The organism is Hydrogenivirga caldilitoris, from assembly GCF_003664005.1.
GTDB classification, from domain to species: domain Bacteria; phylum Aquificota; class Aquificia; order Aquificales; family Aquificaceae; genus Hydrogenivirga; species Hydrogenivirga caldilitoris.
Genome location: NZ_RCCJ01000001.1, coordinates 1,544,012 through 1,598,604 on the forward strand (window position 1 = coordinate 1,544,012; position 54,593 = coordinate 1,598,604).

At 47.1% G+C, this 54,593-nt stretch carries 65 protein-coding genes and 1 pseudogene (2 of these 66 running past the window's edge); 45 read left to right on the top strand and 21 right to left on the bottom strand.

The features are described from left to right. The 10 genes from hemB to BCF55_RS08490 form a co-directional block, all read left to right on the top strand. Positions 1-760: the 3' portion of a porphobilinogen synthase gene (hemB, locus tag BCF55_RS08450; protein ID WP_121012765.1), read on the top strand. The gene continues 239 nt to the left of window position 1, outside the view; 760 of the gene's 999 nt are visible here — the last part of the coding sequence; the start codon falls outside the window, past its left edge; the stop codon is at positions 758-760. Positions 761-818: 58 nt separating this feature from the next. Further along, positions 819-1,175, top strand: a complete 357-nt coding sequence (locus BCF55_RS08455) for a DsrE family protein (RefSeq protein WP_121012767.1) — start codon at positions 819-821, stop codon at positions 1,173-1,175. Positions 1,176-1,186: 11 nt separating this feature from the next. Then, positions 1,187-1,630: a c-type cytochrome gene (locus BCF55_RS08460; protein ID WP_121012769.1), complete on the top strand. Its 444-nt coding sequence runs from the start codon at positions 1,187-1,189 to the stop codon at positions 1,628-1,630. Between the two features lie 24 nt (positions 1,631-1,654). Next, entirely contained in the window at positions 1,655-1,990 is a 336-nt protein-coding gene (locus BCF55_RS08465) for a hypothetical protein (RefSeq protein ID WP_121012771.1), read from the top strand. Next, a complete protein-coding gene (locus BCF55_RS09715; RefSeq protein WP_170144778.1) occupies positions 1,991-2,155 on the top strand; it encodes a hypothetical protein in 165 nt (54 codons plus the stop codon). It begins immediately after the preceding gene. Positions 2,156-2,278: 123 nt separating this feature from the next. Next, positions 2,279-3,328 carry a lipoate--protein ligase gene (locus tag BCF55_RS08470; protein WP_121012773.1) on the top strand — a complete coding sequence of 350 codons (1,050 nt, stop codon included), beginning with the start codon at positions 2,279-2,281 and terminating at the stop codon, positions 3,326-3,328. Positions 3,329-3,370: 42 nt separating this feature from the next. Continuing rightward, entirely contained in the window at positions 3,371-3,991 is a 621-nt protein-coding gene (locus tag BCF55_RS08475; RefSeq protein WP_121012775.1) for a DUF1122 family protein, read from the top strand. Beyond that, positions 3,970-4,944: a calcium/sodium antiporter gene (locus BCF55_RS08480; RefSeq protein ID WP_121012777.1), complete on the top strand. Its 975-nt coding sequence runs from the start codon at positions 3,970-3,972 to the stop codon at positions 4,942-4,944. Before BCF55_RS08475 ends, BCF55_RS08480 begins: the two co-directional genes overlap by 22 nt. Beyond that, positions 4,941-5,153 carry an AtpZ/AtpI family protein gene (locus BCF55_RS08485; RefSeq protein ID WP_121012779.1) on the top strand — a complete coding sequence of 71 codons (213 nt, stop codon included), beginning with the start codon at positions 4,941-4,943 and terminating at the stop codon, positions 5,151-5,153. Before BCF55_RS08480 ends, BCF55_RS08485 begins: the two co-directional genes overlap by 4 nt. Before the next feature lie 17 nt (positions 5,154-5,170). Beyond that, positions 5,171-5,890 carry a DUF481 domain-containing protein gene (locus tag BCF55_RS08490; protein ID WP_121012781.1) on the top strand — a complete coding sequence of 240 codons (720 nt, stop codon included), beginning with the start codon at positions 5,171-5,173 and terminating at the stop codon, positions 5,888-5,890. Here the strand turns inward: BCF55_RS08490 and BCF55_RS08495 are convergent. Next, positions 5,887-6,780: a bile acid:sodium symporter gene (locus BCF55_RS08495; RefSeq protein ID WP_121012783.1), complete on the bottom strand. Its 894-nt coding sequence runs from the start codon at positions 6,778-6,780 to the stop codon at positions 5,887-5,889. The genes BCF55_RS08490 and BCF55_RS08495 overlap by 4 nt on opposite strands. Positions 6,781-6,797: 17 nt before the next feature. On the opposite strand from BCF55_RS08495, the gene purC reads away from it, so the two are divergent. From purC to rpoD, 3 genes are read left to right on the top strand one after another with little or no spacing between them, the layout of a single operon-like run. Continuing rightward, complete coding sequence (gene purC, locus BCF55_RS08500; RefSeq protein WP_121012785.1) at positions 6,798-7,505, top strand: phosphoribosylaminoimidazolesuccinocarboxamide synthase; 708 nt, start codon at positions 6,798-6,800, stop codon at positions 7,503-7,505. A gap of 51 nt (positions 7,506-7,556) precedes the next feature. Then, positions 7,557-9,149, top strand: a complete 1,593-nt coding sequence (dnaG, locus tag BCF55_RS08505; protein WP_121012787.1) for a DNA primase — start codon at positions 7,557-7,559, stop codon at positions 9,147-9,149. 43 nt (positions 9,150-9,192) lie between these two features. Then, complete coding sequence (gene rpoD / locus BCF55_RS08510) at positions 9,193-10,908, top strand: RNA polymerase sigma factor RpoD (protein WP_121012789.1); 1,716 nt, start codon at positions 9,193-9,195, stop codon at positions 10,906-10,908. Here rpoD and BCF55_RS08515 read toward each other — a convergent pair. The 4 genes from BCF55_RS08515 to BCF55_RS08530 are packed head-to-tail and all read right to left on the bottom strand — an operon-like array spanning position 10,905 to position 14,581. Continuing rightward, complete coding sequence (locus tag BCF55_RS08515) at positions 10,905-11,789, bottom strand: NAD(P)-dependent oxidoreductase (protein ID WP_121012791.1); 885 nt, start codon at positions 11,787-11,789, stop codon at positions 10,905-10,907. The two genes, rpoD and BCF55_RS08515, sit on opposite strands and share 4 nt — an antisense overlap. Then, the gene (locus tag BCF55_RS08520) at positions 11,786-13,495 is read right to left on the bottom strand and encodes a proline--tRNA ligase (RefSeq protein WP_121012793.1); all 1,710 of its coding nucleotides are present in this window, start codon (positions 13,493-13,495) and stop codon (positions 11,786-11,788) included. The genes BCF55_RS08515 and BCF55_RS08520 overlap by 4 nt, the downstream gene beginning before the upstream one ends. Positions 13,496-13,514: 19 nt before the next feature. Beyond that, positions 13,515-13,838: a hypothetical protein gene (locus BCF55_RS08525; protein WP_121012795.1), complete on the bottom strand. Its 324-nt coding sequence runs from the start codon at positions 13,836-13,838 to the stop codon at positions 13,515-13,517. Further along, positions 13,826-14,581, bottom strand: coding sequence for an SAM hydrolase/SAM-dependent halogenase family protein (locus BCF55_RS08530; RefSeq protein WP_211322890.1), 756 nt, complete (start codon positions 14,579-14,581; stop codon positions 13,826-13,828). Before BCF55_RS08530 ends, BCF55_RS08525 begins: the two co-directional genes overlap by 13 nt. A gap of 59 nt (positions 14,582-14,640) precedes the next feature. On the opposite strand from BCF55_RS08530, the gene BCF55_RS08535 reads away from it, so the two are divergent. The 4 genes from BCF55_RS08535 to rpsU are packed head-to-tail and all read left to right on the top strand — an operon-like array spanning position 14,641 to position 17,596. After that, positions 14,641-16,092 carry an ATPase domain-containing protein gene (locus tag BCF55_RS08535; protein ID WP_121012799.1) on the top strand — a complete coding sequence of 484 codons (1,452 nt, stop codon included), beginning with the start codon at positions 14,641-14,643 and terminating at the stop codon, positions 16,090-16,092. Beyond that, positions 16,089-16,439, top strand: coding sequence for a response regulator (locus BCF55_RS08540; protein WP_121012801.1), 351 nt, complete (start codon positions 16,089-16,091; stop codon positions 16,437-16,439). The genes BCF55_RS08535 and BCF55_RS08540 overlap by 4 nt, the downstream gene beginning before the upstream one ends. Positions 16,440-16,447: 8 nt before the next feature. Beyond that, the gene (locus BCF55_RS08545; protein WP_170144779.1) at positions 16,448-17,335 is read left to right on the top strand and encodes a GGDEF domain-containing protein; all 888 of its coding nucleotides are present in this window, start codon (positions 16,448-16,450) and stop codon (positions 17,333-17,335) included. A gap of 57 nt (positions 17,336-17,392) precedes the next feature. After that, a complete protein-coding gene (gene rpsU, locus BCF55_RS08550) occupies positions 17,393-17,596 on the top strand; it encodes a 30S ribosomal protein S21 (protein WP_121012805.1) in 204 nt (67 codons plus the stop codon). Here the strand turns inward: rpsU and BCF55_RS08555 are convergent. Beyond that, positions 17,589-18,557: a gluconokinase gene (locus tag BCF55_RS08555; RefSeq protein ID WP_121012807.1), complete on the bottom strand. Its 969-nt coding sequence runs from the start codon at positions 18,555-18,557 to the stop codon at positions 17,589-17,591. The two genes, rpsU and BCF55_RS08555, sit on opposite strands and share 8 nt — an antisense overlap. A gap of 75 nt (positions 18,558-18,632) precedes the next feature. On the opposite strand from BCF55_RS08555, the gene infB reads away from it, so the two are divergent. From infB to BCF55_RS08575, 4 genes are all read left to right on the top strand, one after another. Further along, a complete protein-coding gene (gene infB, locus BCF55_RS08560) occupies positions 18,633-20,990 on the top strand; it encodes a translation initiation factor IF-2 (protein WP_121012809.1) in 2,358 nt (785 codons plus the stop codon). Further along, a complete protein-coding gene (locus tag BCF55_RS08565) occupies positions 20,954-21,610 on the top strand; it encodes a 7-carboxy-7-deazaguanine synthase QueE (RefSeq protein ID WP_121012811.1) in 657 nt (218 codons plus the stop codon). The genes infB and BCF55_RS08565 overlap by 37 nt, the downstream gene beginning before the upstream one ends. A 66-nt stretch (positions 21,611-21,676) precedes the next feature. Continuing rightward, entirely contained in the window at positions 21,677-22,591 is a 915-nt protein-coding gene (locus BCF55_RS08570) for a LysR family transcriptional regulator (RefSeq protein ID WP_121012813.1), read from the top strand. Positions 22,592-22,593: 2 nt separating this feature from the next. After that, a complete protein-coding gene (locus tag BCF55_RS08575; RefSeq protein ID WP_121012815.1) occupies positions 22,594-23,295 on the top strand; it encodes an HAD family hydrolase in 702 nt (233 codons plus the stop codon). Here BCF55_RS08575 and BCF55_RS08580 read toward each other — a convergent pair. Continuing rightward, the gene (locus BCF55_RS08580; RefSeq protein WP_121012817.1) at positions 23,231-23,410 is read right to left on the bottom strand and encodes a Trm112 family protein; all 180 of its coding nucleotides are present in this window, start codon (positions 23,408-23,410) and stop codon (positions 23,231-23,233) included. The genes BCF55_RS08575 and BCF55_RS08580 overlap by 65 nt on opposite strands. Beyond that, positions 23,410-23,823 (bottom strand): hypothetical protein, encoded by a 414-nt coding sequence (locus BCF55_RS08585; RefSeq protein WP_121012819.1) that lies wholly within the window; start codon positions 23,821-23,823, stop codon positions 23,410-23,412. The genes BCF55_RS08580 and BCF55_RS08585 overlap by 1 nt, the downstream gene beginning before the upstream one ends. A gap of 36 nt (positions 23,824-23,859) precedes the next feature. On the opposite strand from BCF55_RS08585, the gene BCF55_RS08590 reads away from it, so the two are divergent. The 14 genes from BCF55_RS08590 to BCF55_RS08655 all read left to right on the top strand — a co-directional run bounded on the left by BCF55_RS08590 (position 23,860) and on the right by BCF55_RS08655 (position 33,542). After that, positions 23,860-24,129 carry an acylphosphatase gene (locus BCF55_RS08590; protein WP_121012821.1) on the top strand — a complete coding sequence of 90 codons (270 nt, stop codon included), beginning with the start codon at positions 23,860-23,862 and terminating at the stop codon, positions 24,127-24,129. Further along, positions 24,095-25,081 carry a M23 family metallopeptidase gene (locus BCF55_RS08595; RefSeq protein ID WP_121012823.1) on the top strand — a complete coding sequence of 329 codons (987 nt, stop codon included), beginning with the start codon at positions 24,095-24,097 and terminating at the stop codon, positions 25,079-25,081. Before BCF55_RS08590 ends, BCF55_RS08595 begins: the two co-directional genes overlap by 35 nt. 31 nt (positions 25,082-25,112) lie before the next feature. After that, positions 25,113-25,547 carry a 50S ribosomal protein L13 gene (rplM, locus tag BCF55_RS08600; RefSeq protein ID WP_121012824.1) on the top strand — a complete coding sequence of 145 codons (435 nt, stop codon included), beginning with the start codon at positions 25,113-25,115 and terminating at the stop codon, positions 25,545-25,547. After that, positions 25,544-25,981 (top strand): 30S ribosomal protein S9, encoded by a 438-nt coding sequence (rpsI, locus tag BCF55_RS08605; RefSeq protein ID WP_121012826.1) that lies wholly within the window; start codon positions 25,544-25,546, stop codon positions 25,979-25,981. The genes rplM and rpsI overlap by 4 nt, the downstream gene beginning before the upstream one ends. Beyond that, positions 25,966-26,985, top strand: coding sequence for an N-acetyl-gamma-glutamyl-phosphate reductase (gene argC, locus BCF55_RS08610; RefSeq protein WP_121012828.1), 1,020 nt, complete (start codon positions 25,966-25,968; stop codon positions 26,983-26,985). The genes rpsI and argC overlap by 16 nt, the downstream gene beginning before the upstream one ends. 103 nt (positions 26,986-27,088) lie before the next feature. Next, the gene (locus BCF55_RS08615) at positions 27,089-27,505 is read left to right on the top strand and encodes a thioredoxin family protein (protein WP_121012830.1); all 417 of its coding nucleotides are present in this window, start codon (positions 27,089-27,091) and stop codon (positions 27,503-27,505) included. 2 nt (positions 27,506-27,507) lie between these two features. Further along, positions 27,508-27,963 (top strand): thiosulfate oxidation carrier protein SoxY, encoded by a 456-nt coding sequence (gene soxY, locus BCF55_RS08620; protein WP_121012832.1) that lies wholly within the window; start codon positions 27,508-27,510, stop codon positions 27,961-27,963. Between the two features lie 36 nt (positions 27,964-27,999). Then, positions 28,000-28,332, top strand: coding sequence for a thiosulfate oxidation carrier complex protein SoxZ (gene soxZ / locus BCF55_RS08625; protein ID WP_121012834.1), 333 nt, complete (start codon positions 28,000-28,002; stop codon positions 28,330-28,332). A 17-nt stretch (positions 28,333-28,349) separates the two neighbouring features. After that, entirely contained in the window at positions 28,350-29,171 is an 822-nt protein-coding gene (gene soxA, locus BCF55_RS08630; protein WP_121012836.1) for a sulfur oxidation c-type cytochrome SoxA, read from the top strand. A 13-nt stretch (positions 29,172-29,184) separates the two neighbouring features. Then, entirely contained in the window at positions 29,185-29,763 is a 579-nt protein-coding gene (gene soxX, locus BCF55_RS08635) for a sulfur oxidation c-type cytochrome SoxX (protein WP_121012838.1), read from the top strand. Positions 29,764-29,858: 95 nt separating this feature from the next. Further along, positions 29,859-31,613, top strand: a complete 1,755-nt coding sequence (gene soxB / locus BCF55_RS08640; protein ID WP_121012840.1) for a thiosulfohydrolase SoxB — start codon at positions 29,859-29,861, stop codon at positions 31,611-31,613. Further along, the gene (locus BCF55_RS08645; protein ID WP_121012842.1) at positions 31,610-32,113 is read left to right on the top strand and encodes a DUF302 domain-containing protein; all 504 of its coding nucleotides are present in this window, start codon (positions 31,610-31,612) and stop codon (positions 32,111-32,113) included. The genes soxB and BCF55_RS08645 overlap by 4 nt, the downstream gene beginning before the upstream one ends. Beyond that, positions 32,110-32,568: a DUF302 domain-containing protein gene (locus tag BCF55_RS08650; protein ID WP_121012844.1), complete on the top strand. Its 459-nt coding sequence runs from the start codon at positions 32,110-32,112 to the stop codon at positions 32,566-32,568. Before BCF55_RS08645 ends, BCF55_RS08650 begins: the two co-directional genes overlap by 4 nt. After that, entirely contained in the window at positions 32,565-33,542 is a 978-nt protein-coding gene (locus tag BCF55_RS08655) for an MBL fold metallo-hydrolase (protein WP_121012846.1), read from the top strand. The genes BCF55_RS08650 and BCF55_RS08655 overlap by 4 nt, the downstream gene beginning before the upstream one ends. Here the strand turns inward: BCF55_RS08655 and pgl are convergent. Genes pgl through gnd form a run of 3 tightly spaced genes read right to left on the bottom strand, consistent with a single transcriptional unit; the run spans position 33,484 to position 36,428 of the window. After that, complete coding sequence (pgl, locus tag BCF55_RS08660) at positions 33,484-34,170, bottom strand: 6-phosphogluconolactonase (protein ID WP_170144780.1); 687 nt, start codon at positions 34,168-34,170, stop codon at positions 33,484-33,486. The two genes, BCF55_RS08655 and pgl, sit on opposite strands and share 59 nt — an antisense overlap. After that, the gene (gene zwf / locus BCF55_RS08665; RefSeq protein ID WP_245960423.1) at positions 34,163-35,542 is read right to left on the bottom strand and encodes a glucose-6-phosphate dehydrogenase; all 1,380 of its coding nucleotides are present in this window, start codon (positions 35,540-35,542) and stop codon (positions 34,163-34,165) included. Before zwf ends, pgl begins: the two co-directional genes overlap by 8 nt. Next, positions 35,517-36,428 carry a phosphogluconate dehydrogenase (NAD(+)-dependent, decarboxylating) gene (gene gnd, locus BCF55_RS08670; protein ID WP_121012850.1) on the bottom strand — a complete coding sequence of 304 codons (912 nt, stop codon included), beginning with the start codon at positions 36,426-36,428 and terminating at the stop codon, positions 35,517-35,519. The genes zwf and gnd overlap by 26 nt, the downstream gene beginning before the upstream one ends. Positions 36,429-36,502: 74 nt before the next feature. Between gnd and alr the strand changes: the two genes are divergently transcribed. Then, complete coding sequence (gene alr, locus BCF55_RS08675; protein WP_245960424.1) at positions 36,503-37,507, top strand: alanine racemase; 1,005 nt, start codon at positions 36,503-36,505, stop codon at positions 37,505-37,507. On the opposite strand, the pseudogene BCF55_RS08680 reads toward alr, so the two are convergent. Together BCF55_RS08680 and alaS are read right to left on the bottom strand one after the other, a co-directional pair. Then, a pseudogene (locus tag BCF55_RS08680) lies at positions 37,500-37,733 on the bottom strand (c-type cytochrome); the annotation flags it as partial. The gene alr and the pseudogene BCF55_RS08680 sit on opposite strands and share 8 nt — an antisense overlap. A 172-nt stretch (positions 37,734-37,905) precedes the next feature. Beyond that, positions 37,906-40,524: an alanine--tRNA ligase gene (gene alaS / locus BCF55_RS08685; RefSeq protein WP_121012852.1), complete on the bottom strand. Its 2,619-nt coding sequence runs from the start codon at positions 40,522-40,524 to the stop codon at positions 37,906-37,908. 94 nt (positions 40,525-40,618) lie between these two features. On the opposite strand from alaS, the gene ffh reads away from it, so the two are divergent. Further along, a complete protein-coding gene (gene ffh, locus BCF55_RS08690) occupies positions 40,619-41,929 on the top strand; it encodes a signal recognition particle protein (protein WP_121012854.1) in 1,311 nt (436 codons plus the stop codon). Positions 41,930-41,935: 6 nt separating this feature from the next. Here ffh and BCF55_RS08695 read toward each other — a convergent pair whose 3' ends face one another. The 3 genes from BCF55_RS08695 to BCF55_RS08705 are packed head-to-tail and all read right to left on the bottom strand — an operon-like array spanning position 41,936 to position 44,153. Beyond that, on the bottom strand, positions 41,936-42,139 hold the full coding sequence (locus tag BCF55_RS08695; protein WP_121012856.1) for a hypothetical protein: 204 nt from the start codon (positions 42,137-42,139) through the stop codon (positions 41,936-41,938). Between the two features lie 48 nt (positions 42,140-42,187). After that, positions 42,188-43,489: a sensor histidine kinase gene (locus BCF55_RS08700; protein WP_121012858.1), complete on the bottom strand. Its 1,302-nt coding sequence runs from the start codon at positions 43,487-43,489 to the stop codon at positions 42,188-42,190. Beyond that, positions 43,473-44,153 (bottom strand): response regulator transcription factor, encoded by a 681-nt coding sequence (locus BCF55_RS08705; protein ID WP_121012860.1) that lies wholly within the window; start codon positions 44,151-44,153, stop codon positions 43,473-43,475. The genes BCF55_RS08700 and BCF55_RS08705 overlap by 17 nt, the downstream gene beginning before the upstream one ends. A gap of 85 nt (positions 44,154-44,238) precedes the next feature. On the opposite strand from BCF55_RS08705, the gene rpsP reads away from it, so the two are divergent. After that, complete coding sequence (gene rpsP, locus BCF55_RS08710; protein WP_121012862.1) at positions 44,239-44,565, top strand: 30S ribosomal protein S16; 327 nt, start codon at positions 44,239-44,241, stop codon at positions 44,563-44,565. Further along, positions 44,562-44,801 (top strand): KH domain-containing protein, encoded by a 240-nt coding sequence (locus tag BCF55_RS08715; RefSeq protein WP_121012864.1) that lies wholly within the window; start codon positions 44,562-44,564, stop codon positions 44,799-44,801. Before rpsP ends, BCF55_RS08715 begins: the two co-directional genes overlap by 4 nt. A 27-nt stretch (positions 44,802-44,828) precedes the next feature. Here BCF55_RS08715 and BCF55_RS08720 read toward each other — a convergent pair whose 3' ends face one another. From BCF55_RS08720 to BCF55_RS08730, 3 genes are read right to left on the bottom strand one after another with little or no spacing between them, the layout of a single operon-like run. After that, entirely contained in the window at positions 44,829-45,161 is a 333-nt protein-coding gene (locus tag BCF55_RS08720; RefSeq protein ID WP_121012866.1) for a YraN family protein, read from the bottom strand. Next, entirely contained in the window at positions 45,148-46,095 is a 948-nt protein-coding gene (gene rfaE1 / locus BCF55_RS08725; protein ID WP_121012868.1) for a D-glycero-beta-D-manno-heptose-7-phosphate kinase, read from the bottom strand. Before rfaE1 ends, BCF55_RS08720 begins: the two co-directional genes overlap by 14 nt. A gap of 1 nt (position 46,096) precedes the next feature. Continuing rightward, positions 46,097-47,335, bottom strand: coding sequence for an aspartate kinase (locus BCF55_RS08730; RefSeq protein ID WP_121012870.1), 1,239 nt, complete (start codon positions 47,333-47,335; stop codon positions 46,097-46,099). A 59-nt stretch (positions 47,336-47,394) separates the two neighbouring features. Between BCF55_RS08730 and BCF55_RS08735 the strand changes: the two genes are divergently transcribed. From BCF55_RS08735 to fliF, 6 genes are read left to right on the top strand one after another with little or no spacing between them, the layout of a single operon-like run. After that, positions 47,395-48,777 (top strand): hypothetical protein, encoded by a 1,383-nt coding sequence (locus BCF55_RS08735; protein WP_121012872.1) that lies wholly within the window; start codon positions 47,395-47,397, stop codon positions 48,775-48,777. Beyond that, positions 48,713-50,521 carry a tetratricopeptide repeat protein gene (locus BCF55_RS08740; RefSeq protein ID WP_121012874.1) on the top strand — a complete coding sequence of 603 codons (1,809 nt, stop codon included), beginning with the start codon at positions 48,713-48,715 and terminating at the stop codon, positions 50,519-50,521. Before BCF55_RS08735 ends, BCF55_RS08740 begins: the two co-directional genes overlap by 65 nt. Before the next feature lies 1 nt (position 50,522). Next, positions 50,523-50,897: a flagellar basal body rod protein FlgB gene (flgB, locus tag BCF55_RS08745; protein ID WP_121012876.1), complete on the top strand. Its 375-nt coding sequence runs from the start codon at positions 50,523-50,525 to the stop codon at positions 50,895-50,897. Further along, entirely contained in the window at positions 50,894-51,307 is a 414-nt protein-coding gene (flgC, locus tag BCF55_RS08750; RefSeq protein ID WP_121012878.1) for a flagellar basal body rod protein FlgC, read from the top strand. The genes flgB and flgC overlap by 4 nt, the downstream gene beginning before the upstream one ends. After that, positions 51,298-51,591 (top strand): flagellar hook-basal body complex protein FliE, encoded by a 294-nt coding sequence (fliE, locus tag BCF55_RS08755; protein ID WP_121012880.1) that lies wholly within the window; start codon positions 51,298-51,300, stop codon positions 51,589-51,591. The genes flgC and fliE overlap by 10 nt, the downstream gene beginning before the upstream one ends. 1 nt (position 51,592) lies before the next feature. Beyond that, positions 51,593-53,104 carry a flagellar basal-body MS-ring/collar protein FliF gene (gene fliF, locus BCF55_RS08760; protein ID WP_121012882.1) on the top strand — a complete coding sequence of 504 codons (1,512 nt, stop codon included), beginning with the start codon at positions 51,593-51,595 and terminating at the stop codon, positions 53,102-53,104. On the opposite strand, the gene purF is transcribed toward fliF, so the two are convergent. Together purF and BCF55_RS08770 are read right to left on the bottom strand one after the other, a co-directional pair. Next, positions 53,105-54,505, bottom strand: a complete 1,401-nt coding sequence (gene purF, locus BCF55_RS08765) for an amidophosphoribosyltransferase (protein ID WP_121012884.1) — start codon at positions 54,503-54,505, stop codon at positions 53,105-53,107. 20 nt (positions 54,506-54,525) lie between these two features. Continuing rightward, positions 54,526-54,593: the 3' portion of a hypothetical protein gene (locus BCF55_RS08770; RefSeq protein ID WP_121012885.1), read on the bottom strand. Its footprint extends 580 nt past the window's final position; 68 of the gene's 648 nt are visible here — the last part of the coding sequence; its start codon lies off the right edge, out of view; it ends in the stop codon at positions 54,526-54,528.

The window sequence follows — 54,593 nt, forward strand, 5'->3', positions numbered from 1 at the left end:
GGTTATACTCTTCGGCATACCCGAGCACAAGGACGAGGTGGGTTCGGACACATGGAGCGATGAGGGGATAATCCAGAGAACCCTTCGGGTTTTAAAGAAGGAAGTTCCCGAGATGTACCTTATAACCGACGTCTGCTTTTGCGAGTACACCTCCCACGGACACTGCGGAGTCCTGCACGATCACGAGGTGGACAACGATGCTACCTTAGAGAACCTTAAGAAGCAGGTCGTGTCCCATGCCGAGAACGGGGCGGACATGGTTGCACCCTCGGGTATGATGGACGGGATGGTAAGAGCTATAAGGGAAGCCCTTGACAGCGCAGGATACACCCACATACCCATAATGGCTTACTCTGCAAAGTTCGCCTCCGCCTTCTACGGACCCTTCAGGGACGCTGCAGAGAGCGCTCCTTCCTTCGGAGACAGGAGGAGCTACCAGATGGACCCTGCCAACTCAAGGGAGGCTCTGAAGGAAGTCTTACTGGATGTTCAGGAGGGAGCGGACATAGTTATGGTAAAGCCAGCCCTCGCTTACCTTGACATAATCTACAAAGTAAAGGAGCATACCCTTCTTCCCGTATGTGCCTACAACGTGAGCGGTGAGTACTCAATGGTCAAAGCCGCAGGAAAGCTTGGGTGGATAGATGAAAAGAAGGTTATGGTAGAGACGCTTCTCTCTATGAAGAGGGCGGGAGCGGATATGATAATCACCTACTTCGCCAAGGAAGTTGCTCAGATGATAAATAAGGGCGAACTGTAAATCAGATTACAGACACATACTACCAGAGGCACTACCCTTTAATCAGGAGGTGAAAGCTATGAACAAGGTTGCTATAGTAGTGCTTGCTGGTAAGGAAACCCATGAAAGTCTCGGAAGGGTAGCCAACGCTTTAGAGGCTGTGAAGGAATTTAAAGAAGCTGGTGATGAGGTTGTCCTTATATTTGACGGAGCCGGTACAGAGTGGGTGGGTGAGCTGTCCAAAGAAGAGCATTTACTAAACCCCCTTTACAAGGCAGTTAAGGACAGGGTTAAAGGAGTGTGTAGCTTTTGTGCGAATGCCTTTGGTGTAAAGGAAGAGATAGAGAGGACGGGAGCACCCCTTTTAAGCGAGTACGATGGACACCCAAGCTTTAAACATCTGATATCTGAAGGTTATCAGGTAATAACCTTTTGAGGGGGTTAGATATGAGGAAGTTAGTTTTTGTAACACTTGTCAGTGGTATCGTGGGTCTTTCCTTCTCCCAGATGGATAGCGTAGAAAGTATGAAAGCCATGGCTATGGAGAACATGAAGAGATTTATGAACATGCCATCCGAAAAACGTAAAGAGTATGTGAAGAAAAAGGAAGAGGAAGCCTATGAGAGAGGCAAGAAGCTCTACAACGCTTACGGATGTTCCGGATGCCATCCGGGCGGTGGAAACGTGAGCGGTAAGGTTATGGGCATGCCAATCCCCTCCTTAAAGGGTGTGAAGGAGAGGTTTCCCAAATTTAAGGCTGGAAATGACCAGGTAATAACACTCAGCGACATGGTAAACAACTGCATAGTTATGTTTGCAAACAAAAAACCCTTACCCCTCGCAAGCAGAGATATGAGAGCACTGACCTACTTCGTATCAAAATTGAGGTAATGGGTAATATAATAGGAGTCTAACATGAGGTTTTACGGTATACCATCTGAGGACAGGGTTCTTGAGATAGTTAACGGTATAAATTCTGGGGAATGGGTTTTTGAGGACGTAAAAGGAGGAAATAGAGAGATACTTGACGCCTCCTCAGTAAAAGAGAGGCTAAAAAAAATTATCGGGGAAGTTAAGAGCTGGAAGGAACAACTCACAACCCTTGCCAAGGGAACCGTTTTTGTATTTGTCCATGAGCCGGAAGACCCCAAAGCCTTTAAGATATACGATACCTCCTCCCTCGGATGCTCCACGGAGCTAACCCCTCCAAGGTGGAGGGTATATATAAAGGAGCTTGAGGGAAAAGTATGAATGGACAAAGTATTTTACGAAATAGGTAAGCACTTCCTTTCCGTAGGTCTTGCGGTTATAGTCTTCATACCCCCTAAAAACGGCGGCGGTTGGGTTTTGCATATGGTTGTTTCTTATACTCGGGCTATTCTTATATTCATGGGAGGAAGAAAAGATGGAAGTTAAGATAGATTTCAACACATTCGCCCTTGCGCTTGGTATAACGGCTATTTTCATAACTTTTGCTCTCATCAGTATCAACAGGCTATATCAGGAGCGTAAGGGAGAAAAAAACCCTTTGAACTCGCTATGAAGATATACAGAGCAGGCAGGCAGCCCAACCTCCGTTCCATAACCCTATTCCACGCGATGGCAAGGCTGGGCTATGAGGGTCTCATAATAACCTCTCCTGCAGAAACTTACGTGAGCGTAGGGTACTTTGACAAAACCCAGGACATAGTTGACCTGAAAAAATGCAGAGATATAGGAATACCGATTATAAGAAGGGAGGTCGGTGGAGGGGCGGTTCTCTTAGATGAAAGTCAGGTCTTCTACCAGTTAATCATCAAAAGACGTTCCGAGAAACTGCCTTTCAAGATAGAGGAGGCTTACAGGAAATTCTCCGTCCCGGTAATAGAGACTTACAGACGGCTTGGTGTAGAAACAGAGTACAGACCCATAAACGATATAGTGGTCAAGGAGAGCAAAAAGAAGATAAGCGGTCAGGGGGCTGCGGATATCGGAGACGCTTTCGTCTTCGTGGGCGGGATATTACTCAGGTTCAACACGAGGCTGATGTCCCAACTCTTCCGGGTTCCAGAGGAGAAGTTCAGAGACAAGCTCCACAAGAGCCTTGAGGAGAACATAAGCTGGGTGGAGAGAGAGACAGGAAGACTTCCTAGCTACGAGGAGGTGGAGGAGATACTTATAGAGGAGTTCTCTAAGTTCCTTGACTTTGAGGAAGAGTCCGAAATACCGCCGGAGGCGGTCTCTTTAGCCGATAAACTTAAAGAAGAATTTACCTCCGAGGAGGTCTTACTTGAAGAAACAGGAAGGAAGCACAGAGCTATAAAGATAAGGGAAGGGGTCTTCGTGAGGAACTCCGTTCACAAGGCAAGAGGAGGACTCCTAAAAGCGGAGATTCAAATATGGGAGGGCGTGATTGAGAAGGTGAGGATATACGGAGACTTTACCCTCTATCCGAAGAGTGCTCTCAGGGAACTTGAAGAGAGTCTTGAAGGTGTCCCTTTTGAAGAGGAAGCACTCAAAAAGAAGCTGGAAGACTTCCTAAAAAAGGAGCACGTGGAGTTCCCAGGTGTTGGTCTTGAAGACCTCATGAGTCTTCTTTATGAGAGCTGAGTCATTGAACTAAGACCTTAAGAAATCGGATAATTCTCTGTCATGCTGGCGTTTCTTGTGGATAAACTCAAGAAGGGATTCAAAACCGAGGAGGGACTACTTTTAAGGGCAGATGCAAAAAAGGGGAGATTTGCAGAGGAGATAAACCTTGACATTTATTTAAGGAAGGGAAACAGAGAGAGTCTCTTGCTTCACGCTAAGCTTTTCTTAGGCAGGGGACATTACAGAGAGTGGATAGAACTGTTCGGCTTAAGAAGGGAGGTCTATGGAAAACCCTTTTTCGGTTCTAAACTGGAAAGTCTAATCCTTGACCTCTTCGCACCTCATACAGGACGACTCTTCGTTGAATACTTTGAAGACTTAGAAACAGCAAGGGAGTTAAAGTTGGGGGTTCCACCACCCCTTTCCAGGCTCGGTTTTGAGCTCGCCAAGAGAGGATTCACCTATGTCAGAGACTGGTACATACCTGAAGGATTGATGGAAGGGGGGCACAAACTTCAGGGGGAGAAAACGAGCGACCTGGAGGTTCAGAGAAGAAGAATTGAAAGGTTGAGGAGAGAGCTTGAGGAATTTCTCAAGAGCAGCGGGAATGAAGAGGTTAAGGCTATAGCCATTGAACGGTTTAAAATATTTGAGAGTTTATGGGCACAGAAATCCTTATAAGCGTAATCAAACTGGTTTTTGGTCTGGCTATCCTGGTGAAAGGTGCTGACCTTCTTATCACCGGAGCTTCAGGATTAGCGAGGAGAGCTGGAATACCTGAGTTCGTCATAGGTCTTACCCTAGTCGCCTTCGGAACTTCCCTACCGGAGCTTACGGTGAACGTACAGGCAAGCCTTCAGAAGGCTTCGGAGATAACCCTGGGAAACGTAATAGGCTCAAACATAGCCAATATCCTCTTGATACTCGGCATAGCAGGTATCATAAGACCTTTATCAATACACAAGACCTTTGTAAAGAAGGAGATACCTCTGAACTTCCTGAGCATTCTGGTTCTTTTTGCTATGGTATCAGATAAGCTCCTTGACGGGAGCTCCCAGTCTTTAGTGTCTCGTTCCGAAGGGCTTGTCCTTGTGACCACCTTCATGGGTTACCTTTACTTCCTCGCAGCCTTTTTAGAAAGGGACGAAGTTGAAGAGCAAGAAGTGCAAATAGGTTATGCGAAGGGAACAGCTTTCATAGTTCTTGGACTTGCAGGGCTGATATTCGGTGCCAACTGGACTGTTAGCGGAGGTGTGAACCTTGCCCTTGCCTTGGGAGTAAGCCAAGCGATAATAGGTCTCTTCCTGATAGCGGTAGGCACATCGCTCCCCGAGCTTCTAACCTCAGCTGTGGCAGCCTATAGAGGGAATTCGGATATAGCTATAGGGAATGTAGCCGGTTCAAACATATTTAACGTTTCCCTCGTTCTTGGTGCAAGCGCCCTCGTAAATCCCATACCAGTGCCCGAAAGAGTTTTCAAAGACCTGGTCGTGCTCTTCATAGCCACTTTCCTGTTGCTGGTGTCCAATTATACTGGTAGGCGGTACACGATATCCAGGTGGGAAGGAGGTCTATTTTTATTAATTTATACGGTATACGCTCTATACTCTTGGTATGTGGAGATCACCCAATGAGAGGTAAGGATATAGCAGCCCTTACGGTGGGTCTGAACCTCGTGGGGGGAATAATAGCAGGTCTTTTGGTGGGCTACTTCGTGGATTGGGGAGCCGAGAACTGGTTCGGTGTGAAGACCTCTCCCTGGGGATTACTGATTTTCTTCTTCATAGGTATAATCTCCGGCTTCAGGAACGCTTACAGGGACATGAAGAGGCTTGAAGATTAGTCTATAATACCAAGCCCATGAGGAAAGCTGTTCTGATGACACTGGTTTCAGTCTGCCTGGCATACCCCTCTGAAAGTTCGGAAGAAAAGCTCTGGAGTATCCACATAGAATTTTCTTACGTTAGCACTTCTGGTAACGTAAGGACCCAAACACTCTCAGAGAAGCTTGAGATAAAAAGAGAAGGCAGGGTGCACAGAGTCTTTCTGAAAAACTCAGCCCTGTACGCTACCCAGGAGGGAAGCGAAACAGCAAACAGGATTGACGCAAGCGCGAGGTATGAGAGGCTCTTTACAAAGAGGTTCTTCGGCTTCCTAACCACAGGATATGAGAGGGATAAATTCTCAGGATACGAGTACAAGCTCAACGGTGGTCCAGGTATAGGTTATGACCTTTTAAAAACCAAGAGACACGAGCTAAAGCTCCTCATGGCTACACCTTACTACTACAACAAAGTAGAAAACGACGGTGTGGACAATTATGCATCTGCGAGGGCAGAGGTATACTACCAGTGGAACATAAGGGAAAATCTGAAGTTTAAAGAAAGTGCAAACTATTTGGTAAAGCTCTCGGACACAAAGACCTACTTCTTAAACTCAGAAACCTCCCTTGAGGTGAAAGTGAACAGCTACATCTCTTTAGGTGTAGGGTATAAGGTGGCTTACCAGAACAAACCCCCTGAGCCAGGAATAAAGAGGACAGATACAACCTTCTCAACCTCACTGATAATTGACTTTTAAATCCTCCTGAAGAGAACAGAGAGCAAGACCCCAAGTATGTTCTGGGAGAGGCTGAAAACCGCCGAAGGGAGGGCTGAAAGCTGGGAGAAGAACTTCAGAGCGAGCACCGTTGAGAGCCCAGAATTCTGCATACCAACCTCTATGGAGAGGGTTTTGGCAAGTTTGTTATCAAGCCCGGCAAGCTTCCCGAAAAGGAAACCCAAAACAAAGCCTGTAAGGTTGTGAAGGATGACAACACTAAGTATGAGAAGGCTTACAGCCTGTAATTTCTCCTTGTTGAGGGCGAATATAACAGCAATTATAAGGGAAATGGCCGTTATGGACAGGTAGGGGAGTAAGCTCTCAATTTTTACAAGTTTTTCCTTCACAAAACCTCTTATGAGCATCCCTCCCAGGACAGGAAAGACCACAACCTTCAGGGTGGTAATAGCCATATCCAGAAAGGGTACCGGAACCAGTTTACCTGCCAGTAGCCACGTCCAGAGAGGTGTAAAGATAGGTGAGAGTAGGGTGGACACCGTGGTCATAGATATGGAGTAGGAGAGCTCCCCACCCGATATGTAAGTCATAAGGTTTGAAGCTGTCCCACCCGGTGCAGAGCCAACGAGAACAACACCGACGACGAGCTCAGGGCTCAAACGTAAAAGCTTTGCAAGGAGGAAACCCGTCAAAGGCATGACTGAAAATTGGAGGAGGGCTCCATATAGGATTATTTGAGGTCTTTTAAATATTCTCTTAAAATCCTCTGGGGTAAGCGTTATACCCATGCTTAGCATTATCACTATAAGGAGGGGAACAATCAGGGGTTTTAAGGGTCTGAAGAGCTCATCAAAGAAAAAGCCAGCAAGGGAAAAGGAGAAAAGGACAATAAGAAATACTACACTCTGCATGGGATTATAATTTTAGAATGCCAGAGAAAGTAAAAAAGCTCTACGAAGGAAAGGCGAAGGTCGTTTATGAGACGGAGGAACCTGACAAGCTCTTACTCTACTTCAAAGACACCACCACAGCCTTTGATGGGGTTAAGAAGGCAGAGCTGAAGGGAAAGGGCTCCCTCAACAACACCATATCAAGTCTTATCTTTGAAATCTTACACAGATACGGTATAAAGACCCATTACATCCAGAAACTTTCCGATAACGAGATGCTCGTCTGGAAGGCTGAGCGCTTTCCTGTTGAGGTTGTTGTCAGAAACTTTGCCGCGGGAAGCGTAGTAAAGAGACTCGGGTTCAAGGAAGGTCAGAGATTTAAAGAACCTCTGGTTGAGTTTTTCTACAAGAGTGACGAGCTTCACGACCCCTTAATCTGCGAGAGCCATATAGAGCTGATGGAGCTCGCCCCTACGGAAACTATCCCACTTATGAAAGAGACAGCCCTTAAGGTAAATGAAATTCTCTCAGGCTTTTTCAAAGAGCACGGTATAACCCTTGTAGACTTTAAGCTTGAATTTGGCAAGCTACCTGATGGGAGCGTTGGTATAGTTGATGAGATATCCCCTGACTCAATGAGACTATGGGATTCGGAGACGGGCGAGAAGCTTGATAAGGACAGGTTCAGGTTTGACCTGGGAGACCTCCTTGAAGGATACAGGGAAATCCTAAAACGCATATCATAACACAAACTGAGCTTGACAGTCTCAATAGGTGAGCTAAATTCTCAAAAGGTAATGCCCTCGGATATAGACGAGCTAAGAAGAGAATTAGATATCGTTGATGTCGTATCCGACTATATACGTTTAGAAAGAGCCGGCAACAACTACAAAGCTAACTGCCCCTTCCATCCCGATAAGACTCCCTCCTTTTACGTTTCACCCTCCAGGCAGATATTCAAATGCTTTGGGTGTGGTGTTGGTGGAGACGCCATAAAGTTCGTATCCCTGTATGAGAACGTGTCCTACATAGAGGCTGCGAGGCAGCTTGCTAAGAGGTACGGAGTAAAGCTGACCATAAGGGAAGAGTCCCCAGAGAACAAAAAGGTTTACGAGGTTCTTGAACAGGTTGCAGAGTTTTACCACTCAAAACTCAGGGAGGACAGAAAGGCACTTGATTACCTTAGAGATAGGGGCATAGACAGCTCAACGATAAAGAAGTTCCACCTTGGGTACTCTTCCTCTTCAGAGGAATTAACGCAACTACTTAAAGACCTAAACGCTCTTGAAATATACGCGAGAACGGGAAACGTAATCCAAATTGATGAGGGTAAGTACAGGGACCTCTTTAGAAACAGGCTGATAATACCTATAAGGGATTCAAGGGGAAGGGTGGTTGGCTTTGGTGGGAGACTTATATCGGGCGAGGGTCCTAAGTACATAAACTCTCCTGAGAGCGATATCTTCAAGAAAAGAGAGCTTCTGTACGGGTTCTATGAAGGTCTTAACTACCTAAGGGAATTAAAAAGCGCCCTGCTTGTTGAAGGGTACTTTGACGTGATCGCCCTCCACCAGGAGGGTTTAAGGAACGCAGTAGCCACCTTGGGAACTTCTCTTGGAAAGGAGCACGCCTCGCTCCTGTCAAGGGTGGTAGAAAAGGTTTACCTCCTCTTTGATGGAGATGAGGCAGGAAGGAAGGCGATGAGATTAGCCATACCACACCTTTTGAAGGAAGGGCTTGAGGTTTACCCTGTATTCCTTCCGGAAGGGCTTGATCCTCACGATTTCATACTCAAAGAAGGAAAGACCGCCCTGAAGGAGGTGATTGAATCCTCTCCAGATATATTTGGACTTCTGCGGGAGAAGATAGTGAAAGGTTATGACGTTGAAAGCTCCGTAAAAGACTTTACCTACTACGTGTCCTTCATGAAGGACGAGATAAAGGCTTACACACTTCTCTCCGAACTGAGCAAACTCACCAGAATCCCCATTGAAGTTCTATCAGCGAAGATGTACAGAACGCCCGAAAGAAGTCAGGAGGCGGAGGATAAGCTCAGCTTCACGGAAAAGGTTTTCCTGAAGGGTTTACTTGAGCTTAGACCTGAAATTGACCTTGAGGAGCTAAACCTCTCTGTCAAAGCTAAAGAGTACGCTCAGAGCATAATAAATGAAGAGTACTACCATATACCGGAAGACATATTAAACCTTAAAACCGGCGATATTGAGAAAGAGTTTGAGGCGAGCCTACAAAAACTCAAGATAGACATACCTAAAGAAGAGCTTACAGAGACAGTCGGTGTCAGAGAATCCGTAAAGGAGTTCATAAGGAAGCATAAGGGTGGTATAAAACCCTCTTCGGTCCGTAAATGGAGGGGAAAGCTTGAAAGTTAAGTTTACAAGTCTAACTTTAATAAATTTATGCAGGAGGTAAAGAATGATAGACAGGGAAAGCCTTAGGCACCTTATTGAAGTCGGCAAGGAGAAGGGGTTCGTCACTTACGACGAGATAAACGAGGTCCTTGAGGAAGACTTTGTCTCGTCGGACGGCTTTGAGGAGCTAATAGACACCCTCGCAAACTTCAATATCCAGGTTGTTGAAAGCGAAGAGGATTACGAGGAGAAAGAGCACATTGATGAGCTCGTAGTATCAACAGAATCCTTCACCGTGATGGGGAGGGACGGAGACCCTGTCAAGCTTTACCTCAAAGAGATGGGAAAGATACCCCTTCTAACCCGCCAACAGGAGATACACTACGCAAAGCAGATAGAGATAGGAAGAAAGATAATGAGGAGGGGACTCCTGAGAAGCTCTTTCCTGGTAGAAAGACTCCTGCAAGATTGGGCTAAGCTCTGCAACGGAAAACTCAAAGTTGGAGACATAATGGACCTTATAGAGGAAGACCCTAACAGTGACTGCTACGAGGAGAACTGCGAAAAGCATGAAAAGTTCTTCATGGAGAAAGGGTTAGAACTTGCAAAGGCTTACAAAGAGCTACTGGACGCCAGGGGGAGGTACATAAGAGAAGGTACGGTGGAAACCAAGAAAGAGTACCTTACCAAGCATGCCCAGATGAACAGGATAGTCCACCAGATGAAGATAAAGTACTCAAAGTTTGAAAGGGTAGCGGACGAGCTTCTCAAGCTTTACCAGAAGTATGTGAGAAAGACCAAAGACTACGAATCAAGAAAGAGGAGGCTCCAGGCGATACACCCAGACATAGACGAACTCATAAACGACTACCTCGCGAGCAGGGAACTTCAGGAAAAGATAAAGAACTCTGGGTACTCCTTTGACAGGTTCAATTCCTTGGTAAGTGAGTACGTGTCCCTGAAAAGGGAGCTGGAAAAACTCAGAAACGAGTTTGGGGTTATACCGGAAGAGATAAAAAGAGTCATGGGAATAATTGAGCGGGGCAGGAAAAAGGTTGTAAAGGCTAAGCAGGTGATGATCCAGTCCAACCTCAGGCTCGTTGTTTCAATAGCGAAGAAGTACGTGAACAGGGGTCTCCACTTCCTTGACCTCATCCAGGAAGGGAACATCGGACTTATGAAGGCGGTTGACAAGTACGACTACAGGAAGGGATACAAGTTCTCCACCTACGCGACCTGGTGGATAAGACAGGCTATAACTAGGGCGATAGCGGACCAGGCGAGGACGATAAGGATACCCGTTCACATGATAGAGACGATAAACAGGATAATAAAGGCTTCTAAGAAGCTCTTCCAGGAGCTCGGCAGAGAGCCTACCCCTGAGGAGATAGCCAAACACCTCGGAATGACACCTGAAAAGGTAAGAAAGGTTTTAAGATCCGCCCAGGAGCCTATATCTCTGGAGACTCCCATAGGGGACGACGAAGACACCTTCCTAAAGGACTTCATAGAGGACAAGTCTGTACCGAACCCTGAGGAGTACGTGTCAAGGAAGCTCCTCAGAGAACAGCTTGAAAAGGTCTTAGAGACCCTCTCAGACAAGGAGAGGGAGATACTCAGGTACCGCTACGGTCTGGTGGACGGGACGGAGTACACCCTTGAGCAGGTCGGCAAGATGTTCAACGTTACGAGGGAGAGGATAAGACAGATAGAGTCCAAGGCGATAAGGAAACTAAGACACCCCTCAAGGGCAAAGTATCTGAAGGACTTTGAGCTTTAAGGGGAGGATTTTCCTCCCTTCTCCTTTATGAGTTTGTATATAACGGAGAAGTCCAGCTCTCCTAATCCCTCAGCTTTAGCGAGCCCGTAGGTCTCCTTAATCGCGGCAGTTGTAAAGGAAAATAGACCGAGCTCCTTTACTAGGTCCTGAGCGTAATGAAGGTCTTTGTATATCAGGTCTGCAGAGAAGTGGGTTGAAAAGTCTTCCTCTAAAAGCTTCTTCTTCTTGACGTCAAGGATGTAGGACTTACCCGCTCCTGTTTCTAAAATCTCTATGAACTGCTCCTTCGGAATTCCCGCCCTCTCAGCTATCGCTATCGCCTCGGCGAGTATGTCCATAATCCCACCTAAGACTATGTTATTCACAAGCTTCACCTTGGTAGCCTTCCCAGCCTCACCGACGTAAAAGATGTTCTTACAGAACTTCTCAAAGAGGGGTTTGTTCTCCTCAAATTTATCCTTGTCTCCCCCGACCACTATGGTCAGCTCCCCTCTTTGGGCAGGAATTACGCTTCCTAAGACGGGTGCGTCAAGGTAGTGAGCTCCGAGCTTCCTGAGTTCATCGTAGGCGAGCTTTGCGTAGGTGAAGTGGTTAGTGGTCATGTCTATGACCGTTTTACCTTTTATATCCCCATGTATGAACCCTTCCTCCCCGAATATCACCCGTTCCGAAGCTTGAGAATCAAAAACTATCACAAATACCCTGTCAACCTCCTTTATCAGCTCCGCCGGACTTTCGGCTACCTTAGCCCCGGTTTCCTTAGCGAAATCCTCAGCCTTCTGCCTTGTCCTGTTCCAGACAACGAGCTCAACCCCCTGCTCAATAAGCCTCTTTGCTATAGCCCTTCCCAGGTGTCCGAGTCCAATGAAGCCTGCCTTCATTTCTTATCCTCCTCTATCATCACCTTAACTTTATTCACCGCCTCCTCTATGGGAACATCCCACCTCTCCCCGGTGGCTCTCTTCTGTATTTCTACCTTTCCCTCTTTAACCTTCTTTCCTACCACTATCCTGTAGGGGAAACCTACCAAATCAGCGTCGGCGAACTTAAAGCCTGCACTCTCTTCCCTGTCGTCGTATATCACCTCTATCCCCTTCTCCTCAGCTTCTATGTAGAGCTTCTCGGCAACCCGAACGAGCTCCTGATCCGACATGTTGAGGCATATTATTTCCAGCTCAAAGGGAGCTACGGGAGTGGGCCACTTTATCCCCTTATCATCGTGGTACTGCTCCACTATCGCCGACATTATCCTTGATATTCCTATTCCGTAACATCCCATAATTATCGGCTTCTCGCTCCCGTCCCTGTCAGCAAAGTAAGCCTTCATGGGCTCGGAATACCTCGTTCCAAGGAGGAATATGTGACCAAGCTCCAGACCCGTTCTAACCTTAAGAGGATTTCCGCACTTCGGACAGGGGTCTCCTTCCCTCACCTGTGCAACATCTACGAACTCCCCGTACTCGTAGTCCCTCCCGGAGTTTGCATTCACGTAGTGGTAATCCGGTTCATTCAAAGCAACGACCATGTTCTTTACCCCGTAAAGGGAGTTGTCCCAGAGGACCCTTATCCCTTCCGGAAGGTTGAATATACCTATAAATCCCTTCTCCGTTCCTAAGAGCTTTTTGACCTCCTCGTCCTCAGCGAGCCTGAAGTTCTCCGTCCCGAGAACAATCTCTAACTTGTTCTCGTCTATCTCCCTGTCGCCTCTTATAAGGACGAGAACGGGCTTCCCGTCCACAATATAGAGAACTGCTTTCATTATCTTGGCGGGAGATACTTTCAGGAAGTTCGCCAGCTCCTCTATCGTTCTCACATTGGGAGTGTGAACCTTCTCAAGGGGTTCCTCTTCCTCCTCTCCGGGCTCGGGCTTGGATAAGGGAATTATCTCGGCGTTGGCTGCGTACCCGCAGTTCTCACAGTAGCCCACCTTAGCCTCCCCGTAGTCTGTGAAAGCTATGAACTCGTGGGACTGCTTCCCGCCTATCTGCCCAACGCTCGCCTCAGCCATTATCACGTTGAGCCTTAACTTTCTGAATATCCTGTCGTAGGCGAACTTCATGGTCTCGTAGGAGACCATCGCCGACATCTCGTCGGTATCAAAGGAGTAGGCGTCCTTCATTATGAACTCCCTTCCCCTTATGAGTCCAAACCTCGGTCTCTTCTCATCCCTGAACTTGACCTGTATCTGGTAGAGTATGACGGGAAGCTGCCTGTAAGAGTGGATCGTTCTCCTTACCAGGTCCGTTATCTCCTCCTCATGGGTCGGTCCGAGGCAGTACTCTCTCCCGTTCCTGTCCTTGAGTCTGAAGAGCTCGTTCCCGTAGGTCTCCCACCTTCCCGTTTCCTTCCAGAGCTCCGCCGGGTTGAGGACGGTAAGGAGAAGCTCCTGAGCACCGGAGCGGTCCATCTCCTTCCTGACAACGTTCTCTATCTTTCTTAGAACTCTCCAGCCTGCGGGGAGTATCTCGTATATCCCCGCCGAGACCTGCTTTATAAAGCCCGCCTTCAAGAGCAGTCTGTGGGAAGGTGCCTCAGCCTCCGCCGGCTCCTCTTTAAGCGTATAAAGAAAGTATCTGCTCCACCTCATGGAGAATATTGTAAGGCTTTTACATGTTGCTGAGCCCCGGAGCAAGGGCACAAAGGAGGGCGATGCAGGAGGACCAGAAGAGAACAGTTCCGACAATTGTTGATATTATGGCTTGTTTTGCGGGTCTCTCAACCCTAAAGAGTTTGAAGTAAAAGTAAGAGGCTCCGAAGCCGGCGAGTATTGAAAGGAAAGGAGAGAGCTGAAAGTAAAGCTCCCTGAAGGAATATATCAGGCGCGGGAAGGTGTCGGGCAGGACTATCGGGACTAAAATGTGCATAAAGAAAACGAACCCTGAAGCTACAACAATATGAAGGTATAAGAGGACTTCCTTCAGGAGAGCCAAACCTTAACCTCCTCTCCGAGCCGTAGCCCAAATTTCTCCCTTGCGTTTCCCATCGGAGTGAAGAGCTCCATTAAACCGAAACTCCCACAGATTAAATTCAGTTTCTCACTCTCCCCTGCCTGAAAGAAGGGAACTACCTTTAAGTTCTCCCCTCTGAACTCTCCATGGGAGTAGCTCCCGCAGGGAATGTTGGTTACAGCGTTTCCGAACCTGTCAAAGTGAATTATCTCACCTCTTAGCGTGTTTTCCTCTCTCTTGACTTCCGGGAAGCTGAGCTTAAGCTCGTAGTCTATCCTCCTACCGAACTCCTCTAAAGGGGTTCCCTTGGATATGTAAGCGGCGGCGGGAGCGAAGATGTCCCTCCCGTGGAAGGTGTTGTTCACCCTCGGTAGTTGATACTTTTCATTCTCTAAAACCACCGCCGAAGGCGGTCCTTCTAACTCTCTAACTACAAGGTCAAATACTCCGTTGTCGGGTCCGACGAAGAAATACTCACCAACCTTCAGGGCTACGGGCTTCCTCTCAGAGCCCACACCGGGGTCAACCACGGCAACGAAGACGGTTCCCTTCGGGAAGTATCTGTAGTGGGCTTTTAGAAGGAGTGCTCCCTCCAGGATGTTGAAGGGTTCAACCTCGTGGGATATATCAACTATCTGAACACCGGGGTTTATGGAGAGAATAACGCCTTTCATAGCTCCCACGAAACCGTCCCGTGTCCCGAAGTCGGTCAGAAGAGCTATCATCAGCTTAATTTTAATGTTCTTTATGCCGAAGTATAATCAGTAGGTAAGGAGGTTACTTCATGGGAAGGTTATCAACAGGGATTAAAGGTTTAGATAAGGTTCTGTACGGGGGATTCCTGAAGCAGAAAGCCTACTTGATTTCTGGTGGTCCGGGAGCAGGCAAAACTACATTCTGCCTCCACTTCCTTGAGGAAGGGAGCAGGAAAGGAGAGAACTGTCTATTTATAAGTCTTGGTGAAAGGGAAAAACAGATAAGGGAAAACGCCAAAGACCTCGGCTTAAAGCTCAAAAAGGTTTACTTCTTGGACCTCAGTCCATCATCAGACTACTTCGTTAACCTTGAGAGCTACGATATATTTTCTCCGGCAGAGGTTGAGAAGGAACCTGTTGCCAACGCTATAAAGGAGGCCGTAGAAAGCTACAAACCAAAGAGGGTAGTCATTGACTCCCTGACCCAATTCAGGTATCTGGCAACAGACGTATTCCAGTTCAGAAAGGAAGTTCTCTCTCTACTCAGATACCTGGCGGATAACGGAGCCACGGTTGTCTTCACCTCGGAAGCAAGCCAAGAAACTCCAGACGATGACCTCAGATTCTTGAGTGATGGCGTGATAGACCTCTTTGTCGGTGAGGATTACAGATACTTAGTGGTTAGAAAGTTCAGAGGTTCTGAATTCTTGTCGGGAACCCACACCTATGAAATAAAGACAGGTAAAGGAGTTGTGGTTTATCCGCGCCTGCACTTTGAAAGCGTTCAGCCTACCTTTGGAAATTTTGAGAAGCTCTCCTTTGGAGTACCAGAAATAGATGAGCTTCTCTACGGAGGGATAGAGAGGTCAACTGTTTCTATCGTGGCAGGTCCTAGTGGAACTGGGAAAACCACCCTCTGCATGCAGTTTCTAAAGGAAGCTTCGGGAAGGGGAGAGCGCTCGGTTCTTTATACCTTTGAAGAAGCCCCAGCAAAGATAATAAACAGATGTGAACAGGTCAATATCCCTGCAAAACACATGGTTGAAAAGGGCACACTGGAAATAGTGTATGTTCCTCCAAATATCTACACAGCAGACGCTTTTGCAGAAATGGTTAAGGAGGACGTGGAGAAGAATAAAACCCAAATAGTCATGATTGATTCTACTTCAGGGTACGATGAGGCAATAATAGGAAAGAAAAACTTACCCTATCTGTTCAACCTGTGTAAATATCTGTCTCTGAACGGAGTAACTGTCCTGCTTCCGACAGAGGTAAAGAATATCACCGGTGATTTTGTAATATCTAACTACGACATAAGCTATGTCGCAGACAACATCTTATTCCTTAGATACATAGAGGTAAAGGGTCAACTCAGGAGAACTATAGGTGTGTTGAAAAAGCGGTTAAGCAACTTTGAAAAAACATTGAGGGAATTTGAGATTACTCAATACGGCATAAAGGTTGGAGAACCCCTTCGCAACCTTGAAAATATACTCACAGGAACACCAAGACTTATAGATGAGAAGGAGCAGCGGAGTTGAAGAAGGTCTTGCTTCTGAACAAAAACAGAAAGAACCTTGAAATACTCTCTGACTTTCTGAAAAAGCACAACTTTGAATCCTATTTAGCTCACGATTATGAAACCTTAAAGGGTTTTATTGAAAAGGGAGATTTTGAAGTGGCTCTCATAGATATAAGCGGATTTGATACAAGAATTTGGGACTACACAAAGGCTCTGCAGGACAAAGGGATACCCTTCGTTTTGATCTCCACAGCTACTAAAGGTAAAGACGATACCCAGCTTGTAGGAAGGGGTGCCGGAGCTATCCTTGCGAAACCCCTATCACCTAAGAGGCTCTTAGAAGTGATAAATGCTTTAATTGTATGAGTGCAGATATGGAAGGGCAGAAGATCGCTATCTTTCTAAATAACAAGAAGAACGAACAGCTACTCCAGGATTATCTGAGTGACAAGTATGAGATATTGACAGCCGTTAACCTTGAAAGTTTAGAGGAGGTTGACCTGATAATAGTGGACGGTGTGCGTTTGAAAGAATACAGGGAGAGGATTGAGGAGCTTAAAAAGGGTGAAGAGCCTGTTTTCTTGCCCGTTCTGCTTGTTACCACCAAGAAGGACATAAAACTTTACAAAAATGAGCTGTTCAGGATAGTTGATGAAGTCATAACGATACCTATAGAGAGACTGGAACTCCTCGCCAGGCTTTACAACCTCCTCAGGGTAAGGACTCTCACACTCATACTGGAACAAGAATCCATAGCTGACCCTTTGACTGGACTATTTAATAGAAGATATATGAAGGAAATATTAGAAAAGGAATTCATGAGAGCAAAAAGGTATAACCTGCCCCTTAGCCTGCTCATGATTGATATTGACTTTTTCAAGAAGATAAACGATACCTACGGACACACGGTTGGTGACCAGGTTCTGATTGAGGTAAGCAGGAGGCTACTAAACTCTCTTCGCCAAATAGATTCAGCATCAAGGTGGGGAGGGGAAGAGTTCTTAGTTGTACTTCCGAACACTGGAAGACGTGGAGCAATAGCTGTCGGAGAAAGGATAAGGGAAGAGGTTGCAAAGGAGCCAGTTGTAACAGACAAGGGAGACAAGATATGGGCAACTGTGAGCGTTGGTGTCGCAAGCCTTGAAGGTAGCACCGATGAGTATGAGTCCCTTAAGCCTGGGGATATGATAGAGCTGGCGGACAAAGCACTCTACAGGGCAAAGAGGTCAGGCAGAAACAGGGTATTATGTCTTCAAGACTGATACCCTCCTGAAGTATGTGGTATAATTTGTCCTTTGAAACCTAAGGAGGTGATGTAGTTGGCGGTTGTTATAGTTCACGAAGGAGAGCCAGCCGATAAGGTGCTGAGAAGGTTCAAACGCCTCGTTGACCAAGAGCAGATACTTACCGAGGTAAAGAGAAGGGAGTTTTACGAAAAGCCGAGCGAGCTCAAGAAGAAGCGCGAGAGGGCAAGGAGAAAGAGGATACTAAAGGCTCTCAAAAAACAACAGCAGCTTATGTAAGCTTTATCTCCTGTGCATACCTTCTGGCGAGCTTGAAGAGCTTCCTCGCCTTTTCCTTAGCCTTTTCCTTTTCCTCCTCCGGTACGTGAGGATCGTCTAAGAGGAAGCTCGTAACTTTTCCCCTCACATAGGCTCTGTAGCACTTGAAGAAGGGAAGAAATATGCTGAACTCAGGGTCTTTAGTTCTCTTTAAGTATTCCTCTTCATAAACCCCTCTGAGGTCCTCCCTTCCGAAGAAGTCCAGCTCCATTGATAGAAAGCACATATCATTGAGGACATCTCCATACCTGAAGCGGTCGTTAAACTCTATACAGTCAAAGATGCATACTCCCTCCTCCAAAAAGGCAACGTGCTCAAGCCTTATATCCCCGTGTCCGTCCCTTATCCTCCCCTCCTTTATACGTTTGTAGAAGAGCTCTTCATAGGTCTCATAGAACCGGTCAGTCCTATCCTTGATGAATTCGTAATCCTCCTTCATTATAGTTGTCCCTATGTACTTCTCTGTCTGCATAAAGTTCTCGTCCGTGTTAAACTTCATCACCTCTGGTTTTCCGAACTCGTCCACCCTGTCTGCCGAAAGGTGAAACTCAGCCACGACCCTTGCCACCTTAACCATATCCTCAGCTGTTGTCTCGCCAAGTCTGTTAAGAAGCAGCCTTTTATCGGGTATCCTCCTCATCTTCACAGCATACTCAACAACGTTCCTATCGTCCTCTATCCTCCACTTACCACCGACCTCGCTTATGGGAACTACTCCGATGTAAACCCACGGGCAGAGCCTCCTGTTGAGGACAACTTCCTTATCGCAGTTCTCCTTCCTCTTCTCAAGGGTTGAATAGTCCAGGAAGCCAAAATTCACGGGTTTCTTGACCTTGTAAACTATATCCTTTAGGATAATCACCCAGGAGGTGTGTGTCTGGACGAGTGCTCCACCCAAACTCTTTGCAAGCTCTTCCACCATAAAGTGATATTATACGTGGGCTGTGACATTTAAAGGTCTCAAGCCTATAATATATCTCTTAGGAGGTTTGAAGTATTGGAAAAGAAGCGTGTTCAAGATGTCGCTAAGGAGCTTGGCTTAAAACCTAAGAAGCTCATTCAGTTCTTAGAGGAGTGGGCTCCGAGGGACGATGAAAAGAGATGGTCTAACTTTCATATCCTTGAAGATGAGCAGCTTGAAATGATCTATCAGGAGTTTGGAAAACCCAAGGTCAAGGAGGCTACAGTTGCTGTAGAAGAGGAAGAGGTCAAAAAGGAAGCTGCCCCCGAAGAGGAGGAAGAGATTAAGGTAGAGGAGAAACCTATAGAGGAGGTCGTAGCCGAAGTTTTAGGTAAGGAGTTAAAGGAGGAGAAGGCTAAAGAAGAGCTTAAACCGCCAAGACCCGAAAGAAAGCCACGGGTAGAAAAGAGAAGACCCGTAAGGGAGTTTAAGAGGCCCCCAAAAGCTGAGGAAAAGCCTAAAGAAGTTCCAGAGCCTGTTGAGGAAAAGAAAGAAGTTAAGAAACCTCAAGCTGTGGAAGAGGAAAAGAAGAAGGAGAAACTATCCAAGGAAGAGGAACAGCTCCTGAAAAAGCTCCAGCAGCAGATGGAGCGGGAAAAGAAAAAGGAGGAAAAGAGGCAGAAGGAGAAGAAGGAAGAGGAAATAAAGATAGTTGAGATATACGAAGGCATAACTGTCAGAGAACTTGCAGATATGCTCCACGTTCCGGCGAATAAGGTCATGGAAGCCCTCCTCAAGAAAGGTATCCTGGCAACAATAAATCAGGCTGTTCCAACTGAGGTAGCCATTGAGATAGCGGAGAGCTTCGGATTTCTTGCAGAAGCCAAGAAGGAGGAAGAGGAGGAAGTCCTCATAGAGGAGATACCAGACAGACCCGAAGACCTGAAACCCAGACCACCCATAGTTGTAGTTATGGGACACGTTGACCACGGAAAAACTACCCTCCTTGACACAATAAGGAAGACAAACGTTGCTGAGAAGGAAAAGGGAGGGATAACACAGCACATAGGAGCTTCTCAGGTTAAACTCCAGGACGGTAGAGTGATTACCTTCCTTGATACTCCGGGGCACGAAGCCTTCACAAGCCTGAGGGCGAGGGGTGCTCAGATTACGGATATAGCAGTGCTGGTTGTGGCTGCCGACGATGGGGTTATGCCCCAGACCGTAGAGGCTATAAACCATGCAAAAGCCTTCAACGTCCCAATAGTGGTGGCAGTAAACAAGATAGATAAGCCGGGAGCGGACCCCATGAGGGTCAGAAGAGAGCTCTCTGAACACGGGCTTATACCCGAAGAGTGGGGAGGAGATACGGTCTTTGTGGATGTTTCAGCCAAGACAGGACAGGGGGTTGACCAACTCCTTGAGATGATAGGTCTGGTCGCCGATATCCTGGAGCTCAAAGCCAATCCAGATAAAAGGGCAAAGGGGGTGATAATAGAGACCAAGCTGGACAGAAAAAAGGGTCCAACAGCCACAGTCATAGTTCAGGAGGGAACGCTCCGCGTCGGAGACATATTCGTTGCGGGAATAACAAACGGCAGGGTAAGGGCTATGTTTGATGATAAAGGTCGCCAGGTTAAGGAGGCAAAGCCCTCTACCCCCGTTGAGGTTCTGGGATTTGAAGAGCTCCCTGAGGCTGGTGATACCCTGATCGTTGTTGACAGTGAGAAGAAGGCAAGGGATCTCGCCTTAAAGCTAAAGACTAAGAGGGAAAAGGAAGAGAAGTTAGCCCAGGGGGTAAGGCTTGAGGATATTTACAAGAAGATAGAGGCTGGCGAGATTAAAGAGCTCAGGGTAATTGTGAAAGCGGACACCATGGGCTCCTTGGAAGCCCTTAAGAAGTCTCTGGAGGACCTTTCTACCGAAGAGGTGGCGGTGAGAATAATCCACGGAGCGGTAGGGGGCATTACAGAGAATGATGTTATGCTGGCAAAAGCTTCCGGTGCCATAATTATAGGCTTCAACACCAGACCAGACCCTAAAGCAAGGGAGCTAATTGAGAAAGAGAAGGTTGATGTGCGTATGTACGGGATAATTTACCAGGTTATAGACGATGTCAAGAACGCCCTGCAGGGATTACTTACACCTATAGAGAAGGAGAAGGTTCTCGGTTCCGCGGAGGTAAGGGCTACCTTTAAAGTAAAGAAGGTGGGAACGGTCGCAGGATGTTACGTCCTTGATGGAAAAATCGTGAGGGGTGCAAAGGCAAGGCTGATAAGGGATGGTGTCGTTGTTTACGATGGACAGATAGAAAACCTGAAGAGGTTCAAAGAGGATGTTCAGGAAGTTGCGCGAGGGTATGAATGCGGTATAAAACTGAGAGACTTCAACGATATAAAGGTAGGAGACGTCATAGAATGTTACGAGATAAAGTTAGAGCAACCCACACTCTGAGCGTAAATGAGATATATGAGACCGTTCAGGGAGAAGGACTCCTCGTAGGTACGCCCTCCCTATTCATCAGACTTCAGGGGTGCAACCTCAGGTGTCCCTGGTGCGACCAGCCTGAAGCTCTGGAGTTCAAGAGGAAGCCTATTTTGATTGAGGAGCTTCTGAAAAAGCTTTCTACCTCCAAAACCAGGCACGTTGTGATAACAGGAGGAGAGCCTCTGGCACATTCAAACGTCCACATACTGGTAAAAACCCTACTCGGGGAAGGCTTTTCAGTCCAGATAGAGACAAACGGTACCCTCTGGAACGAAGGTCTTGAGGATGTGGCTGAGAGAATACACATAACCTGCTCGCCCAAGGCTGTAGCCAACTTCTTTGTCCATCCGAAGATACTCATGTACGCTAAAGAGCTAAAGTTCGTAGTTGATGAAGAGCTTTCTGAAGAGTCCCTCCTGAGGGAAGAGTTTAAGAGCTTTCTGGAGAAAGGGGTAGTGGTTCTTCAGCCTGAAGGCAACAAACAAACCTACATAAGTAAAGCCCTTGTGATTCAGGACCTTTTACTTGAGAGGGGTTTCCCTGTAAGGGTGATACCTCAGATACACAAGTTCTTAGGTATAAGGTGAAACCTATGATATTTATGTTCTTTATACTTGCAATAAGAAAGCCTTATACTATAATTAAACTTTGGTATGATTGATATATCCAAACTTAAGACTTTCGTCACCGTTGCCGACCTCGGAAGCTTCTCCAAAGCCTCTGAGATACTATACATAACCCAGCCGGCGGTAACCCAGCAGATAAAGGCTCTTGAAAAGACCATAGGAGCAAAGCTCTTCCAGAGGCAGGGAGGAAAGATGTGCCTTACTGAGGAGGGGAAGAGGATTTATGAGATAGCAAAGCTCCTGTTAGGTAGCTATGAAGGGCTTATGGAGGAGATAGCCAAGATAAAGAAAGACCTCAAAGATAGCCTTTTCCTTGGAGTTAGTGCAACGCCCAGTGAGTACATAATTCCAACCCTAATAGCCGAGTTCCACAGAGAATTTCCGAGTGCAACGGTAAAGATATTTACAGGAAACTCCCACGATGTTGAGGAGGGGTTGATATCCGGAGTTCTTAACTTAGGCATAATAGAAAGGGAGCCCTCCGGAAAGTTTGTTAGCGTTCCGTGGCTTGAGGACGAGATAGTGTTCTTTACTTATCCACAGAATCCCATAGCTGACGCCGGGGAGATAGAACCCGAGGACCTGTACCATATAGACCTCGTCATGAGAGAGATGAACTCGGGAACAAGAAAGATAGTGAAGGAAACCTTGGAGAAACTCGGCATAGTCTTTGAGAAGCTAAACATAAAGATAGAAGCCAACAACAGCAGAACTATTCTGCATATAGTCAAGAGCGGTTACGGCTCCTCCTTCCTTTCAAAAGGTTTAATGATAAGAGAGATAGAGAGGGGTCAGGTAGTTCCCGTCAAGATAAAGGGATTTAAAGTCAAGAGAAGGTTCAACATAATTTACCCTAAAACCTCCAATATAACGTTTTTAGCGAGTAACTTCGTTAAGTTCATCATGTCCAAAACTCAGGAAAACATCCCGGAGCACGTATAAGAATGAAAGCAATAATCTTTGATGTTGACGGTGTTATAGTGGACGTCCGCGAGAGTTACCATTACGCCATAAAAGAGACAGCAGAGTTCTTTCTGGGTCAGGATGTGCCGGTTTCTGTCGTCAAGGAGATAAAATTCAAGAAAGCGATAAACAACGATTGGGACGTTACCTACGAAGTTATAAAGGAGTTCGGTGGCGAGGTTGAGTACAGCGAGCTCGTTGAAAAGTTCACCGAGATATACGAGAAACTCAAATATAGAGAAAAGCAGCTTCTCTCCGTTGAGTTCTTTAAAGAGCTGAAATCTTCCGGCGTCCCCCTCGGTATAGTTACCGGAAGACCCAAAGGCGACCTTGAGTTTGTGCTTAACAGGTTCAACCTAAGGGATTTCTTTGATGTTACAGTTGATGAGGATGACGTTGTGGACAAGAACCTCAGGAAGCCCCACCCCTTCCCCCTTCACATGTGCATGGAGTCTCTGGGTGCTGACATGGGTATATACGTTGGGGATAACAACGCAGATAGGGAGATGGTTTACTTTTACAGGAAGATCTATGGTAAACCGATGAAATTCGTTCATTTTAAAAGGGTTGTTGACATTGAAGTTCCTGCAGACTTTGAGACTCAGAGTGAAGAGGAGCTTAAGAGTTTTCTTCTTGGAGAGGCTTCCCGGAATCTGGAAGGAGAACGGGTATACCTTCCCTGACCTCATAATAAACTTCGCACCTCTGGCAGATAAGTCTGTCCTTTTCCTTGTCGTACACAAGCTCACCCTTACATACAGGGCAAGCGATTATCTCAAGGAGCTTTTCGTCAAGCATCAGGAGCTCTCCTTCACATACTCCCAGAGTTCACCCATGAACCTTTTGAACTCCTCAAGCTGAGCGTGACCGAGTTTCCTTGAGAGTTCAGCCTCATCAAAAACGAGTTCTCCGCTCGTAGGTGCGTAATCTACATACTGGAGGTCGGCTATATCAAGGTCAAACACGCACATATACTGCTGAGCCTCCCTCTTGAACAGGACAAACTCTGCCTCGTATGGCTTTGATACCTTTGTTTCCCACTGGAAGCTCCCTCCGAAAGGATTGAGCCAGTACTGTTCATTTTCGGCAATGCAGAACTCAGCCCGCTTGACTGACATTATGTCATACATAAGCTCTCCATCGTAAGTCATGACAGCCCATACACGGTTGTTCTTTAACGGGTTTAGCAAGAACGTTACGGTATTTTCCATCCTCTGAAACCTCCCTTTGGTAATATTATAAAGGACATGCGCTTTCGCATTTTTGTATCAGGGCTTGTGCAGGGTGTAGGGTTTAGAGCTTACACCCACAGAGTTGCCCAGAGTTACGGATTGTCAGGCTGGGTGAGAAACCTCCCTGACGGGAGGGTTGAAATACTCGTTGAAGGTGACGAAGAAGTTTTATGTAACTTCATAAGGGATGTGTGGAGGGGTCCAAGGTTGTCAAGGGTGGACAAGCTGGAGATTTTGAAGGAGGAGCAGGATGAACCTCTTACTGGTTTTGATATTCGCTATTAGCCTCCTGCCTACAGAAGGTAACGCTGCTAAATGCAGGCTCTATCACAAGGTCAAACCGGGGGAGAGTCTCTGGAGCGTGGCTGACAGATATAACATGTACATAGAGGATATCCTTAGAGCGAACCCGAAACTTGATAAAAAGAAGTTCCTAAGGGTGGGTCAGAGGCTATGCATACCTTATAAGGGCAGAAGCCCCCAGAAGAAGAGTTCACCTACAAATTACACTATCTACGTTGTAAAGCGCGGGGATAGTCTTAAAGAAATAGCCCAGAAGTTTGGGGTGAACTGGAGAGACATAAAGGCTGCCAACAGACTCAGGAGCAACACTATATTCGTAGGACAGAAGCTGAAGATACCCACAAGCGAAGAAAAGAGTGCAGAGACATCTAAAACCTACAGAAGGGGAGAGGTCGTATACATAAAGTACAGGGTGAGGAGAGGAGATAGCTTACAGAGAATAGCCCAGAAGTTTGGGGTGAACTGGAGAGACATAAAGGCTGCCAACAGACTCAGGAGTGACGTAATACGGGTAGGACAGCTGATAAAAGTACCTGTCCCAAAGAAAGCCTTTGAGAGAAAGTACATAGACAAACCTAAGATAGATATAGCTTTCCTTCCCGTAGATGGAAAGGTTGAGGAAGGCTCAAGGGGTGTTGATATATACGCTTCCTGCGGTGAAAAGGTCAGGGCTGTTGATAGCGGTAAGGTTATATACAGTGGAGATGACCTTTCAACCTATGGAAATATGGTAATAGTTGAGCATGCTGGGTATCTGTCAATATATGCCTATAACATGCAGAACCTGGTTGACAGAGGAGACAACGTAGCTAAGGGAGAGGTTATCGGGAAGGTAGGGCTAAAACCGGGCTCCGGGAAGTGTGCCCTCCACTTTGAGGTCAGAACCAAAGACGGCGCTGTACTCAACCCCCTTGAATATTTAGGAAAAAAGTAATACAATAGTGGTTTCCTGAAAGGAGTGTGAGATGAAGACATACAGGGTAAAACCCCAGGAAGTTGAGAGAAAGTGGTACGTGGTTGATGCGGAAGGCAAAGTCTTAGGAAGGCTTGCCAGCGAGATAGCCAAGATACTGAGAGGAAAGCACAAACCCTACTACCAGCCGGACGTTGACTGTGGAGATTTCGTAGTGGTGGTTAACGCAGACAAAATCAGGGTTACAGGAAACAAGCTCTCTCAGAAGAAGTATTACAGGCACTCCAACTACCCGGGAGGACTTAAGGAGAGAACCCTTCAATGGATGCTTGAGAACAAACCCGAAGAGGTCATAACACTGGCAGTGAAGAGGATGCTCCCCAAAAACAGGCTCGGACATAGGATGCTCAAAAAGTTGAAGGTGTACAGGGGAGCTGAGCACCCTCATGTATCTCAGAGACCAGAGCCCCTGGAGGTTGAGGCATGAAACTTAAAGACTTCAAAATAACACCTGAGAACTCCCATTACGGAACTGGAAGGAGAAAGGAGTCTATAGCCAGAGTGTGGATACTGAAAGACCAGCCCAATAAGTTCATAGTCAGGGTAGATGAGACCGGTAAGGAGTACGACCTCAGAGATTACGTTCAGAGGGAGACTCTCTTCCAGAAGGTGATGCTTCCCTTCAAGGCTACAGGAACGGAAGGGAAGTTCGGCATATACGCCACCGTTGAAGGAGGAGGAATATCCGGTCAGGCTGAGGCTATAATGTACGGGGTTGCAAAAGCTCTCCTCGCTCACAACTCAGACTTCAGAACGCCGCTTAAGAAGGCTAAACTCCTCGCAAGAGATGCAAGGGAGAAGGAGAGGAAGAAATACGCTCAGATGGGTGCAAGGGCTAAGTACAGGTGGAGCAAACGTTAAGGGTCTGTATTTACGGAGCTACGGGTTATACAGCCTCAGAACTTATCCGTATCCTCGTTGAGCACCCCTACGTTCGCATAACTGACCTCGTATCCTCTTCAACCGCTGGAAGAAAGGTCTCGGAGGTTTTACCCCACCTGACACCCAAGCTTGGAGACCTCGTCCTATCAAAGGAACCTGAAGAAGACTTTGACCTCGCTTTCTTGTGCCTTCCCCACGAAGTTTCCCTGGAAACTGTCCCTGAGCTCTTATCTAAAGGGAAGAAGGTCGTTGACCTCTCCGGAGCTTATAGAATTAGGAACCCAAAGGCTTACGAGGAGTTTTACGGTTTTGTGCACAGGTATGAAGATGTATTGGAAACAGCTGTTTACGGGTTGCCTGAATTTTTCAGGGAGAGTATTAAAGGGGCTCAGCTGGTAGCAAATCCGGGGTGTTACCCTACAGCTACCCTCCTCGCTTTGTATCCGCTAATTAAAGAGAAGGTTGAGTTTGACAGCGTAATAGTACACGCCCTTTCTGGAGTGTCTGGGGCTGGGAGAGGGCTAAGACAACAATTCCACTATCCGGAAATGGAGGAGAACTTCTTCGCCTATTCCGTTGAGAAGCACAGACACACGCCAGAGATGGAGGACGTTGTGAAGAGGCTCTCAGGTAGAGAGATGAGGATAAGGTTTACACCTGTGGTGGTGCCTGCGTCAAGGGGAATGCTTTCTACCCTTTACGTAAGAACAAATATCAAAGATATTGAAGACCTTTACAGGGAAACCTATTCAGGTGAGCCTTTCATTACTATATCCCGCACACCTCCAATGACAAAGTGGGTTCTCGGTACCAACAACTGCATCCTTTACCCAACCTATGACGCCAGAAGCTCAACGGCTATTATACTTTCAGCCCTTGATAACCTCGGTAAGGGAGCTTCCTCACAGGCGGTCCAGAACATGAACCTCATGTTCGGTCTTGAAGAGACCCTTTCTCTACCAACAGTTCCCAAATTTCCATAAGATTTTCCTTATATGCTAATCATTTTAAATTAGATTTATTTATCAATACATAAGTAACAATTAATAAACTTCCCAAGCCCTTTCCTCTAAATTATTTAGTGCGATGTTGAGAATCTTAGTCCTTCTAATTATTGGAATATCTACACTTTCCAGCGCCCAGGTTGAAGGGTGGGTCACGGACTTTAAAAGAGGCGTTGAGCTTGCCAAAGCCCAAGGGAAAGAAGTTCTCCTGTACTTCTACGGAGAGCACTGTCCCTACTGCTTACAGATGGAGGAGTTTGTCCTCGGTGACCCCGATGTGGACCGCTACATAAGGGAGCGCTTCATTGTAGTTAGCCTCAACATAAACAGTTCGGAAGAACTCAACAGGAAGTTTGGGGTTTACGGAACCCCCCATTTTGTTATTTATGACCCCAACTATGATAGGATAGTTTTGAGTATATTTGGAAGCAGGGAGCGGGAAGACTTTTTAAACTTGCTAACTAGAGCTTGTAAAAAAACCAGTTTAAGGAGGTGTTAGCCATGATTACAAGAAGGGACCTGCTGAAGGTGGCAGGAGTGGGAGCGGTGGCACTACTGGCAGCTCCCGGAGCGGTAAGAACCTCCTTCGGGGCTGAGAAGAAGTCCATTGAAGATGCCCTGAAGGAGCACCTGGGGAAAGGACTCTCCGGTCTGAAGGAGAGCAACCTGATAAACATTAAGGCTCCTACCATAGCCGAGTCCGGTGCTAACGTTCCCGTTCAGGTGAGCGCCAACATACCCGTTGACCAGGTTGAGGCTCTCTACATATTCGCCGATGAAAACTTCAACCCCTGGGTTGCTACCGTTGAGCTTACACCCATGAACGGGGAAGTGTTCTTCGCCACAAGGATAAAGCTTGCAAAAACCTCTCCCGTAAGGGCGGTCGTTAAGATGAAGGATGGAACACTCCTTGCAGCTGCTAAAGAGGTTAAGGTAACCGTCGGCGGTTGTGGCTGATAAAACCTTAAAAATTTAAAAGGGAGGTAAAGGAAGATGGCAACCATAGGAAGAGCTGTAGTCAGGGTACCCAAGAGCGCCTCAAAGGGCGAGGTTGTGAAGATTCAGATGGTCATAACCCACCCTATGGAGACGGGCCTCAGGAAGGACAAGAAGACAGGCCAGCTCATACCTGCCCACTACATAACCAAGGTTGAGTTTCTTTTCAACGGAAAGAAGGTAACCACCCTTCACACAGGGGCAGGGGTAAGTAAGAACCCGTACTTCGCCATTAAGATGAAGGTTACCGAATCTGGAACTCTCACCATCAAATACGAGGACAACAAGGGAGGCAAGTGGGAAAAAAGCGCTGAGATAAATGTTTCTTAAACAAAGGAGGGGTTAAGATGAAAAGGAAGGCTATACTTGCTTCAGCCCTTGTGGCTGGAGGGGCTGTTTTTACAATGGCAATGGCACAGGAGGAGCAGCTTCCCACCCACCTGAAGGAGCTCCTTGAGCTGGGGATGCATCCCGGGCACGCCTTTATTGATGAAGGCAAAGACTACTACCACAGCATAAAAGGTGCAAACGGAAAGACCTGCGCCTCCTGTCACGGACAGGACGGGGAGAAGCTCCAGGGAGCTTACGCTAAGATGCCCAGGTACTACAAGGACCTTGACAGGGTTGCCGACATAGATACGAGGATAAAGGGCTGCATGACCAAGTACATGGGGTTTGACGCCAAGGACAAGAAGTTCAAAAAGGACTTTGACAAGAAGTGGAGGGTTCCCCTCGCGACTTACGTGGCATCTCTCAGCAACGGACAGGCTATAAGCGTCCAGCTTGATGACCCCCAAGAGAAGGAGATGTATAAGTACGGAGAGCAGCTCTGGTACATGAGGGTAGGAGCGAGGGACTTCTCCTGCGGTATATGTCATACCGTTCTTGCAGGAAAGAGGATAAGGCTCCAGGGACTCCCCGACCCTGTTAAGAACAAGCTCTACACCCACTGGCCCGCTTACAGGTTCGGTTCCGACAGGATGTGGACGATGGAGGACAGGGTAAGGAGCTGCTTCAAGGCTTACTTCCTATACACGAAGCAGTGGGATGAGAAGAAGGACTGGGTGAAGAAGCCACCGGCACATTCGGATTGGGTTATAGCCCTTGAGCTTTACATGAAGCACGCTGCAAACGGGGCAACCATAGAGGTTCCCGGACTCTTGAGATAAAGGAGGGGCGAAGATGAAGAAGTTTTTATTTACAGGAGTAATATTAGGGACCGGGCTTTTGGTAGCTTGTCAGCCGGCGGCACAGCAGGCGGAAGCTCCGAAGGCTGAGGAGAAGAAGCTGAGTGCAAAGGAGAAGTTTGAAATAGCCCTTGCCAATCAGGATAAGTATCAGAAAGCCTGCTCCAACCCCAACCAGCTCGTCCCCGAGGGGATAGACCTTGAGACCTTCAAGAAGGAGATGCTCGCCACTGTCAAGTTCCCCGAAGGAGGGGTAGTAGGAAAGGACATAGCTAAGGGTGAGAAACTCTTCGGAGACCCAAAGAAGGGCGGAAAGAGCAGAAGGGGTAACTGTTACGCCTGCCACTGCGGAGACCCTCAGATAATCGCCTGCGGAAACATAGGACCTTCCCTCAGAGGTTATGGAAAGAGAGGTATAGACCCCAAGGACACCTACATCAGGATATACAACTCCTGGGCTGTGAACCCCTGCTCAGTCATGCCCAGACTCGGATACCACGGAGTTCTCAAGCCTGAGGAGATAGCCGACATAGTCGCCTACATGCATGACCCTAACTCTCCGCTCAACAAGTGATACCACCCCAGGGGGGCGCCTTGTCCCCCTGACTTTCAACATAAACTTTCCTTTTATGGTAACTTTTTTTATGTTCTTATAGGAGGTAACGGCAGATGCATCTTACGAGAAGAGATTTCCTTGAGCTTGCTATAGTTACGGGAGCCTATCTGAGCGCAAATCCCGTATCGGCTCTCGCAAAGATGACCTACGACGACATAATGAGGTTCAAGCCGGTGGGTAACGTAACTCTGCTCTTTACAACCGATATGCACGCCCACCTTGACCCCCTTTACTTCGCTGAACCTATGAACCTCGTCGCTCCCAAAGAGCTTGTGGGGACACCGGGATACATAACGGGAAAGGATTTCCTCAAGTATTACAAGATATCTCCCGGAACCCTTGAAGCATACTTTACCAGCTGTCTGGACTTTCCAAAGCTCGCCCACAAGTTCGGGAAGATGGGCGGTGCTGCCCACATAACCACGATAATAAAGCACGTCATAGCGGAGAGGGGAAGGGACAAGGTCTTAGTGATGGACGGTGGTGACACCTGGACCACCACCGCCATAGGAACCTTTACCGAAGGCAAGTCAGTCGTGGAGTGGATGAACTACACAGGCTATGACCTCTTCGTCGCCCACTGGGACTTTACCTTCGGAAAGGATATATTCCTGAAGAGGATAGAGGACCTGAAAAAGGGCGGGTGTGAGTTCATAACCCACAACGTGGTTGATGAGATGTGGGGTGAGCTCGTCTTTAAGCCCTATACGATTAAAGAGGTGGGCGGTGTGAAACTTGGAATAATAGGTAGCTCCTTCCCCTTCACACCCCTTGCAAACCCGAGACAGTTCGTTGAGGGATGGAGCTTCGGGATAAGGGAAGACCAGCTCCAGCAGTTCGTTAACGAGCTCAGAGAACAACATAAAGTGGATGCGGTCATATTCCTGACCCACAACGGCTTCCCCCTTGACCAGAAGATAGCGAAGGTTGTAAAGGGTATAGACGTGATAATATCAGGACACACCCACGACGTCACACCGAGGGCTGTGAGGGTAGGTAAGACCCTCGTTCTCATAGCAGGCTCTCACGGAAAGTTCGTAGGAAGGCTTGACCTTGATGTGAAGAACGGAAAGATAAGGAACTTCAACTTTAAGCTGTATCCCGTTGCGACGAACCTCATTCCAGCCGATAAGGGCGCCCAGGAGATAGTCAGCAAGTGGAAAGCTGAGGTGAACAAGACCCATAAACTTGATGAGGAGATAGGTGTTGCCGAGGTTATGCTCTACAAGAGAGACACCTTCTTCTCCACCTGGGACTGGCTTGTGGGAGAGGCTATAAACGACTACTACGGAGGAGACCTTGACGTTGTGACCTCACCCGGATACAGGTGGGGAACGGTAGTTCTTCCCGGTCAGAAGATAACGAGAGACCACGTTTATGACTACACGGCTATAACCTACCCCAACGTTTACGTCCTCAAGAGGACGGGGAAACAGCTCTTAGAAGTCTGGGAAGACGTGGCAGACAACGTCTTCAACCCCGACCCCTTCTACCAGCAGGGTGGAGACATGTCAAGGCTCTGGAACGTGGAGTACGAGATAGAAGTTTACGGACCCCAGTACAAGAGGATAAAGAGGGTATGGATAGGAGGAAAGCCTCTCAAGGAGAACAAGGAGTATCTTATGGCAGTTTACGGAGGACCCCCGCCACCACCTGACGCTATACATCCGGACTACAAACCTGTTCCCGTATATGACATCCTCATAAACTACATAAAGAAGAAGGGAAGCATAAAGGTCAGAACTAAGCCCAACGTCAAGGTTCTTGACGCTCCATACACAACCTACGGAGAGTGTTTCGGAGCATGAGGGCGATTCTGTTTCTCGTGGGCGGCCTGGTAGCCGTCCTCGCCTTTATCTTCTATGTAAAGACACGCTTAATTACACCTGAGAATATGTTCTTCTTCACCCTGGAGGTCAAGGGTAAGGAAAATCAAAGGGAGGTGGTGGAGAAGCTTGTAAAGAAGCTAAACGAAAAGGGACTTAACGTTATACGCACGCTGCCTATGTCCGATGTCATCCATGAGAGGGGCTCAAAGGATTTCCCCAACTATACAACGGTGCTTGCCTGTGATATAAAGGAGAAGAAAGAGCTCCTCAGGAAAGTCCCTTTCATGAGTGTCCTCATACCCTGTAGCGTGGCAGTCTATGAAAAGGGAGGTAAGGTTTACATAACCTCAATGAAGGAGGTCCTCCTTATAAGGGACTACGCTACAGAGCTCGGTGATAAGGACTCGCAACTTATCGCTGATGTTTACCAGAGGCTCCGTATAGCTATAGCGGAAGTTGCCGAGGGGGAGAAGAGATGAAGAAGATACTTCTCCTTTGCCTGACCCTCTTCTTAGCCCTGTCCTTCTCCCAGGAAGGCAAGCCTAAACACCGCCTCCAGTATGAAGAAGTTATTCAAGGTATGGACTTTGAAGATGTTAAGCTCCTTCTAAAAACAGCCCTTGATGGCAGGAATATGAACGTCCTCGGTGTGATAGATGTTGCTACGGAGAAACCCCGATTCTCTTACATACTGGTATGCAACCTATCCTATGCCGAGAGGATATTCAGAGAGTTCCCCCAGCTCGGTGTTATGGCTCCCTGCAGGATTTATCTCCACGAGAGGGAAGATGGTTCCGTAGCCGTGGGTTTTGTGAATGTTAAGACCTTACTGAAGGTTTTTGACAAATACCTGTCCCCACAGGCTAAGGAGCTCTTCCTAAAGGCAGACAACGATGTAAAGAGTGCTATAAAAGAGGTGAAAGGGGAACAATGAGAAAGGTCCTCCTGCTGCTACCCTTACTTCTGATAAACTTGTCCTTCTCCGAAGATTACCCCAAACACGTTAAGGAAACCCTTAAAAAGATAAAAGACAACGTTTACGGGGTGTTTGGCGCCCACGAGCAGGTGAGCTATGAGAACAGGGGCTTCATTTCCAATGCCTACTTTGTGATTACGAAGGACGGTGTTTTAGTTGTGGACGCTCTCACAACCTACAAGCTGGGAAAGGAGCTCGTAGAGACTATAAGGAGCGTCACGGATAAGCCCATAAAGTTTGCGGTGATAACCCACTACCATACAGACCACTTTTACGGGGTAGGCGCTTTAAAGGAAGTTGGCTCAGTTGTCATAGCCCATGAGTGGGCTTACGACTACGTATCTCAACCTTCAAGCTGGAACTTTTATGAGGCAAGGAAGAAGCTCCTAAAGGAGCACATGGAAGGGACGCAGATGGTTGAGCCGGATATAACTATAACCAGAGACCTTGACATACACATGGGCAGGTTAAAGATAGAGGTAAGACACTTCTGCAAAGCTCACACCCCCGGAGACATAATAGCCTGGATACCGGCTCTGAAAGTTCTATTCAGCGGGGATATAGTTTTTGATGGAAGGCTCCCCTTTCTGGGCTCTGGGAACTCCAAAAGCTGGCTCGTTTGCCTTGAAAAGATACTTGAACTTGACCCTGATGTCCTACTGCCCGGTCATGGTAGTCCTATGCTCACAAAGGATAGGATAAGGGACAGGGTGAGGTGGACTTACAAGTATATAGACGACCTCAGAAAAACGATAAGGAAGATGGTTGAGGAGGGACAGGATATAGACTACGTGAGGGAGAATATAAATGATGCCCTCCTTGAAATAGACCCTTCCTACGCTCAGGTGCCAGTGTTCTTTGATGTAAACCCGGTCAATGCTTACTACGTTTACTTTGAAGTTCAGAACGAGCTTCTTGAAGAAGGTCAGTAAATATCAGCGTGTCTTCTTCCCCTTTTACCCTTACAGCGGGTATGTCCTCTCCCTTTAGTAAACCCTCTAAAGCCCTTCTCTTTTTCTCCCCGACAACAATGAAGGCAACCTTTTTACAGCTGTTTATATAACCGAGGCTCATGCTGACCCGTTCAAGTCCGTCCGGGGAACGGGAGGTGCAGGCGTTCTCACCGCAAGGCTCGCAGGGGACACACGGGAATAAAGAGGCTGTGTGTCCGTCGGCTCCAAGTCCCAAGAGAACCAGGTCAAGGGCTCCTGCCATACCCAGAGCTCTGTTGAAGTCCTCGCAGGCTTTTCTGAGAGGGAGTTCCGTTTTAACCCTGTATATCTTCGCTCTTTCTCCGAGCGTTTCCCTGAGCATTCTGTAGTTACTTCTTCTGTCCTCAGAGGGAACGTACCTCTCGTCGGTGGGAAATATAAGGGTACGTTCCCATAGGTTAAAGATATCGCTGAATAGCTCATAAGCCCTTTTCGGAGAGCTACCGCCTGCAAGACCAAGTTTAGCCACGCCTTTATCCGTTATGACCTGTGTGGCATTATCAGCCAAGAACCTTGCTAACTTTTCGCTCACTTCCTCCTGGTCCCTGCCCGTCACAAACTTATACAAGCACCCACCCCCTGCCATCCTTCCCTATAAACACCTCCGCCTCCTCAGGTCCCCAGCTCCCCGGCTCGTACTCTGGGACATTCGTGTCTTCTTTCCACGCATCCAGTATCGGCTGAATTATCTCCCAGGCAAGCTCCGACTCGTCCTCCCTTATAAACAGGGTCTGATTACCTTCAAGTATATCCTCTATGAGGGTCTCGTAGGCTTCGGGTAATCCGTCCGGAGACAGGTCAAGTTCCATCTCCCTTTCAACCGGGCAGGCTAAGAAGCCTTCCGGAGGTGCCATTTCAAAGAAGAGTTTTACGTCGTTTGAGGGGGCTATATCAAAGACAAGCTTATTCTGTCTAGGAACGCAACCAAGGAGCCTTCCGAAGTTTCCCGGAACTTCTTTGAACAGAACCACAACCTGAGTAACCTTCTTCTTTAACCTTTTCCCGGTCCTGAGATAGAAAGGGACTCCTTCCCAACGGAAGTTATCTATGAAGAGCTTAACAGCCGCATAGGTTTCGGTGTTTGAGTCCCTCCCAAGCTCTTGAATATACCCTCTGTATCTGCCCCTAACCGCGTAGCGGTCTATCTCGTCTCTGGAGAATTTCCTTATTGAGGAGAGGACCTTTACCTTTTCATCTCTCACACGTTCAGCTTCCATAATAGCAGGTGGCTCCATTGCCAGAAAGGAGAGTATCTGAAGAAGGTGGTTCTGTACCATATCCCTAAGGGCTCCAACTCTGTCATAGTATCCCGCTCTACCCTCTAACCCTATCTCTTCAAGTGCCGATATCTGGATACAGTCTATAAAATTCTTGTTCCATATACCTTCAAAGATGTAGTTGGAAAAACGTACCGAGAGTATGTTCTGTATGGCAACCTTACCGAGAAAGTGGTCTATCCTGTATATCTCCCTCTCGGTAAAGTAACGCCTGAGCTGAAAGTTAAGCTTCCTTGCCGATTCAAGGTCAAAGCCGAAGGGTTTCTCTATAACGATCTTCCTCGGGTTTGAAAACCTCCTCAAAAGGGAGCCAGTATGAACTATAGTTGTCTCAAACAGCTGGGGAGGAAGAGCCAGGTAGAATATAAGCTCCTCTTTAGGAAACCTGGACACCTCTCTGCCAAGGCGTTCGTAGGAGTCTTTGTCTGTAACGTCAAACTCAAAGGGGTGGAAGAAGCCTGCAAAGTCCCTATCAAGGTTTGAGACGTAGTCCCTAAGCTTGCCTACACTCCTCCCGAGAGCGTACACACCCTTTAAGCCCCGGAGTTTTCCACCCTTGTACATGCTTTCAAGAACAGGGAACAGCTTTCGCTTCGCCAGGTCTCCCGTTCCCCCAAAGATGAAAATTACAAATTCTTTATCCATCCTTTCTCTTAACTTCATGCCTACCAAACTCATATCTGAGAGCGGCGAGGAGTTTATCCCTGAAGGAGTCTGACTGTCTTGACCTGAAACGGTTAAAGAGGGAATCAGCTATAACCCATAGAGGAACTCCGAGCTCTACCGCCGCCTGGACTGTCCACCTTCCTTCCCCGGAATCGGCAACAAAGGGCTCAACGCCTTCCAGGTCACCGAAATCTTCAAAGGAGCGGTAGGTCAAATCCATAAGCCACGAACTCACCACACTCCCTTTAGTAAAGACCCTTGCCACTTCCTTTAGGTCCAGACCGAAACCGCTTTCCTTCATAAGCTCAAAACCCTCGGCGATCGCCTGCATCATCCCGTACTCTATCCCGTTGTGAACCATTTTAACGAAGTGTCCGCTTCCGGGCTTCCCCATATATCCGTAGCCGTCTCCTCCATAGGACAGGTCTCTGAATAGGTCTTCTATTTCCCTGAAAGTCTTTTCCTCCCCTCCTATCATGAGACAGTAGCCCCGTTCTTCTCCCCACACACCACCACTGACCCCCACATCAAGGAAGCGAACGCCAACAGATGAGAGTTCATTAAACCTCCTCACGGAGTCCTTGTAGTAGGAGTTTCCCCCGTCTATAACTATGTCCCCTTCCAAGAGGTTGGGTTTCAGAGAAGATATAGCCTCGTCTACCACGGGGGCAGGCACCATTATCCATATGAGTCTCCTGTCAGAAAACTCTCCGCAAAGGAAATCTACCTCCTCAAAGACCTCTATCCCTCCTTCCTCAGCCTTATCCCTCGCCTCCGAGCTTCTATCGTAACCGAGTACCTTCCAGCCCTTGCGGACAAGCCTTCTCCCTATCCCCAATCCCATTCTTCCAAGTCCGATGATTCCTATTTCCTTTGCTTCCATGGTTAAATTCTAACTCGGCTAAAATTTAAATTGTGCTTAAAAGCCATAACGACACACGTCTGGGATGCAGGTCTGTGCTCAGAGTAAAACGCTCAGCAATTGAGCACAACGTAAAGGAGTTGTTCAGATACAGCGGTAAGAAACTCATCGCAGTGGTTAAGTCTGACGCCTACGGTATGGGTGTACGGTACATAGCCCCCATACTTAGGGAGCTTCCTGAGGTTGATTCCTTTGCGGTAGCGTGTGTAGATGAGGGTGTTTTTCTTAGGGAACTCGGCATAAAGGGAGAAGTACTTATACTGGGGGGAATACTACCAGAGGAGATAGAAGCTGTTAAGGAGTATGAGCTGACCCCTGTTGTATCAGACCCTGAACACCTAAAGGTCTTAGGCAAAGAGGACATAAAGTTTCATATAAAGTATGACACTGGTATGGGGAGACTCGGTTTTGTGGAAGAGTTCATAGAGGACCCGAGGATAGTGGGTGTTATGAGCCATCTATCAACACCTGCAGATGAAAAGTTTTCCAGGGAACAGATAAAAAAGTTTGAAGAGATTGTAAGGAGGTACAAAGGAAGGCTCAAAATTCACCTTGAGAGTTCCGCCGGCGTAATTTACAAGGTGCCTTATACCACCCATATAAGGGTTGGTCTTGCCCTTTACGGAGAGAAACCTCTAAGGTATTACCCGTTAGACCTAAAACCTGCGGTAAGTCTGGAAGCGAGGCTCCTATCGGTAAAGGAGGTTCCCAAAGGTTTCCCCATATCCTACGGCAGGACTTTTATAACTCAAAGGAGAACAAAGATAGGCGTAGTAGCCTTCGGTTATGCGGACGGTCTAATGAAGAGTCTTTCAAACAGGGGATACCTACTCCATAAAGGTTTAAGACTCCCCATAATCGGGAACATAACTATGGACATGACGATTCTTGATCTAAGTGGGACAGATATAAAGGTCGGAGACTGGGTAACCGTTGTTAACGAGGAGAGGACCTTTGGGGAGCTGGCAAGGGAGGCGGGCACTATTCCCTACGAGTTAATGTGCAACGTATCAAGCAGGGTAAAGAGGGAAGTTATTTAAGACTAAGTATCCATTCAGCCAACTGCTTGGCTTCTTCCTCAGTAACGGGCTGGGGTGTCATGGGTATGCTTCCCCACTTTCCCATGCTACCCTTGGTTATGCTTTTCACAAGCTCTTCAACCGCACCTTCTTTCCCTTCATAGCGCCTGGCAACATCCACGTAGGCTGGACCCACCTTCTTCCTCTGAACATCATGGCAGGCAAGACAACCCTTGCTATCAGCGATAGCGTAGGCTCCCTCTTTCTTCTCCGGTACTGCCTTTTGCTCTGCTTGCTTTACAACCTCCTCCTTCTTTTCCTCCTGGACAGGCTTCTGGGCTTTTTCCTCTTTCTTCTCACAGGAAAACAGAAAAACCCCTAACAGCGCTCCAACCACAAAAATGCCCGCTCTCAATCTTCTAACCTCCTAAGGTGGTCTCTTTTAACTTCTCCCTTAATATTTTAACAGCCTCTTCTATACCGGCAGGGTTGCTTCCTCCACCCTGAGCCAGGTCTTCTCTTCCCCCTCCTCCTCCCTTCAAAGACTTTCCGACCTCCTTTATAAGCTGGTTAGCTTTTATCTTATGGGCTATCTCCTTAGACACCGCTACCACCGTGGACAGCTTCCCTTCCTTTTCAGAGACCAGAAAGACAACGTCCCTGCCCGTTTTGTGTCTGAGCATGTCTGCAAGGTTTCTCAGCTCTTCAGACTCTGCATCCTTGAACCTTCCCCAGAAGAGGGTGAAGTCGCCAACCTCCTCACGTTTGATTGAAGTCTCCATCTGCAGCTTTAACAGCTCCTGTCTGAGCCTTGCAACTTCCCGGTCCCTCTCCCTTAACTCTTCCTTCAAGGATTCTATCCGGGCAAGTATATCTTCCTGTTTAACGTTCAGCGAAAGACCTATGTCCTCAAGGAGTGAATGCTCTTTAAAGGATGTGTCAACAGCCCACCTTCCTGTCTGTGCTATGAGGCGTCGCACTCCAGCACCCACCGACGATTCGGAGAGTATCTTGAAGTAACCTATGTCACCTGTCCTTGACACGTGCGTTCCTCCGCACAGTTCCCTTGAGAACTCCCCTGCCGATATAACTCTAACTGTATCTCCATACTTTTCCTCAAATATAGCTACAGCTCCACTCTTTATAGCTTCCTGGTATGCCATCTCCTTAACCTGGACAGGCAGGTTCTCCCTTATCTTCTCGTTCACAAGCTCTTCTATCCTCTTTAGCTCTTCCCTTGTAAGCGCTTCAAAGTGGGTAAAGTCAAACCGCATGTACCTGTCCGCAACCAGAGACCCAGCCTGACGCACATGTTCTCCAAGAACATTCTTCAAGGCTGCGTGGAGTAGATGGGTGGCTGTGTGGTTCCTCATTATGTCTTCTCTCCTCTCCCTGTCCACCCTTGCTATAACTCTGTCACCTACATGGAGCCTACCCTTGAGAACTTTCCCCTTATGGACTATGACCCCATCAACCGGAGACTGGGTGTCCTCCACCTTAAATAGTGCCCTGTCGGTTTCTATCAAACCGGTATCACCAACCTGTCCACCCTTCTCTGGGTAGAAAGGTGTCTCTTTAAGGACAAGTTCTCCCTCATCACCCTCAGAAATCTCTGAAACAAGTTCATCACCGGAAACTATACCTGTTACTTCCGTCTCGTATTCGTAATGCTCGTAACCGACGAACTCCGAGGTTTTTCCTATATCCCTAAGGTGCTGATAAACTGGTTTTACCTTCTTTACCTCAACTTTAAAGTGTTTCCTGGCTCTCTCTCTCTGTTTCTCCATCTCTACCCTGAAGCCTTCCATGTCAATCTTCAGACCCTTTTCTCTGGCTATTTCATCTATAAGGTCAAGGGGAAATCCGTAAGTATCGTAAGCCATAAAGACTTCCTCTCCCTTAAGGAGGTCTCTTCCTTCCTCCCTTGCTCTCTCTATGAGCTCGTCAACAGCTTGCATGCCTGCCTTAAGGGTCCTTATAAACCTCTCCTCTTCTCCCCTTACCACACCTTTAACAAACTCTCTCGTCATTTCAAGCTCTGGATAGGCGTCCTTCATTATCTCAACAACAACATCTATACCCTTGTGAAGGAATGGCTGGACAACCCCGAGTTTGTAGCCGAACCTGAGAGCTCTCCTAAGTATACGCCTTATAACGTATCCCCTTCCTTCATTGGAGGGGATCACTCCGTCTGAAATAGCAAAAGTTAAAGCCCTCAAATGGTCTGCTATCACTCTCAGGGCAACATCATTCTCATGGGAACTGCCATAGGTAGCGCCCGATATATCTTCCCCAAACTCTATGAGAGGGTATATTATGTCTATTTCGTAGTTAGTCTTCGTGTTCTGAAGGACACTCGCAACCCGCTCAAGACCCATGCCGGTGTCTATGTTAGGGTTTGGCAACGGGGTAAGGTTTCCTTTTTCATCCCTGTTGTACTGCATAAAAACGAGGTTCCATATCTCCAGATACCTCTCATCCCCCTCATACTCTTCCCCTCTGTCAACGTATATTTCCGAAGAGGGTCCGCAGGGTCCCGTCTCCCCCATCTGCCAGAAGTTGTCTTCCTCTCCAAGCTTCCATATCTTCTCAGGTGGAAGCCCTATCTCCTCGTTCCATATACGGAAGGCTTCCTCGTCGTCCCTATAAACGGATACGTAAAGTTTATCCCTTGGAAGCTTAAGCACCTCAGTTACAAACTCCCAGGCGTATTTTATGGCTTCCCTCTTGAAGTAATCTCCAAAGGAGAAGTTGCCAAGCATTTCAAAGAAGGTGTGATGTCGGGAGGTGTATCCAACCTGCTCAAGGTCGTTATGCTTACCCGAAACCCTCAAACACTTCTGGCAAGAAACCGCCCTTTTGTAAGGTCTCTTCTCAAGACCTAAAAACACATTTTTGAAGGGGACCATACCCGCATTCACGAAGAGGAGTGTCGGGTCGCTCTCCGGTATGAGGGAGGCGCTCTTTACCCTTGTATGTCCCTTCTTCTCAAAAAAGCTCAGAAAGAGCTCGCGTATCTCATGGGCTTTTAAACTCATGGCAATTAAATTATATCCTCCACAGCTGATTCTGAAGGGTGTATGTCATGGAGTAGATTTTTATTCTCACAGGCTTTAGATTATACTTTTTAGTATGCTTGAACTACTTACAGAAAAATTTGGAGGAACTCTATCAAAGCTTAAAGGTGCAAGGAAGTTAACCGACAAGGTGATAAATGATGCTCTGAGAGATATAAGGTTAGCTCTCCTTGAGGCGGACGTAGACTATGAAGTAGCGAAAAGCTTCCTCAAGAGGGTAAGGGAGAGGGCACTCTCTCAGGAGGTTAAGAGGAACCTCTCTCCTGCGGAGCAGGTCATAACGATAGTTTACGAAGAACTCGTAAACATACTGGGCAAGGAGAAGGAGGACCTCAAGAAGGGAACCGTTCTCTTTGTCGGTCTTCAGGGAACCGGTAAGACAACGACGATAGGAAAGATAGCTAATCTTCTTAAGAAGAAAGGCTTTAAGGTTGCCGTCTCCTCAACAGACGTCAGGCGTCCGGCGGCGATGCTCCAGCTGGAAAGGCTCGCCGAGAGGATAGGCGTACCTTACTACTCCTTTGAGGAAGGGCTCTCTGCGGTTCAGATAGCCGAGAGAGCGGTCCAGAGGGCAAAACAGGATGGAGTAGACTACCTTCTCCTTGACACCGCCGGAAGGCTCCACGTAGATGAGGAGCTCATGGAGGAGCTCAAAGAGATAAAGGAAAGGGTGAAGCCCTCGGAGATAATCTACGTTGCAGATGCAATGCAGGGTCAAACGGCTCTTGAGACGGCAAAGACCTTCCACGAGCTCTTAGGTCTGACAGGGGTTGTTCTCACCAAGATGGACGGTGACGCGAGGGGAGGTTTAGCTCTCTCGGTGAGGGAAAGCCTGGGGGTTCCCATAAAGTTCATAGGAGTGGGTGAGAAGGTTGAGGACATAGAACCCTTCTATCCCGACAGGATAGCCCAGAGGATACTCGGGCTGGGAGACATCCAGTCTCTGGTGGAGAGAGCTCAGGAGGTTATCCCCGAGGACAAGGCTCAGCACCTATCCGCAAAGGTTCTTGCCGGAGACTTTAACCTTGAGGACCTGAGGGATATGCTCAGAATGATTCAGAATATGGGACCCCTGGACAAGCTCTTGGGGATGATACCCGGTATAGGTGCCCAGATGAAGAACATAAAGGTGGACGAGAAGCAGTTCAAAAGGATAGAGGCGGTGATAAACTCCATGACGCCCGAAGAGAGAAGGAATCCCAGAATCATAAACATGAGCAGGAAGAAGAGAATTGCTGCAGGAAGCGGGACAAGCATATCCGAGGTGAATAAGGTTCTCAAGAGATACGAGGAGATGAGAAAGATGATGAGGAAGATGAAGGGGATGGCAGGGATGCCCCTACCGAAGTTCCCCTTCAAATTTTAACGGAATTTACTGCTTCTGGGTTTCAGTGGCTTTCTTCTGCTTCTTCTTATGAGCTTTCTTCTTCTTTACCTTCTTCTGCTCCTTCTTAGCCGGTGCCTGTTGCTGGTCCTGAGCCGGTGCCTGCTGCTCCTGAGCGGGTGCCGCCTGCTCAGCTGCCATAACAGAGCCTGCGAAAAGTACAGCCAGTAAAGCTGAAAGTAGCTTCTTCATGCCTTTTCCCTCCTCTGGGATTTTCTTACAGAAATGATAGTTTCCCAATTATGAAGAATTGATGAAAAAGCATAAACTGACCTTTGTCCCCTTCCCCCTCTCGCTCTCTAAACCCAGACCGAATCCGTGCAAGTCTGCAATCGCTTTAACTATAGACAACCCCAACCCAAAACCTTCCTTTTCCGTATTCTCCCTGTAAAACCTATCAAAGACACGCTCCTTATCCTCTATACCCACACCGGTATCCTCAACAATTACACAACCCCTGTCGTAGTAAAGTCGTATCAGTCCTCCCTGAGGTGTGTATTTGTAGCTGTTCTCTATGAGGTTACCTATAGCTATCTTCAAGTACTCCTTATCCGCAAAGACTTCTACATCTTCGTGGGGATACTCAACCCTGAAGTTGTGGGTTCTACGCAGAAAATCGTACTCTTCATCAAGCTCTGCAAAGAGCTCCATAAGGTTCACCTTGCTCCGTCTTACAGGTATCCCGCTCTCAAGCCTCATGAGTAACATGAGGTTGTTTATAATCCTGAACATCTTCTCGGACTGAACCTGTAAGTTCCTCACGACCTCATCAAACTTTTCTCTATCCTCATACAGCCCGTAACTGAGAAGGTCAAGCTGCCCTCTTATATAGGTGAGCGGCGTCTTAAGGGTATGGGCGAAGTTCGCTATGAATTCCCTCTGGAGGGTGAAAGTTCTCCTCAGCTTCTCAAGCATGTCGGCAAAGGTGTTTATGAGAACTGAAAACTCATCGTTCCCCTTTACCCTCTCTATATCAACATCCATATTTCCCTCATAAATCTCCTTTACCTTACCGGTAAGGTAAGTGAGGGGTTCCAGAACCCTCTTTGTGAGGAGAACTATCAGTAGGGAGGTTATCGCAGATATTGCCAGGGAAACCAAGAAGGAGAGGAGGTTAGCTCTGTATATGTAGGATATGTCTATCTCGCTCAAGAATATGAGGCTATAACCTCCTAACCTCTTGGTAAGGAATATGTAGTCTCCCCTCGCACCGCTTCTTTCACCGACCAGATCCCGTGGGTCAAAGGGAAGGGGTTCTTTAGGAAGGTTCTTCGCGTATACAACCTCCCCTCTTTTATTAATTACCACAACGCCGACATCTTCAGATGCAAGCTCGTCCACCACGTTTTTAACGTACAGTCTCGGATGCTTGTAATGCTTCCTGTACAGGTCTATAACCGGTGTAACGTAGCTGTCTATACGGTCTATTGAATGTTGAATTGATACACCCTTAACTATCATGGTGAGGAGTAGAACGGTAAGGATATTGCTTACAAGGTAAACACCCAAGAATATAAGGAGTACCTTAAACTTGATTGACATCGCCCTTTAACATATAACCCCAACCGCGCACTGTTTTAATCAGGGTATGCTCCCTGTCACCAAGCTTTCTCCTTAGGTTCTTAATGTAAACGTCAACTATGTTAGAGCCCTCCTCATGGTTACCTCCCCAGACTCTTGCGTATATCCTTTCCCTGCTCAGAGCCGTGTTTACGTTTTCCGCAAGGAATTTTAAAAGCTCAAACTCCCTTCTTGTAAGGTTCAAAACCTCCCCTCTGTACGTAACCTCTCTTGTAGAGGGGCTCACAACCAGATCACCCACTTTTAAGAGGTCTCCCTTTTCGCCGTATCTCCTGAGTACCGCTTTTATCCTCGCGGATAGCTCCTTCAGGGAAAAGGGTTTCGTTATGTAGTCGTCGGCACCGGTTTGCAAGCCCTCCACCTTGTCCTCCACCTGTGACTTTGCGGTCAGTATTATTATCGGTGTGTCCCTTGTTTCCCTTATCCGCCTGCAAACCTTCAGCCCGTCCATCCTCGGAAGCATAAGGTCCAGCAAAACAAGGGTGTAATCGCATTCCAGAGCTTTCCTGACAGCGGAGAGACCGTCTCTGACCCAGTCAACGGAGAAACCTTCATGGGTCAACCACTGAAGAAGCATCTCCCCTATGGATATATCATCCTCCACCAGCAGTATCTTTCTGTCCATGGAGCAAGCTATAATTTAAAGCGGGCTTTATGAAAAGTGTCAAGGGTGATATAATAATCTGCTCAGGTTTTGAGGAGGAAAGAATATGGCAGTAAGGATAAGACTCGCTAAGTTCGGAAGGAGACACCACCCCATATACAGGATAGTGGTTATGGACGCCAAGTCCCCCAGAGAGGGAGCTTACATTGACATACTCGGCACTTATGACCCAAAGAGGAAGGTTTTACTTGATATAAAGCCGGAGAAGATAAAAGTCTGGCTTGAAAAGGGTGTTGAGGTAGCCCACAGGGCTAAAGCGATATTTGAGATGGCTGGTATTCTTAATGAAATCGTTCCAGAGGGATGCGAACTCAAGAAGGTTGGCGATTACTGGGTACCCAAGAAGAAAACCACCAAGGAGGTGCACTCATGAGCGCTATGAAGGATATCGTTGAGACGACCGCCAGGTCCCTTGTGGACAACCCCGATAAGGTTCAGGTCACAGAGATTGAAGGGGAGAAGACCATTGTCATTGAACTCAGGGTTGACCCTGCTGAGCTTGGAAAGGTTATAGGCAAGCAGGGAAGGATTGCAAGAGCCCTCAGAACTCTCCTCTCAGCCATGGGTAGGAAAACCGGAAAGAGGGTCGTTTTAGAGATTTTAGAGTGATATATGACCCCGCTTTGGCGGGGTGTTTCAATAATATCCAAGATTTTTATAGTGCTCAATACGTCCCTCCAAAACAACCAGAAGGTCTATCCTGAAGGGCATGTCAAGGGATCTTTCCTCCATAAATCTGAAGACACAGGATAGCATACGCGTGAGCTTCTTTGCGTTGAACCTTTCAGCAGGGTGTCCAAACTCTGTATCCCTACCTCCCTTTACCTCAACAAAGACGAGCTCCTTCCCCTCTAATGCAACTATATCTATTTCTCCCGAACCACAGTGATAATTCTTGGCAAGGATTAAGTACCCGAGGTTTTCAAGATAACGTGCCGCTATCTCCTCGTACTCACTACCCCTCCTCATCTATCTCCCTAAGTATCTCCTCAGGAGTAACACTCGCTGTTCCAAACTCACCCACCACTATACCCGCACACAGGTTAGCGAGCTCGCAGGCTTCCTCCCACGTGGCTCCTGCAAGATAAAAGGCGGTGAGTGTAGCTATAACCGTGTCTCCAGCTCCGGTAACGTCGTAAACCTCCCTCGCTCTGGCAGGAAAGGTTTTCACATCTTCTCTGAAGAGGGTCATTCCCTTGGCTCCTCTTGTGACCACGAGTGTTTCAAGCTCAAGTTCTCTCTTCAAGACTTTTCCCAAGACTTCAACGCTCTCCTCTCCGAGAGGGTCAGTCATAGCTCTGAGTTCCTTCTCGTTTGGTGTTATAAGGTTAGCACCTGCATACAGGGGTTTATTTACAGGTCTTGGGTCTATTGCATAAAACAGCTCCCTATCCCTTATAACCTCTACCACCCTGTGGGTCACAACACCTTTAGCATAGTCCGACACTATAACACCGTCGTACTTGCCCTCCTGGATAACCTCTATCACGTGTTTCAGGGCATTGCCACCTATCTTACTCCTATCTTCCCTGTCTATCCTGAGTAGCTGCTGAGACATAGAAACAACCCTTGTTTTTTCAGTTGTAGGTCTGTTATCCTCAGCCAGTCTGGACTCTATCCCTTTCTCCTTCAAAAGTTCAATCAACTGCTCTCCAGACCTGTCCTCACCTATCACGCCGGCTAAGGTTGTGTTCACACCCAGAGAGGCGAGGTTGTTTGCAACGTTTCCTGCTCCACCCAGGCGAACTTCCTCCCTCTCAACCTCAACTATAGGCACCGGAGCTTCGGGTGATATCCTTTCAACTCTTCCGTACAGGTATCTGTCAAGGATAACATCTCCAACAACGAGTATTCTCAGCTCCCGGAGTTTTTCTAAGAGATTCTTGACCCTTTCAGTATCCATCTCAGTTTTCGTTTTCTACCTTAATTTCCTCACCGTCCTCTATGAAAGCCTCGTGAAGAGCCCTAACCGCAAGTTCCGCATATTTTTCATCTATCAAACAGGATATCTTTATCTCTGAGGTGGATATAGCCATTATGTTTATGCCGTTCTTTGAAAGCACATCAAACATCTTTGCGGCGGTTCCATAAGAGCTCCTCATACCCAAACCCACTATGGAAACCTTAGCAACCCTATCGTCCCTCACAACCGCACTCGCCCCTATCTCCTGGGAAACCTTCTTTACGATTTCCTCAGCCTTTGGAGCGTCAGATCTGTTGACGGTAAAGGACATATCGGTGTATCCTTCGTGGGATATGTTCTGGACTATCATGTCAACAACTATGTGAGCTTCTCCCAAGGCTTTGAATAGTTTTGCAGCTATACCAGGTTTGTCTGGAACTCTAACTACGGTAATTCTTGACTCTTTTGTATCTACCGTTATACCTCTTACAGCTACCTTCTCCATAATCTCATCCTCCGGGACTATCCAGGTTCCCTCTTCTTCAACGAAGGAACTCCTAACATGTATTCTAACCCCATACTTGGCAGCGAACTCAACACTCCTTATCTGCATAACTTTTGCACCAAGGGAAGCGAGCTCCAGCATCTCTTCATAGGATATGTAAGGTATCTTTCTGGCGTTAGGGACTATACGGGGATCTGCGGTAAATACTCCCGTCACATCAGTGTAAATCTCACAATCAGCCTGAAGAGCCGCTGCAAGGGCAACGGCAGTAGTATCTGAGCCACCTCTACCTAAGGTTGTAATCTCCCAGTCCTCAGTTATACCCTGAAAACCTGCAACAACAGGTACGTAACCTTCGTTTATAAGATTCTTTAATCTCTGGGTTCCTATCTTTTTAATCCGAGCTTTGGTATGCACCTCATCGGTTACTATGGGTACCTGCCACCCACAGAGGCTTATAGCCGGATATCCGAGCTTCCTGAGTGTCATAGCAAAGAGGGCGATAGCCTTCTGCTCCCCTGTTGCCAAGAGCATGTCCATCTCTCTTTCATTGGGAAACTCAGTTATCTCCCTGCTAAGGCTTATAAGCTTGTCCGTGTCACCTGCCATAGCTGAGGAGACAACAACCACCTTGTCTCCTCTCTTGAGGGTTTCCACAACCCGCCTTGCAGCGTTTTCTATCCTCTCCACACTACCTACAGAGGTGCCTCCGAACTTCTGAACTACTATACCCATGACTCACAGGCAAAAAATTATAACATTTAGCGCAAGCGCCGATTTAACTACCAGAGATTATGCTGAACAAGGTAGAGTTTGGTGAGTTTTCTATACTCTTTAAAGAGCTCGGGTTAGAATTTGCGGAGAATTCTGATATCAGCTTTGCAGACCTTATGAACTTGATACTCGGAGAGTTCAAAAACAAAGAACCTGTGGTTCCTGACCAACCTCAACCCTTCACAAAGGGCAAACCTGACCAAAACCCGGAAAGAGAGATAACGCCTGGGCTGTTAAGACTGGTACTCTTATCGGGAATCAATATCGGTGAAAAGGAGGAGCTTCCTGAACCGGAAAGAGTAAGGTCGCCTCTTCCCCGTGAAGGGTTATCTGATGGAAAACTCCAGACTGAAAGTCCTATATTCCCCATATCCGAAGAAGAACTTGCCGCACCCGTAGTAAAGCATGTGAGTGACTATCCTGTGGAGGTAACATACGGTCAGGTATTTGGTGCAGAACCAAAGTCACGGGAGTATCCCGTAATTAGACCAGAGACTTCAGAGCCAGTCAGTATCCCCCCACAGAACACAGAAAAACAAACCAAAGGTTTAAATAGGCACTTAACCACCCAGTTCAAAGAGGAAAGCATCTTGAATGCTTTTGAAAGACCAGATTCAGAACAGAATACCCCTAAAGGCTACCTGATAACTAATACTTCAGAGATAAAGGAAAAACCATACATCTTCTATGCCGAAGCTGAGAATAGAACCGAAAGTATCCCCTCAGAGGTTGAAGAGTCCAGGACAGAGATACCTTTAAAAGAAGTTAAAGGGGAGAGAAAAGAACAGATAGATACAGGGAAAGAATTAAACAACTTAGAAACTACCAGATGGCAGGATTCCTCGGATAAGACAGCCCAGAGACTAAAGGATGAAGTGAAAGGGGACGTATCCACAAACGCTGTCCAGGAAAAAAAACAGGGAGAGGAGAGGATAGTTAGCAAGGATAGAGGTGAAAGCTTCACGGACACAAGAAGGGAGAACCCCTCTTACTTCCAGAGCGTTGGAGAAAGGTACCATACAGAAGAGGAAACCTTACAGGTTTACCGCAAGGACAATGCCCAACCTGCACAACACAGACCAGAAATTAAACATATAAATTTGAGGTTTGAGGATGCAAGCTTCAGGTTCAGATTCCACAACGAAAGTATAAACGTGGAGATAAGGGTAAGCCAGGATATACACAAGCAATTATCCTATCTTGACGTCCAAAGGCTCAGCAGAAACATTGAAAGCCTCGGGATGAGCCTTGAAGGGCTTAAGGTAAACGGGAATGAACTCTTCTTCAAAAGCTCAAGAAACGGAAAGAGGGCGGAGAGGTTTAATATAAAGGAAGAGGATGGAACTGGTAAGGAAGTTCTTTATAGCTCTTCTGATAGTTCTGATTTCAGCTTACTCTTATAACGCTGAGCAGACCTGGAACCCTGACCTTGGAAAGGGTTACTTTGAAAAAGGGGTTGAAAGTTTAAAGATACTTAACTACCTTGACGCGCTTATTTACTTCTCAAGAGCTTACAGTGTGGACCCTAAGTCCTATTACGGGGAGCTGTCCTACCTATACCTCGGGAAGAGTTATGCCCTTTACTCCTACGCATTTGGCAGCAAGAAAGGAGTCCTCGCAGCCATAGGTTACCTGAACCAGTATCCCTTCAATTACAAGGTTCCACGCTTTATACACACCCAGAGAGAGTTTATAGGAGACTCATACCTTCTGCTCCAGTGGTATGAGACGGCAAAGAATATATACGCGAACCTTTACGGTGAAACAGAAAAACCCGAGTACATGATAAAGTACGGATACGCTGCCTCCTTAGGAGGTAGCATTGAAGGATACAACTACTTAAAAAAACTGGACAGAGAGGGTGTTCCTGAAGACTACATTGACGTTTACTACATGACAATGGGTTTTTACAACTTCAACCTTGGCAGGTATAAGCTTGCAACCGAGTACATGTTGTACGCCATGAATGCGAACACCTACCTAAAGGAAGACCCCCACCTTCTCTTCAGAACAGGGGTATCCTACTACAAGCTCGGAGATTGGAGGAAAGCCTTACTTTATCTGGAATTAAGCCTAAAAAAGGACCCAATGAGGTTCTACGAGGACAGGGCTAACTTTTACCTTGCCATCATAAACCTTGAAACCAAGAACTTTAGAGAAGCTTACGCCAAATTGAAGGAACTCTCCCAAGAAGATAAACTCTTTTATAACAAGCTAACACAGATCCTATTCTCTTCTCTCTGGTATTACGAAGGCTTTCTTGAGGTTTACGGCGGAAAACTCGGCGATTACAGAAAAAAACTTTTACAGCTTGGTTGGTTAAACGTGGAAGATGTATACGGAGAGTTACCTGTAATAGGCTTGTATTACTTGGCTTTGAAGAGCAAAAAGATAAACGATGAGGAGATAGAGCTAATCAGGACCAAAAAGCTTACCCTGAGAGAATTTATCTTTGAGAATGAGCTTTTTACCTTTGACAGGTATATAGAAAGGGCTAAGGAACCTCTGGATAGTTACCTCTTTTTCAGAAGAGAGGATGCCAAGTTCATAACCAAGCTGTATAAGACCAATGAGGACACCTATCTCAAAATCTTGGGGAATCAAAAGGGCGTTGAGCTCTTAGCGAGGTCATTGGTGTTTTTGGGAGATAAAAGGGCAGAGAAGGTTTTACCCCTGGTAAAGGATGAGGGCATTCATAGGTTCCTCCTTGGACAGCTAAGTATCCTTCAGGACAAAAGAGATGAAGCTTTGAAACATCTACAGGAAAGCATTTCCCATCTTAAAGGAGAAGACAAGCTTGAAGCCGAACTGCTGAGTGTATACCTTAAAGGTTCCCCAGAGGAACTTGAAAAGGTTATCGGGAAGGTAGATTTCAGGAATGAGAGGTTCTCCAATTATGAACCCGTTGTCCTTGTCAGGACGGCAGACCTTTACTATGATAACGGAAACATGGAAAAAGCCCTGTCCTTCTACAAAAGGGTTACCGATAGGGCTACGGAAGATAATAACTACTGGTGGTCTATGTTCAGGATAGCGGTTATAAGTGAGTCTATGAAGGATAACACCACATTAAAATGGGTTGTAAAGCGGGCGAAAGAGAAAGATAATATATGGAGCAGGGCTATCAGGAGCCTATGGGAGGGTTAAGTTGGACCTGTTTAAAGGCATAAAGAAGCTGGAGCCAAGAGTTGACTTCACCTGGAAGAGGCACAAGGTCATACTCAGTAACATAGCCAACGCAGATACACCGAATTACAAGGCAAAGGACCTGGAATTTAAGGAAGAGGTTGATAGAATCTCTTTAAAAACAACAAACCCGAAACACATAAAACCCATAAGCAACGAAGGGTTTAGGGTGGTCAATGTAAACAGAGGTCTCGTTGGCAACGACAGGAACAACGTAAGTGTTGAAGAGGAGATGGCAAAGCTCACACAGAATAGACTAGCTTACGAAGTTTACATGAAGATGATATCGGGTAATATAGACAAGCTGAACAATGTAATAAGAGGAGGCAGGAGATGAACGACCTCTTTAGAACTTTTGAGATAAGTGCCTCTGGCATGTACGCCCAAAGACTCAGAATGAACACCGTAGCTTCCAACCTGGCAAATTATGAGGCTTACAAGCAAACAGGAGAACCCTTCAGGAAGCTTGAGGTGGTGTTTCAAGCCATATACAATCCGGACAGGGTTAGGAAGGGAGAGATACCAGTTGCCGTAACGCAGATAAAGGAGTCGGATGCACCCTTCAGGGTGATTTACGACCCGGATAATCCCAGGGCTGATGCTCAAGGATACGTTAGGCTACCAAACGTTGACCTCGTTAAAGAGATGGCAGACATGATATCTGCAGTCAGGAGCTACGAGGCAAACCTTAACGCCTTTAACTTAACAAAGGAGATGGCTAACAGGACTATAGAGCTATGGAGATAAGAGGTATAAATTACAAAGCCTTTGAAAGCTTCCTAAAGGAAAAAGGGAGAGAAGTAAAAAGTCCTGAGGACTTCGCTGATGCTTTGAAAGAATTTATCCAGTGGGTAAACGACCAACAGGAGAAGGCAAAGAATGTCAGGGAAGCCGTCCTCAGTGGAGAGGATGTCCCACTACACAGAATGGTAATTGAGTTTGAGAAGGCAAGCGTTGCCCTTAATCTTATGATAGAAGTAAGGAACAGACTCCTGGAGGGTTATCAGGAGTTGTTAAGGATGCAGGTGTAATATGGCTGATTTAAGTGGCACGCTCAGGAGCATTCAGGAACGTTTTTCCGCTATGCCTCTTACTCAAAAGGTTCTCCTGATAGGAATACCGGCTGTGGTCTTCTCCCTTATAGTCACGGTGCTTATATACTCCCTTCAACCCAACTACGCCGTCCTATACAGCAATCTCAACCCTGAAGACATGAATGCGGTTCTTACCGAACTGGACAAGGAGGGGATAAAGTATAAGGTAGGCAGAGACGGCAGGACAATCCTCGTTCCTGAAGATAAGGTCAGGGACACCAGGTTAAAACTCGCCGCCAAGGGAATACCCAACAAAGGAATAATAGGATATGAACTCTTTGATAAAAGTACGATAGGGCTTTCCGAGTTTCAGCAGAGGGTGAACTTTAAAAGAGCAATAGAGGGTGAACTTGTTAGAACAATACTGAGGTTCAAGAATATAGAGGATGCACGGGTTCACATAGCTCTACCGGAGAAATCCATATTCCTACGGGACGAAAAGGAGCCCAGTGCATCCGTCTTTATAAGACTCAAGCCAGGAGCCGAAATAGCTGAAGAGCAGGTTAGAGCTATCAGGAACCTCGTTGCCGCAAGCGTGGAGGACCTCAAACCCCAGAATGTTGTTGTTATTGACGACAAAGGTAGGAACCTCACAGCAAGTCTGGACGAAGGAGAAGAGGCGATATCAAACAAACAGCTCAGGATAAGAAAGGAACTTGAAAGGGAGATAGAGAAAAAGGTTCAAACCGCCTTGGAAGAGGCTCTGGGATACGGAAACGTGAAAGTTAGAGTTTCCGTTGAGCTTGACTTCACTAAAGTTCAGAAAAAAGAAGAAACTTACGACCCAGATATGACAGCTGTTGTAAGTGAGCAGAAGAGGAAGGAGACAACCACGGGCATTCCTACCGGTGGTGTTCCTGGGACGGCTGCAAACATACCTCCAGGCACCGGGGCTATTCAGGGGCAAACCGGAACACTGTCCGAGAAAAAGGAGACGATTACCAACTACGAGGTAAGCAAGAAGGAAATCGTATCCATTGATAACACCCTGAAGATAAAGCGCCTGAGCGTTGGGGTGATAATCAACAAGGAGCTAAAGGGTATTGATGAGGAGAGCGTTAAGAAGATAGTTTCGGCAGCAGCAGGCATAGACCCTAACAGGGGAGACACGCTCTCTGTGATAGCTATACCCTTCACTAAACCAGCTGAGGTAGAAGAGGTTGGTCCTCCAGTTCCTGTGTGGGAGAGGTTCTTGATACCGGGCATCGTTGGAGCTGTAATGGCTTTACTCCTGATCTTTGGAATGCTGAGACTTTTGAGGAAAAAACCAACCCCTGTCCCCGTACCGGCTGAAGCTCCAACCCCTGAGGAGATAGTTACCATAAGGGGTGCCGAAGCTCTCAGAGAAACTGCGAGAGAGCTTGAGGTCGTAAGGACAATGACAGAAGTTGCAAGGAAAGAGCCTAAAAAGGTTGCTGCCATGCTTAAACTATGGCTTAGGGAAGAGTGATCAGTCTCTTTTTCTCTCTATTGCTACTTTGTCAACATCTATAGGATAGTCATTGCTGAAACAAGCGTCGCAGAAATCGTTTCTGTTGGCAACACAGCTTCTGAGTCCCTCAAGGGATAGATATCTCAAAGAGTCAACGCCTATGAACTTTCTTATGTCCTCAAGGTCCATCTGGTTTGCTATAAGCTCCTCTCTGGTAGGAGTATCTATGCCGTAATAACAGGGACCTATTACAGGTGGGGAAGCTATCCTCATGTGTATCTCCTTAGCTCCCGCACGTCTGAGCATGGCTACTATCCTTTTAGAGGTGGTCCCTCTAACCAAAGAGTCGTCTATCACAACTATCCGTTTCCCTTCCAGAACGGCTCTGTTCGGGCTGAGCTTCATAAGAACACGGAGATTCCTTAGCTCCTGAGTGGGCTCTATAAAACTCCTACCAACGTAATGGTTCCTTATAAGTCCCATCTCAAGGGGCAAAGCCCTTTCCTGAGCGTACCCAAGGGCAGGAACAACACCTGAGTCAGGCACAGGGATAACCACATCTGCCTCCACATCATCCTCCCTCGCAAGCTGTCTGCCAAGCTCTTTCCTAACGTTGTAAGCCCAATCTCCAAAGATAAAGCTGTCAGGCCTGGAGAAGTAAACAAACTCAAAGATACAGTAAGCTCTTCTTTCCTGTTTAAAGGGGAAATAGCTTCTTATCCCGGCTTCGTCAATTATCACTATCTCTCCAGGCTTAACCTCTCTCCAAAATTCAGCTTCAACGGTTTCAAAAGCACAGCTCTCTGAAGCAAATAGAAGTGTCTTACCCTTCCTGCCTATGCTGAGGGGTCTGAAACCGTAAGGGTCCCTCCCGGCTATGAGCTTATCCTTGTACAGCATAAGAAAGCTGTAAGCCCCCTCAACCCTGCTCAGCACGTACATAAGCCTTGGTATAAAGTCCACATCCCTGGGGTGGACGTTCACTCCTTCGGGAATCAGGAACTCTCCAAGGTTGAATAAGTTCAGGAAGAGTTCCGTGTCTGAGCTGTAATCAAAACCCACACCTTTACTCTCAAGCTCTCTACGGAGACTTACGTAATTAACTATGTTTCCGTTGTGAACGACAGCTATCTTTCCTACAACCGTTTCCTTGACTATGGGTTGAGCGTTTGCTGCTCCAGAATCCCCCGCCGTTGAATATCTCACATGGGCTATAGCGTTGTTACCCTTGAGGAAGTTCAGGTCTTCCTGCTTTATAGCTTCAAGAACCCTGCCGGATTTTTTCACTGTCCTTATGTCTTCCCCATCCCAGCTGCTAATCCCTACACTCTCCTGTCCACGGTGTTGCAGAGAGTATATCTGTAAGAAGGCATACTGAGAAGCGTAAGGGCTATTAAAAACTCCCGCTATACCGCACACAACTAATAAATATAACCTGTTTATTTTAGCTCAGCGGTGATATTGTTCAGCCTGCCCCTTATCAATAAGCTCCCTAAGGACCCCTTGA

Coding starts and splice junctions, on each gene's coding strand:
- BCF55_RS08700 (WP_121012858.1), bottom strand. CDS start 43,489: ATGTCAATCAAGTTTAAGGTACTCCTTATATTCTTGGGTGTTTACCTT.
- BCF55_RS08655 (WP_121012846.1), top strand. CDS start 32,565: ATGAGAAAGGTCCTCCTGCTGCTACCCTTACTTCTGATAAACTTGTCC.
- BCF55_RS08650 (WP_121012844.1), top strand. CDS start 32,110: ATGAAGAAGATACTTCTCCTTTGCCTGACCCTCTTCTTAGCCCTGTCC.
- BCF55_RS08740 (WP_121012874.1), top strand. CDS start 48,713: ATGGAACTGGTAAGGAAGTTCTTTATAGCTCTTCTGATAGTTCTGATT.
- purC (WP_121012785.1), top strand. CDS start 6,798: ATGCCAGAGAAAGTAAAAAAGCTCTACGAAGGAAAGGCGAAGGTCGTT.
- BCF55_RS09715 (WP_170144778.1), top strand. CDS start 1,991: ATGGACAAAGTATTTTACGAAATAGGTAAGCACTTCCTTTCCGTAGGT.
- rpsP (WP_121012862.1), top strand. CDS start 44,239: ATGGCAGTAAGGATAAGACTCGCTAAGTTCGGAAGGAGACACCACCCC.
- fliF (WP_121012882.1), top strand. CDS start 51,593: ATGGCTGATTTAAGTGGCACGCTCAGGAGCATTCAGGAACGTTTTTCC.
- BCF55_RS08465 (WP_121012771.1), top strand. CDS start 1,655: ATGAGGTTTTACGGTATACCATCTGAGGACAGGGTTCTTGAGATAGTT.
- soxB (WP_121012840.1), top strand. CDS start 29,859: ATGCATCTTACGAGAAGAGATTTCCTTGAGCTTGCTATAGTTACGGGA.
- BCF55_RS08570 (WP_121012813.1), top strand. CDS start 21,677: ATGATTGATATATCCAAACTTAAGACTTTCGTCACCGTTGCCGACCTC.
- rfaE1 (WP_121012868.1), bottom strand. CDS start 46,095: ATGGATACTGAAAGGGTCAAGAATCTCTTAGAAAAACTCCGGGAGCTG.
- soxZ (WP_121012834.1), top strand. CDS start 28,000: ATGGCAACCATAGGAAGAGCTGTAGTCAGGGTACCCAAGAGCGCCTCA.
- BCF55_RS08555 (WP_121012807.1), bottom strand. CDS start 18,557: ATGGTGGAAGAGCTTGCAAAGAGTTTGGGTGGAGCACTCGTCCAGACA.
- BCF55_RS08455 (WP_121012767.1), top strand. CDS start 819: ATGAACAAGGTTGCTATAGTAGTGCTTGCTGGTAAGGAAACCCATGAA.
- BCF55_RS08575 (WP_121012815.1), top strand. CDS start 22,594: ATGAAAGCAATAATCTTTGATGTTGACGGTGTTATAGTGGACGTCCGC.
- BCF55_RS08520 (WP_121012793.1), bottom strand. CDS start 13,495: ATGAGGTGGAGCAGATACTTTCTTTATACGCTTAAAGAGGAGCCGGCG.
- soxY (WP_121012832.1), top strand. CDS start 27,508: ATGATTACAAGAAGGGACCTGCTGAAGGTGGCAGGAGTGGGAGCGGTG.
- BCF55_RS08695 (WP_121012856.1), bottom strand. CDS start 42,139: ATGAAGAAGCTACTTTCAGCTTTACTGGCTGTACTTTTCGCAGGCTCT.
- BCF55_RS08715 (WP_121012864.1), top strand. CDS start 44,562: ATGAGCGCTATGAAGGATATCGTTGAGACGACCGCCAGGTCCCTTGTG.
- gnd (WP_121012850.1), bottom strand. CDS start 36,428: ATGGAAGCAAAGGAAATAGGAATCATCGGACTTGGAAGAATGGGATTG.
- BCF55_RS08490 (WP_121012781.1), top strand. CDS start 5,171: ATGAGGAAAGCTGTTCTGATGACACTGGTTTCAGTCTGCCTGGCATAC.
- BCF55_RS08590 (WP_121012821.1), top strand. CDS start 23,860: ATGCGCTTTCGCATTTTTGTATCAGGGCTTGTGCAGGGTGTAGGGTTT.
- BCF55_RS08460 (WP_121012769.1), top strand. CDS start 1,187: ATGAGGAAGTTAGTTTTTGTAACACTTGTCAGTGGTATCGTGGGTCTT.
- BCF55_RS08530 (WP_211322890.1), bottom strand. CDS start 14,581: ATGATAGCTCTTCTGACCGACTTCGGGACACGGGACGGTTTCGTGGGA.
- rplM (WP_121012824.1), top strand. CDS start 25,113: ATGAAGACATACAGGGTAAAACCCCAGGAAGTTGAGAGAAAGTGGTAC.
- BCF55_RS08470 (WP_121012773.1), top strand. CDS start 2,279: ATGAAGATATACAGAGCAGGCAGGCAGCCCAACCTCCGTTCCATAACC.
- BCF55_RS08535 (WP_121012799.1), top strand. CDS start 14,641: ATGGGAAGGTTATCAACAGGGATTAAAGGTTTAGATAAGGTTCTGTAC.
- BCF55_RS08565 (WP_121012811.1), top strand. CDS start 20,954: ATGTTACGAGATAAAGTTAGAGCAACCCACACTCTGAGCGTAAATGAG.
- BCF55_RS08730 (WP_121012870.1), bottom strand. CDS start 47,335: ATGGGTATAGTAGTTCAGAAGTTCGGAGGCACCTCTGTAGGTAGTGTG.
- BCF55_RS08485 (WP_121012779.1), top strand. CDS start 4,941: ATGAGAGGTAAGGATATAGCAGCCCTTACGGTGGGTCTGAACCTCGTG.
- BCF55_RS08645 (WP_121012842.1), top strand. CDS start 31,610: ATGAGGGCGATTCTGTTTCTCGTGGGCGGCCTGGTAGCCGTCCTCGCC.
- BCF55_RS08515 (WP_121012791.1), bottom strand. CDS start 11,789: ATGAAGGCAGGCTTCATTGGACTCGGACACCTGGGAAGGGCTATAGCA.
- BCF55_RS08480 (WP_121012777.1), top strand. CDS start 3,970: ATGGGCACAGAAATCCTTATAAGCGTAATCAAACTGGTTTTTGGTCTG.
- BCF55_RS08585 (WP_121012819.1), bottom strand. CDS start 23,823: ATGGAAAATACCGTAACGTTCTTGCTAAACCCGTTAAAGAACAACCGT.
- soxA (WP_121012836.1), top strand. CDS start 28,350: ATGAAAAGGAAGGCTATACTTGCTTCAGCCCTTGTGGCTGGAGGGGCT.
- rpoD (WP_121012789.1), top strand. CDS start 9,193: ATGATAGACAGGGAAAGCCTTAGGCACCTTATTGAAGTCGGCAAGGAG.
- dnaG (WP_121012787.1), top strand. CDS start 7,557: ATGCCCTCGGATATAGACGAGCTAAGAAGAGAATTAGATATCGTTGAT.
- BCF55_RS08595 (WP_121012823.1), top strand. CDS start 24,095: ATGAACCTCTTACTGGTTTTGATATTCGCTATTAGCCTCCTGCCTACA.
- BCF55_RS08580 (WP_121012817.1), bottom strand. CDS start 23,410: ATGCTTGACGAAAAGCTCCTTGAGATAATCGCTTGCCCTGTATGTAAG.
- BCF55_RS08615 (WP_121012830.1), top strand. CDS start 27,089: ATGTTGAGAATCTTAGTCCTTCTAATTATTGGAATATCTACACTTTCC.
- alaS (WP_121012852.1), bottom strand. CDS start 40,524: ATGAGTTTAAAAGCCCATGAGATACGCGAGCTCTTTCTGAGCTTTTTT.
- BCF55_RS08495 (WP_121012783.1), bottom strand. CDS start 6,780: ATGCAGAGTGTAGTATTTCTTATTGTCCTTTTCTCCTTTTCCCTTGCT.
- BCF55_RS08735 (WP_121012872.1), top strand. CDS start 47,395: ATGCTGAACAAGGTAGAGTTTGGTGAGTTTTCTATACTCTTTAAAGAG.
- soxX (WP_121012838.1), top strand. CDS start 29,185: ATGAAGAAGTTTTTATTTACAGGAGTAATATTAGGGACCGGGCTTTTG.
- rpsI (WP_121012826.1), top strand. CDS start 25,544: ATGAAACTTAAAGACTTCAAAATAACACCTGAGAACTCCCATTACGGA.
- BCF55_RS08720 (WP_121012866.1), bottom strand. CDS start 45,161: ATGAGGAGGGGTAGTGAGTACGAGGAGATAGCGGCACGTTATCTTGAA.
- BCF55_RS08705 (WP_121012860.1), bottom strand. CDS start 44,153: ATGGACAGAAAGATACTGCTGGTGGAGGATGATATATCCATAGGGGAG.
- fliE (WP_121012880.1), top strand. CDS start 51,298: ATGGAGATAAGAGGTATAAATTACAAAGCCTTTGAAAGCTTCCTAAAG.
- BCF55_RS08545 (WP_170144779.1), top strand. CDS start 16,448: ATGGAAGGGCAGAAGATCGCTATCTTTCTAAATAACAAGAAGAACGAA.
- zwf (WP_245960423.1), bottom strand. CDS start 35,542: ATGAAGTTAAGAGAAAGGATGGATAAAGAATTTGTAATTTTCATCTTT.
- ffh (WP_121012854.1), top strand. CDS start 40,619: ATGCTTGAACTACTTACAGAAAAATTTGGAGGAACTCTATCAAAGCTT.
- BCF55_RS08475 (WP_121012775.1), top strand. CDS start 3,371: ATGCTGGCGTTTCTTGTGGATAAACTCAAGAAGGGATTCAAAACCGAG.
- flgC (WP_121012878.1), top strand. CDS start 50,894: ATGAACGACCTCTTTAGAACTTTTGAGATAAGTGCCTCTGGCATGTAC.